The 47,567-nt window shown below is 67.4% G+C and carries 42 protein-coding genes and 1 riboswitch (1 of these 43 running past the window's edge); of the genes, 30 read left to right on the top strand and 12 right to left on the bottom strand.

Annotated elements, in window-relative coordinates:
- Positions 1–86 precede the first annotated feature (86 nt).
- The 4 genes from hpnK to C7411_RS12715 all read left to right on the top strand — a co-directional run bounded on the left by hpnK (position 87) and on the right by C7411_RS12715 (position 3,791).
- Positions 87–986, top strand: a complete 900-nt coding sequence (gene hpnK, locus C7411_RS12730) for a hopanoid biosynthesis-associated protein HpnK (protein ID WP_110384640.1) — start codon at positions 87–89, stop codon at positions 984–986.
- On the top strand, positions 983–2,071 hold the full coding sequence (locus tag C7411_RS12725) for a lysylphosphatidylglycerol synthase domain-containing protein (RefSeq protein ID WP_110384639.1): 1,089 nt from the start codon (positions 983–985) through the stop codon (positions 2,069–2,071). Before hpnK ends, C7411_RS12725 begins: the two co-directional genes overlap by 4 nt.
- Positions 2,072–2,149: 78 nt before the next feature.
- Positions 2,150–2,731 (top strand): hypothetical protein, encoded by a 582-nt coding sequence (locus C7411_RS12720; RefSeq protein ID WP_110384638.1) that lies wholly within the window; start codon positions 2,150–2,152, stop codon positions 2,729–2,731.
- Positions 2,732–2,765: 34 nt separating this feature from the next.
- Positions 2,766–3,791, top strand: a complete 1,026-nt coding sequence (locus tag C7411_RS12715) for a patatin-like phospholipase family protein (RefSeq protein WP_110384637.1) — start codon at positions 2,766–2,768, stop codon at positions 3,789–3,791.
- Between the two features lie 22 nt (positions 3,792–3,813).
- Here the strand turns inward: C7411_RS12715 and C7411_RS12710 are convergent, their stop codons facing one another.
- The 3 genes from C7411_RS12710 to C7411_RS12700 form a co-directional block, all read right to left on the bottom strand.
- Entirely contained in the window at positions 3,814–4,152 is a 339-nt protein-coding gene (locus C7411_RS12710) for a type II toxin-antitoxin system PemK/MazF family toxin (RefSeq protein ID WP_110384636.1), read from the bottom strand.
- Positions 4,153–4,159: 7 nt separating this feature from the next.
- Positions 4,160–4,447, bottom strand: coding sequence for an AbrB/MazE/SpoVT family DNA-binding domain-containing protein (locus C7411_RS12705; protein WP_110384635.1), 288 nt, complete (start codon positions 4,445–4,447; stop codon positions 4,160–4,162).
- A 187-nt stretch (positions 4,448–4,634) separates the two neighbouring features.
- On the bottom strand, positions 4,635–5,264 hold the full coding sequence (locus C7411_RS12700; protein WP_110384634.1) for a histidine phosphatase family protein: 630 nt from the start codon (positions 5,262–5,264) through the stop codon (positions 4,635–4,637).
- Positions 5,265–5,306: 42 nt separating this feature from the next.
- Positions 5,307–5,466, top strand: a riboswitch (cobalamin riboswitch).
- 38 nt (positions 5,467–5,504) lie between these two features.
- Here C7411_RS12700 and C7411_RS12695 point away from each other — a divergent pair.
- The 14 genes from C7411_RS12695 to C7411_RS12630 all read left to right on the top strand — a co-directional run bounded on the left by C7411_RS12695 (position 5,505) and on the right by C7411_RS12630 (position 20,538).
- Entirely contained in the window at positions 5,505–5,723 is a 219-nt protein-coding gene (locus C7411_RS12695) for a CbtB domain-containing protein (RefSeq protein ID WP_110384633.1), read from the top strand.
- Positions 5,724–5,736: 13 nt separating this feature from the next.
- Entirely contained in the window at positions 5,737–6,489 is a 753-nt protein-coding gene (locus tag C7411_RS12690) for a CbtA family protein (protein ID WP_110384632.1), read from the top strand.
- Positions 6,490–6,816: 327 nt separating this feature from the next.
- A complete protein-coding gene (locus C7411_RS12685) occupies positions 6,817–7,506 on the top strand; it encodes an ABC transporter permease (RefSeq protein WP_110384631.1) in 690 nt (229 codons plus the stop codon).
- Between the two features lie 13 nt (positions 7,507–7,519).
- Positions 7,520–8,233: an ABC transporter permease gene (locus tag C7411_RS12680; RefSeq protein WP_110384630.1), complete on the top strand. Its 714-nt coding sequence runs from the start codon at positions 7,520–7,522 to the stop codon at positions 8,231–8,233.
- 28 nt (positions 8,234–8,261) lie between these two features.
- The gene (locus C7411_RS12675) at positions 8,262–9,053 is read left to right on the top strand and encodes an ABC transporter ATP-binding protein (RefSeq protein ID WP_373682585.1); all 792 of its coding nucleotides are present in this window, start codon (positions 8,262–8,264) and stop codon (positions 9,051–9,053) included.
- A 156-nt stretch (positions 9,054–9,209) separates the two neighbouring features.
- The gene (locus tag C7411_RS12670) at positions 9,210–10,181 is read left to right on the top strand and encodes a GlxA family transcriptional regulator (protein WP_243413136.1); all 972 of its coding nucleotides are present in this window, start codon (positions 9,210–9,212) and stop codon (positions 10,179–10,181) included.
- Between the two features lie 232 nt (positions 10,182–10,413).
- The gene (locus C7411_RS12665) at positions 10,414–11,631 is read left to right on the top strand and encodes an aspartate aminotransferase family protein (protein ID WP_110384627.1); all 1,218 of its coding nucleotides are present in this window, start codon (positions 10,414–10,416) and stop codon (positions 11,629–11,631) included.
- Between the two features lie 53 nt (positions 11,632–11,684).
- Positions 11,685–12,764: an arginine/ornithine succinyltransferase subunit alpha gene (gene aruF / locus C7411_RS12660; protein WP_110384626.1), complete on the top strand. Its 1,080-nt coding sequence runs from the start codon at positions 11,685–11,687 to the stop codon at positions 12,762–12,764.
- Positions 12,761–13,792, top strand: coding sequence for an arginine N-succinyltransferase (gene astA, locus C7411_RS12655; RefSeq protein WP_110384625.1), 1,032 nt, complete (start codon positions 12,761–12,763; stop codon positions 13,790–13,792). Before aruF ends, astA begins: the two co-directional genes overlap by 4 nt.
- A gap of 59 nt (positions 13,793–13,851) precedes the next feature.
- Complete coding sequence (gene astD / locus C7411_RS12650; protein WP_110384624.1) at positions 13,852–15,315, top strand: succinylglutamate-semialdehyde dehydrogenase; 1,464 nt, start codon at positions 13,852–13,854, stop codon at positions 15,313–15,315.
- 9 nt (positions 15,316–15,324) lie between these two features.
- Positions 15,325–16,665, top strand: a complete 1,341-nt coding sequence (gene astB, locus C7411_RS12645; protein WP_110384623.1) for an N-succinylarginine dihydrolase — start codon at positions 15,325–15,327, stop codon at positions 16,663–16,665.
- Positions 16,649–17,701, top strand: coding sequence for a succinylglutamate desuccinylase (astE, locus tag C7411_RS12640; RefSeq protein WP_110384622.1), 1,053 nt, complete (start codon positions 16,649–16,651; stop codon positions 17,699–17,701). The genes astB and astE overlap by 17 nt, the downstream gene beginning before the upstream one ends.
- A gap of 319 nt (positions 17,702–18,020) precedes the next feature.
- On the top strand, positions 18,021–18,821 hold the full coding sequence (locus C7411_RS12635; RefSeq protein ID WP_110384621.1) for an ABC transporter substrate-binding protein: 801 nt from the start codon (positions 18,021–18,023) through the stop codon (positions 18,819–18,821).
- Positions 18,822–19,152: 331 nt separating this feature from the next.
- Positions 19,153–20,538 (top strand): EAL and HDOD domain-containing protein, encoded by a 1,386-nt coding sequence (locus C7411_RS12630; RefSeq protein WP_110384620.1) that lies wholly within the window; start codon positions 19,153–19,155, stop codon positions 20,536–20,538.
- 64 nt (positions 20,539–20,602) lie between these two features.
- Here the strand turns inward: C7411_RS12630 and C7411_RS12625 are convergent, their stop codons facing one another.
- Both C7411_RS12625 and C7411_RS12620 read right to left on the bottom strand, forming a co-directional pair.
- Complete coding sequence (locus C7411_RS12625; protein WP_110384656.1) at positions 20,603–22,045, bottom strand: HDOD domain-containing protein; 1,443 nt, start codon at positions 22,043–22,045, stop codon at positions 20,603–20,605.
- A 48-nt stretch (positions 22,046–22,093) separates the two neighbouring features.
- Entirely contained in the window at positions 22,094–24,058 is a 1,965-nt protein-coding gene (locus tag C7411_RS12620) for a putative bifunctional diguanylate cyclase/phosphodiesterase (RefSeq protein WP_110384619.1), read from the bottom strand.
- 406 nt (positions 24,059–24,464) lie between these two features.
- On the opposite strand from C7411_RS12620, the gene C7411_RS12615 reads away from it, so the two are divergent.
- From C7411_RS12615 to C7411_RS12600, 4 genes are all read left to right on the top strand, one after another.
- Positions 24,465–25,757 (top strand): EAL and HDOD domain-containing protein, encoded by a 1,293-nt coding sequence (locus tag C7411_RS12615; protein ID WP_110384618.1) that lies wholly within the window; start codon positions 24,465–24,467, stop codon positions 25,755–25,757.
- Between the two features lie 167 nt (positions 25,758–25,924).
- The gene (locus tag C7411_RS12610; protein ID WP_110384617.1) at positions 25,925–26,488 is read left to right on the top strand and encodes a peroxiredoxin; all 564 of its coding nucleotides are present in this window, start codon (positions 25,925–25,927) and stop codon (positions 26,486–26,488) included.
- Between the two features lie 139 nt (positions 26,489–26,627).
- Entirely contained in the window at positions 26,628–27,095 is a 468-nt protein-coding gene (locus C7411_RS12605) for a hypothetical protein (protein WP_110384616.1), read from the top strand.
- Between the two features lie 81 nt (positions 27,096–27,176).
- On the top strand, positions 27,177–27,440 hold the full coding sequence (locus C7411_RS12600) for a hypothetical protein (protein WP_110384615.1): 264 nt from the start codon (positions 27,177–27,179) through the stop codon (positions 27,438–27,440).
- A 51-nt stretch (positions 27,441–27,491) separates the two neighbouring features.
- On the opposite strand, the gene C7411_RS12595 is transcribed toward C7411_RS12600, so the two are convergent.
- From C7411_RS12595 to C7411_RS12580, 4 genes are all read right to left on the bottom strand, one after another.
- Positions 27,492–30,791 carry an efflux RND transporter permease subunit gene (locus tag C7411_RS12595; RefSeq protein WP_110384614.1) on the bottom strand — a complete coding sequence of 1,100 codons (3,300 nt, stop codon included), beginning with the start codon at positions 30,789–30,791 and terminating at the stop codon, positions 27,492–27,494.
- Positions 30,792–30,795: 4 nt separating this feature from the next.
- Positions 30,796–33,918 (bottom strand): MdtB/MuxB family multidrug efflux RND transporter permease subunit, encoded by a 3,123-nt coding sequence (locus C7411_RS12590; RefSeq protein ID WP_110384613.1) that lies wholly within the window; start codon positions 33,916–33,918, stop codon positions 30,796–30,798.
- A gap of 6 nt (positions 33,919–33,924) precedes the next feature.
- A complete protein-coding gene (locus C7411_RS12585; protein WP_110384612.1) occupies positions 33,925–35,292 on the bottom strand; it encodes an MdtA/MuxA family multidrug efflux RND transporter periplasmic adaptor subunit in 1,368 nt (455 codons plus the stop codon).
- A 387-nt stretch (positions 35,293–35,679) separates the two neighbouring features.
- Complete coding sequence (locus tag C7411_RS12580; protein WP_110384611.1) at positions 35,680–36,516, bottom strand: IclR family transcriptional regulator; 837 nt, start codon at positions 36,514–36,516, stop codon at positions 35,680–35,682.
- A gap of 622 nt (positions 36,517–37,138) precedes the next feature.
- Here C7411_RS12580 and C7411_RS12575 point away from each other — a divergent pair.
- Together C7411_RS12575 and C7411_RS12570 are read left to right on the top strand one after the other, a co-directional pair.
- Positions 37,139–38,056, top strand: coding sequence for a LysR family transcriptional regulator (locus tag C7411_RS12575; protein WP_110384610.1), 918 nt, complete (start codon positions 37,139–37,141; stop codon positions 38,054–38,056).
- 141 nt (positions 38,057–38,197) lie between these two features.
- The gene (locus C7411_RS12570; protein WP_110384609.1) at positions 38,198–38,947 is read left to right on the top strand and encodes an SDR family oxidoreductase; all 750 of its coding nucleotides are present in this window, start codon (positions 38,198–38,200) and stop codon (positions 38,945–38,947) included.
- 80 nt (positions 38,948–39,027) lie between these two features.
- On the opposite strand, the gene C7411_RS12565 is transcribed toward C7411_RS12570, so the two are convergent.
- Complete coding sequence (locus tag C7411_RS12565) at positions 39,028–40,230, bottom strand: ammonium transporter (protein ID WP_110384608.1); 1,203 nt, start codon at positions 40,228–40,230, stop codon at positions 39,028–39,030.
- 407 nt (positions 40,231–40,637) lie between these two features.
- Here C7411_RS12565 and C7411_RS12560 point away from each other — a divergent pair, with 407 nt between their 5' ends.
- Positions 40,638–42,317: a sensor histidine kinase gene (locus tag C7411_RS12560; RefSeq protein ID WP_110384607.1), complete on the top strand. Its 1,680-nt coding sequence runs from the start codon at positions 40,638–40,640 to the stop codon at positions 42,315–42,317.
- A gap of 121 nt (positions 42,318–42,438) precedes the next feature.
- Here the strand turns inward: C7411_RS12560 and C7411_RS12555 are convergent, their stop codons facing one another.
- Positions 42,439–42,756 carry a hypothetical protein gene (locus tag C7411_RS12555; RefSeq protein WP_133253651.1) on the bottom strand — a complete coding sequence of 106 codons (318 nt, stop codon included), beginning with the start codon at positions 42,754–42,756 and terminating at the stop codon, positions 42,439–42,441.
- A gap of 145 nt (positions 42,757–42,901) precedes the next feature.
- The gene (locus C7411_RS12550) at positions 42,902–43,483 is read right to left on the bottom strand and encodes a DJ-1/PfpI family protein (RefSeq protein ID WP_028204790.1); all 582 of its coding nucleotides are present in this window, start codon (positions 43,481–43,483) and stop codon (positions 42,902–42,904) included.
- Positions 43,484–43,542: 59 nt separating this feature from the next.
- On the opposite strand from C7411_RS12550, the gene C7411_RS12545 reads away from it, so the two are divergent.
- The 5 genes from C7411_RS12545 to C7411_RS12525 form a co-directional block, all read left to right on the top strand.
- Positions 43,543–44,079, top strand: a complete 537-nt coding sequence (locus C7411_RS12545; RefSeq protein ID WP_110384605.1) for a GNAT family N-acetyltransferase — start codon at positions 43,543–43,545, stop codon at positions 44,077–44,079.
- A 2-nt stretch (positions 44,080–44,081) separates the two neighbouring features.
- Entirely contained in the window at positions 44,082–44,540 is a 459-nt protein-coding gene (locus C7411_RS12540; protein ID WP_110384604.1) for a BCAL1086 family glycoprotein, read from the top strand.
- 124 nt (positions 44,541–44,664) lie between these two features.
- Positions 44,665–45,120 (top strand): Rrf2 family transcriptional regulator, encoded by a 456-nt coding sequence (locus tag C7411_RS12535; RefSeq protein WP_110384655.1) that lies wholly within the window; start codon positions 44,665–44,667, stop codon positions 45,118–45,120.
- A gap of 105 nt (positions 45,121–45,225) precedes the next feature.
- Positions 45,226–45,870, top strand: a complete 645-nt coding sequence (locus tag C7411_RS12530) for an NAD(P)-dependent oxidoreductase (RefSeq protein ID WP_110384603.1) — start codon at positions 45,226–45,228, stop codon at positions 45,868–45,870.
- A 106-nt stretch (positions 45,871–45,976) separates the two neighbouring features.
- Positions 45,977–47,567, top strand: the 5' portion of a protein-coding gene (locus C7411_RS12525) for a mechanosensitive ion channel family protein (RefSeq protein WP_110384602.1). It continues 944 nt past the right edge of the window; only the first 1,591 of its 2,535 coding nucleotides appear in the window; its start codon is at positions 45,977–45,979; its stop codon lies off the right edge, out of view.

Here is a 47,567-nt window from a genome sequence, read left to right as displayed (position 1 = left end):
GAGATGCTCACGAGCTGGGACATGATGAAGCGGCGTCTGCGCGAAGGCGTGGAGTTCTTCCGCTTCCTGCGCGCGCACGAGGCATGATGGAGCGCTCGTCTCACGATGCGCGCGCGCTCATCTTCACCGCCGACGACTTTGGCCTGCACGAGCGGGTCAACGCGGCGGTGGAGCGCGCGCATCGCGAGGGCGTGCTCGACTGCGCGAGCCTGATGGTGGCCGCGCCCGCCGCGGCAGACGCCGTAGCGCGGGCGCGCCGCACGCCGGGTTTGCGCGTGGGGCTGCATCTGGTGCTGGCCGATGGCGCGGCCATGCTGCCGCGCGCGCGGATTCCCGCGCTCGTCGACGCGCAAGGCCGTTTCGGCGACAACATGGTCCGCGACGGCGTGCGCTTCTTCTTCCTGCCGCACGTGCGCAGGCAACTCGCGAAAGAGATACGCGCGCAGTTCGAAGCGTTCGCGGCGACCGGGCTCGCGCTCGATCACGTGAACACGCACAAGCATTTTCATCTGCATCCCACGGTGCTCGGGCTGATCCTCGAGATCGGGCGCGACTACGGTCTGCGCGCGATGCGTCTGCCGCTCGAGGCAGGCGCGCCGTTCGCGCTCAAGCCCTGGCTCGCGCTCGTGCGCGCGCGGCTTGCGCGTGCTGGGGTCGCGCACAACGACTACGTGGTCGGCATCGCGAAGACGGGCGCAATGGACGAGGCTGCCGTGCTCGACGCGCTCGCGCATCTGCCCGCGCAGGGCGTGGGCGAGATCTACTGCCACCCAGCGCTTGCCGGCGAGGCGGGCGAGGCGCCCATCACGCCGTCGATGCAGACGTATCGCCATGCCGACGAATTCGGCGCGCTGATCTCGCCGCGCGTGGCCGCAGCGCTCGCACAGGCGGGCGTGCGCCGGGGCGGCTTCACCGACGTGTTCTTCGGCGCGGCGTCGGACGCAGGTCCTGCGGCGCCGCGGGGCCCCGAGGTGCAGGTGTCATGAAGTGGCTGCAATGGCTGGGCCTGCCGGTCGGCATCGCCATCCTGATCGGGCTCGTCGTCCATAACGGCGCGCACGACGTGCTGCGCGTGATTGGCACGGCAGGCCCCATGCTGCTCTGGCTCGTGCCGTTCCACGCGCTGCCGCTCCTGCTCGACGCTCAGGCGTGGCGCCTCCTGCTCGACAAGCGCGCATCGCTTACGTTCCTCTGGTGGATCGCGACCGTGCGCGAGGCCGTGAACCGGCTGCTGCCCGTAGTCGGTGTGGGCGGCGAGCTCGCCGGCATTCGCCTCGCGCGCTGGAAGGTGCGCAATGCGAGCGAGGTCACGGCTTCGGTGATCGTCGAGGTGTTCGTGACGATCGCCGTGCAATACGCGTTCTCGGCGCTCGGCGTCGTGCTGATCGTGGCGGCGACCGGCGATGGCGGTTCGCTGCGCACTATCGTCACGATCGCACTGGCGCTCGTGCTCTCGGCGCCGCTGCCTGTGCTTGCCGTATTCCTGGTGCGCCGCGGCGGCGTTTTCCACGCGATCGAACGATGGGCCGCGCGGCTGCTCGGCGCCGACAATCCGCTCATGCCCGGTCTCGACGGCAAGCAGCTCGACGCCGATCTCGACGCGCTGATGTCGCGCACGGGCCTCATGTTTCGCGCTTTCTTCTGGCAGCTTGGCGGCTACATGCTCGGCGCGTTCGAGACGTGGTGGGCGCTCGCACTGCTCGGCCATCCGGTGACGGTCGGCGACGCGCTCGCCATCGAGGCCATCACCCAGGCCGTGCGCCATGCCGCCTTCATGGTGCCCGCCGGCCTCGGCGTGCAGGAAGTCGCCGTGGTGCTGCTCGCGCAGCTTTTTGGCGTGAGCCAGGACGTGGCGTTCTCGCTCGCGCTCGTCAAGCGCATGCGCGAAGTGGTGTTCGGCGTGCTCGCGCTGCTCTCGTGGCAGGCCGCGGAAATCGTTCGCACGCGTCGCGCATTGCGCCGCGGCGCGCAGGCCGCCGCGCAGCCTGCAGGCGCGCTGCCCGCCGCGGCGAGCGTGTACGCACGCGCGCCCCGCCCGAAGCGGGACGCACAGCAGGATCAGGTCCATTGACGGTACATTGTGGGCATGTCGGTGCGCGCCGGATCGGCGCGCGTAGACGCAAGCCCATGTTGATGCGTTAGCAAGGACATGAAGCCCACGTTTTCACTCACGCGTTCGCTCGCGCTCGCGTGCGCCGCCGCGGCGGCGTTCACGCTTTCCGCCTGCGACGATCGCCAGTTCGATGCCATGCTCGACACCATCCGGCAGGGATTCAAGGCGTTCTTCGATTCCGTGAAGCCCGACGCGCTGCTGCTCAGGGGCCTCACGCCCGGCGTTTCCACGCTGGAGCAGGTGCGCGAGCAAATGGGCAAGCCCGAGACCGAGCGCGTGTTCGACGACGGCTCGCGCCGCCTCGAATATCCGCGCGGCCCGCAGGGCCTCAAGACCTGGATGGTCGACATCGGTCCGAACGGGCGGCTCGTGGCCATCACCCAGGCGCTCACGGCGGAGAACTTCGCAAAGGTCCATGTCGGCATGAGTGAGGACGAGGTCCGGCGTTTGCTCGGTAAACCTGGGCAGGTGGCCGGCTACCGCTTGAAGAAGGAGACGGTGTGGAGCTGGAAGTGGCTGGAAGGGGGCGTGACGCCCGAAGCGTATTTCAACGTGCATTTCGGACCGGACGGGCGGGTCACGACGACCTCGCGCTCGGACATCATTCGCGGGCACTGACCCCGTTGACTCAAAAACACGCAGGGAGGCGCGCATGATGAACCGGCGACGGCCCAAGCGTGTAGGACTCGTGCTCGGCGGCGGCGCGGCGCGCGGCTGGGCGCATATCGGCGCGATTCGCGCGCTCGAGGAAGCGGGCATCAAGCCCGACGTAGTGTGCGGTACGTCGATCGGCGCGCTGGTCGGCGCCGTGTACGCGAACGGCGATCTCGACTGGCTCGAGGACTGGGTGGGCAAGCTCACCTGGCAGACCGTGGTGCGCCTGCTCGACTTGCGCTTTTCGGGCGGGCTGCTCGGCGGGCGCAAGGTGATCGACCTGTTTGCGCACCAGTTCAACGGCCGCTCGATCGACGACCTGGGGCTGCCGTTCACGGCGGTCGCCACCGAACTCGACACGGGGCGCGAAGTCTGGCTGCGCGAAGGCGGCGTGGTGGACGCCGTGCGCGCTTCGATCGCGATTCCCGGCATCTTCACGCCGATCTGGCATGACGGCGTGTGGCTCGTGGACGGCGGACTGAGCAACCCGGTGCCGGTGTCCGCCGCGCGCGCGATGCGCGCCGACACCGTGATCGCCATCGACCTCAATCACGACATTCTCAACGGCCGCGACCTGGGCGGCGCGATCGACACGATGCCGCGCGAGCTGCCCGTGGAGGCGAGCGACGCGGCGACGGCGGCATCGGCTGCCGGGGCGGACAGCGGCGCTGAAAGCAGCGAAGCGGCGCCCGAACCGCTGCTGCGCCGCAACGGCAAGCGCTTCCCGCGCTGGCTGCAGCCTGCCGGCCCCGGCGCGTCGGGCGGGCCAGACGTGCGCGTGGCGCCGCCGCCTAGCACGCGCGTGCCTTCCGTATTGAGCTCGGTGGCCCAGAGCATCGACATCATGCAGGTGCGCATTACGCGCAGCCGCCTAGCAGGCGAGCCTGCCGACGTGCTGATCCAGCCGCGCCTGGGCGGCATGGGGATCTTCGACTTTCATCGCGCCGGGCCCGCCATCGAGGAAGGGCGCGCGGCCGTGCAGTACATGATGCCGGCCATCAAGGCGCAGCTGGGGCTGGACTAAGGCGATTCCAGTGCCCGGCTGGCTACAGGTCCAGAATGCCGGCGACGGCGAATTTTGCCGCCTCCAGTTCCCCGGCTGTCGCCGTTTCTCCTTTGTGCCGCCAGACTCTGCCCGCCAGGGAAAGCGTGGTGAGCTGGTCGGCCATCGCGACGCAGGGCCTGGCAAGGCCGCTGATCGGGATTTCCGATTCCCACCCGCGAACCGTGCTGGTGATCGGCAGCCCAACGAAGCGGCTTGTGAGTTCATTGAACTCGGCGTCCGTGAGGACGAGCACAGGACGATAGCCGTCCTGCTCACTGCCTGCGCCCGGCCCGACGTTGAGCCAGAGGATGTCGCCTGCGCCTGGTGTTCCGTTTTTCATGCGTTCCTTACCATGGGTCGAAACGCGTGGGGTCATCGGGGCCGCCGATTTCGGTTCCTTGCGGCTGGCCGAAGTCGATGAGCGGGTGCGGCTCGAGCTTCCTCTCGCGCAACTGCTGCAAATAGCGCTCGCGCGAGAAGCGCCGGATCGCCGTATGCGGGCGAACCGTGAGCGATCCGTCTTCGACTTCCAGTTCGACTTCCTGCCCCTCCGCCAACGCGAGCTTGCCGGCGAGGCTGGCCGGAATGCGCACCGCAAGGCTGTTTCCCCATCGCTTCAGGGTTTGTATCGCCATTTCGTCCTCGTACTGAATTAGCCGTCTGGCCAATAACGTATTGAGTTTGATGTCCATACCCGATCTTTGTGTATCTACGTGGTTGATACAGGACCGATGCTAGGCTTCGACTGTGCGTGTGTCAACGTGTTGATACGCGCTATGTTCGCGGCGCAGGTACGCAGATCAAGGAGTGCCGTCCCTGGCCTCAGTCCATCGCCGCGAGCCACACCCACCCATGCTGCGTGCGGCGCAGCGCCGTCGCGGAAAGCGGCGCGATTTCGATCGAGCGAAAACCCGGCGACGGCGCGCCCAGCGCGTGAAGAATCGCCGCCCGGATCACGCTCGCGTGCGTGAACGCGATCACGTTGTGCCCGGAGCCGGGAAGCGCATCTAGCCAGGCGCCGACGCGCGCGCGGACATCGTCGAACGATTCGCCGCCGCCCGGCGGCCTGAAACCTGGATCGCGCGTCCAGGCCGCAAGGGCTTCGGGCGCTTCACGCGCGAGATCCGTCATGCGCCGGCCTTGCCACGCGCCGAACGCGGTTTCGGCGAGCGCGTCACTCGGTGCTGCCCCCGCGAAGCCCGCCGCGCGTGCGCTCGCGCGGGCAATCGCGGCGGGACTCGTGAGCGCGCGCAGCGCCTCGCCATTGCGATTACCGATGGCGAGGCGCGCGTGCCAGCGCTCGCGCCATGCGGCAAGCGCTTCGCGCGCGCGCGCCTCGAGCGCCTCTTCGGCGTCATCGCCCCGTACAGGCACGTCAGGCGCTTGCAGGAACGTGCCCGAGCGCAGCACGGCATTCGCCGCATGGCTCACCAGCCAGACTGTCGTCGACATGCTTTTCCTTACGCGTCGCTACGTTATGGCTGACATTCTGACCGAGTCCAGCCGTCGCAGCGCGTAGAATACAGGCTCCACGACACGCGGAAGCCGGTGCAAGTCCGGCGCGGTCGCGCCACTGTAACCGGTTGCCGTCGATTGAATGTCGATTGAATCGAAGCAACGGAAGTCAGACCTGCGCGTCGTGAACCCCTCTTTCAACGACTAACGGGGCGCGTAACCCCAGGAGAAGTCAGCATGTCCGAGACCACATTCCCCTTGCAGCACGCACCGGCCGCGCCGGCGCCCATTCCGTTGCGAGAGATCCTGCCCTGGGCGATCTTCGGCGGCCTCATGCTGCTGCTGGCCCTGTATTTCGTGGGCGCCGAGCAAGGCGCAACCGCGCTCGTGCCGGGCATGTACGTCCACGAATTCGTTCACGACGGGCGCCATCTGCTCGGCTTTCCCTGCCACTGACGGGGAGCTGAACATGGTTGGCAAGTTGCTGATACGCGGCATGCTCGCAGGCATCGCCGCGGGACTTCTCACGTTCGGCTTCGCGAAGATCGCGGGCGAGCCGCCGGTCGATCAGGCGATTTCCTTCGAGGAAAAGCTCGACGCCGCGAAGGGTGGGGCGCCCGAACCCGAACTCGTGAGCCGCAAGACCCAGGCGGGCATCGGACTCTTCACGGGCGTGATGGTCTATGGCGCGTCGATCGGCGGGCTCTTCGCGCTCGTCTTCGCGTATGCGAACGGCCGCGTGGGGCGTCTTTCGCCGCGCGCGCTCTCGGCCTGGCTCGCGCTTGCGGCGTTCGTCGCGATCTACATGGTGCCGAACATCAAGTATCCGGCGAATCCACCCTCGGTCGGCGACCCGGAGACGATCGGCTATCGCACCGGGCTCTTCTTCCTGATGATCGCGATCTCGATCGCCGTGTCGGTGTTCTCGCTCAAGGTGCGGGCTGCGTTCGTGCCGCGTCTGGGCGTCTGGAACGCTTCGATCGTGGCGCTCGTGCTGTTCGTCGTCGTGATCGGCGCGATTCAGCTCGCGCTGCCGACCATCGACGAGGTGCCCGCCGCCTTCCCGGCCGTGCTGCTGTGGAAGTTCCGCACGGTGTCGATCGGCATGCAGGTCATCCTCTGGACCACGATCGGCCTGCTTTTCGGCGCGCTCGCCGAAAAGCTCCCTGGCGCGAATGCCCGCGCCGGCAGCGCACGCGGCACGCAAACGCGCACGGTATAAGCTGCGACCGGGTCGTCGGGTCGCCGGGTCGCACGCCGCGCACCTATCGAAAAAGCGACCCCAAACTTGCGTAAATGCCCCGCGCGCCTCGCGTGCCGGGGCCTGGTTTTCCGCCTTTCAAAAGCATCGCGCCCGCGGCTGTGCGGGCCTGATCCGCACGCGGCCATGCGTTGCTCCGCGATGCTGCACTGCAATATCCGCGCCGCCCGAGTTTGAGCAATCCATTTTGCACTGAGACGATCCGCGCCAGTTCATCGGTTTCGGCGGCGTGCATGTGCCGCGCGAGGCCGCCCGAAACGACAAAACGATTCTGTTCCGGAGACGCGCGTGATCCTTTACGGCTTTGGCCCGGTGCTGCTCGCCGGCACGATCCAGACCATCGAGCTTTCGCTCCTCTCGCTTGGCGTGGCCGTGCTGCTCGGTCTTGCGGGCGCGGCGGCCAAGCTCTCGTTCAACCGGCCGCTCGCGGCCGCGGCGACCGCCTACACGACGCTGATCCGCTCGGTGCCCGACCTCGTGCTGATGCTGCTGCTCTTCTACAGCATCCAGATCGGCGTGAACGAGGCCACCGACGCGCTCGGCATGGCGCAGATCGACATCGATCCGTTCGTGGCCGGCGTCGTCACGCTGGGCTTCATTTACGGCGCGTACTTCACCGAAACCTTCCGCGGCGCGTTTCTCGCGGTGCCGCGCGGCCAGCTCGAAGCGGGCCATGCCTACGGCATGAGCGGCGCGCGCGTGTTCGCCCGCATCCTCTTTCCGCAGATGATGCGTTTCGCGCTGCCCGGCATCGGCAACAACTGGCAGGTGCTCGTCAAGGCGACGGCGCTCGTCTCGATCATCGGTCTCGCCGATGTCGTGAAGGCTGCCCAGGACGCGGGCCGCAGCACCTTCAACCTGTTCTTCTTCCTCGTGATCGCGGCGCTCATCTATCTCGCGATCACCACGCTCTCGAACTTCGCGCTCGTCTGGCTCGAACGCCGCTATTCGGTGGGCGTGCGTCACGCGCAACTGTGAGGACACGGCCGTCATGAACGAAATCATTCAGCAATTCGGCCGCGCGTTCCTCTACTGGGATGGCGAGCACGTTTCGGGTCTCGCGATGACGCTGTGGCTGCTCGTGATCTCCGTCGCCTTCGGCTTCGTGTGCGCGGTGCCGCTCGCGGTGGCGCGCGTCTCGCGCCGCCGCTGGCTCTCGCTGCCGGTGCGCTTCTACACCTACGTGTTTCGCGGCACGCCGCTTTATGTGCAGTTGCTGCTCATCTACACGGGCGTGTACAGTCTCGCGTTCATCCGCTCGGAGCCGCTGCTCGACGCGTTCTTCCGCAGCGGCCTGAACTGCGCGGTGCTCGCGTTCGCGCTCAATACCTGTGCGTACACGACGGAGATTTTCGCGGGCGCGATCCGCGCCACCTCGCACGGCGAAGTGGAAGCCGCGCGCGCCTACGGCATGAGCCCGTTCACGATGTACTGGCGCGTGATCCTGCCTTCGGCGCTGCGCCGCGCACTGCCGCTGTACAGTAACGAAGTGATCCTGATGTTGCACGCGACCACGGTGGCTTTCACCGCGACGGTGCCCGACATCCTCAAGGTGGCGCGCGACGCCAACTCGGCCACCTACCGCTCGTTCGAGTCGTTCGGCCTCGCGGCGCTGATCTACTGTGCGGTATCGTTCGTGCTGGTGGCCGCGTTCCGCCGCGCCGAAAGACGCTGGCTCGGCCATCTCGCCGTGCGCACCCGCTGATTCACCGGAACACCGGAAACTGGAGACCATCTTGGCTCAGACGCAATCCTCAGATAGCAAGCTCGTCGCGCGCGACATCCACAAGCGCTATGGCGACAACGAGGTGCTCAAAGGCGTCTCGCTCGACGCGAAGAAGGGCGACGTGATCAGCATCATCGGCGCGAGCGGCTCGGGCAAGAGCACGTTCCTGCGCTGCATCAATTTCCTCGAGAAGCCGAACGCGGGCGAGATCGTCGTGGACGGCGAGGCCGTGCGCACGAAGGCGGGCCGCAACGGCGATCTGGACGTGGCCGATCACAAACAATTGCAGCGCATCCGCACCCGGCTCGCGATGGTGTTCCAGCACTTCAACCTCTGGTCGCACATGAACGTGCTCGAGAACGTGATGGAAGCGCCCGTGCACGTGCTGGGCGTGCCGCGCAAGGAAGCCGAGGAGCGCGCGCGGCAGTATCTGGAGAAAGTGGGCCTCGCGCCTCGCGTGGAGAAGCAATATCCCTCGCATCTCTCGGGCGGCCAGCAGCAGCGCGTGGCGATTGCGCGCGCGCTCGCCATGCATCCCGACGTCATGCTGTTCGACGAGCCGACTTCGGCGCTCGACCCCGAACTCGTGGGCGAAGTGCTCAAGGTGATGCAAAAGCTCGCCGAAGAAGGGCGCACGATGATCGTCGTCACCCACGAAATGGGCTTTGCGCGCAACGTCTCGAATCATGTGATGTTCCTGCACCAGGGGCGCACGGAGGAAGAGGGCGCGCCCGCCGATGTGCTCGGCGCGCCGAAGAGCGACCGTCTGCGCCAGTTCCTCTCGGGCAGTCTCAAGTAAGCGGCGCGTTCAGTCTCGCGCCTCGTCTCGCCGATGGTCCGTTCCAACGTTCTTCCTCCCGCTGCCGTTGCCGCCGCCGCGCCCGGCGGCCAGGCGCCGCTCGCGCGCGCCGGCCGCACGGCCCAGGTGGCGATCGTCGCGCTCCCGCCCGTGTCGATGTCGGGCGTGGGCCCGATCGTCGACGCGCTCAGTCTCGCCAACGAGATCGACGGCCGCGCGCTGTACCGCTGGCAGATGTGCTCGTGGAACGGCCGCCCCGTGCCGCTCGCGGGCGGCGCCCAGTGGCCCGCCGACTGCGCGTTCGGCGACGCGGTTTCAGCCGACTGGCTCATCGTCGTCACCGAGCGCTACCAGCAGTTCGCCGACTACCGGCTCTTTCTCGCGAGCCTCGCGCGCGTGGGGCAGCGCACGCCGCTCGTCACGGGCATTCACCACGGCATCTGGTGGCTCGCGATGGCGGGGCAGCTGCAGGGCTACCGCGTGGCCGCTAACTGGGAGACGTTCCAGCAGTTCGCCGAGCAGTTCGAGCGCACCATCGTCACGCAGCACATCTACGAAATCGACCGCGACCGCGCGACCTGCTCGGGCGGCCAGGCCACGCTCGACTTCATGCTTGCGATGATCGGCCGCGACCATGGCCCGGAACTCGCCGAGCGCATTGCCGACGCGCTCGGCGCCAGCACGCTGCGCAGCGGCGACGAGCGCCAGCGCATTCCGTTCGTGACCGCGCCCGGCGAGCGGCACCCGCGCCTGAACGACGCGCTCAAGCTGATGGAGGCGAATATCGAGGACCCGCTCACCACCGACGAGATCGCGAATCTCGTGGGCGTGTCGCGGCGGCAGCTCGAGCGGCTCTTTCGCCAGTACCTCGGCGCCATGCCGTCGAAGTACTATCTCGGCTTGCGCCTCGCCAAGGCGCGCTCGCAGTTGCAGCGCACCAGCAAGTCGGTGGTGCAGATCAGTCTCGCGTGCGGTTTTTCTTCAGCGGCGCATTTTTCGAATGCGTACCGCGAGCGCTTCGGCGTCACGCCGCGCGAGGATCGCCGCAACTGGATCGAGCGCCAGCACGGCGGGGCCGCCGCCGAGCCGCGCGCGGGCGCGCTCGTGGAGCCGCCGGAGGTTCAGTGAGCGCTGCCGCGGCGCAGCACGCGCCCGGACCCTGCAGGTTCCGTGCGAAAAAACGCGTCGCGCCTGCGCAAGACGTTTGCGCGCAGCTTGCCTACACTGCACAGGTGTCGACGGGACCGGATGCTTCAGCATCCTGGTCCCGTCCCATGCAAAGCCTGCCTGAGCGAAAGGGCATGGCCCCGACGCACACCGACCCCGAATTCGACACGCACTGAGTAAAAGAGGAATCGCCATGAACGACCAGACTGTGAGCCGCCAGACCTTCGACGAAGTGATGGTGCCGTGTTTCTCGCCTGCGCCGTTCGTGCCGGATCGCGGTGTCGGCTCGCGCGTGTGGGATACCGAGGGCCGCGATTACATCGACTTCGCCTGCGGCATCGCCGTGACCTCGCTCGGCCACGCGCATCCGGAGCTGCTGCGCGTGCTGCAGGAGCAGGGCAGCAAGCTCTGGCACATCGGCAACGGCTACACCAACGAGCCGGTGCTGCGTCTTGCGCGACAGCTCGAAGCGCTCACGTTCGCCGACCGCGCGTTCTTCGCGAACTCGGGCGCCGAAGCCAACGAGGCGGCGCTCAAGCTCGCGCGCCGCGTCGCGTTCGATCGGCACGGCGCCGACAAGTTCGAGATCGTCTCGTCCACGCAGTCGTTCCACGGCCGCACGTTCTTCACCGTCAGCGTGGGCGGCCAGCCCAAGTACTCGGAAGGCTTCGGCCCCGTACCGGGCGGCATCACGCATCTGCCGTACAACGACATCGAAGCGGCGAAGCGCGCCATCGGCGCGCAGACCTGCGCCGTGATCGTCGAGCCGGTGCAGGGCGAGGGCGGTGTGATTCCCGCCGATCCCGCGTTCCTGCGCGCGCTGCGCGAAGCGTGCGACGCGCACGGTGCGCTGCTGATTTTCGACGAAGTGCAGACGGGCGTGGGCCGCACGGGCCACTTCTATGCGTACGAAGAGACGGGCGTCACGCCCGACATCCTCACGACGGCCAAGGCGCTCGGCAACGGCTTCCCGATCGGCGCGATGCTCACGACCGAAGCGATTGCCGCGCACTTCAAGGTGGGCGTGCATGGCACGACCTATGGCGGCAATCCGCTGGGCGCCGCGATTGCGGGCAAGGTGGTCGAGCTGGTGAGCGATCCGGCGCTGCTGGCGGGCGTGCGTGAGCGCGGTGAAGCGATTCGCCGCAAGCTCGCGAAGCTCAACGAGCGCTTCGACATGTTCAAGGAAGTGCGCGGCAAGGGGCTTTTGATCGGCGCCGAACTGAATGCGCGCTTTGCGGGCCGCGCCAAGGACTTCAATGCGGCGGCTGCGAACCGCGGCGTGATGATGCTGATTGCGGGGCCGGACGTGCTGCGCTTCGCGCCCTCGCTCATCATTGCCGACGCTGACCTCGACGAAGGCTTTGCGCGCTTCGAGCAGGCCTGCGCGGACGTGATCGGCGCACGTTAAACCACAACCCCGTCGCAACCCAGCCGCAACCCGGCGCACACACAGGACCGACGATGCTATTCGTTCGCCCCGCCAGGCTTTCCGATCTCGACGCGATCGCCCACATGGCGCGCACCGCGCAGCCGGTGCTGCATTCGCTGCCGCACGACCGCGCGGCGTTGGAAGCGCGCATTGCGCTTTCGGAAGATTCGTTTCGCGCGGACGTGGACTTCCCCGGTGAGGAGTTCTATCTGTTCGTGCTCGAAGATTCCGCCACGGGGCGGCTCGTCGGCACCTCGAGCATCGTGGCGGCAGCCGGCTACGCCGAGCCGTTCTACGCGTTTCGCAACGATGCGCTCATTCATGCGTCGCGCGAACTGCACGTGAACCGCAAGATTCATGCGCTCACGATGTCGCACGAACTCACGGGCAGGAGCCGCCTCGCGGGCTTCTACATCGAGCCGACGCTGCGCGGCGACGCGGCCGCCCATCTCATGTCGCGCGCGCGCATGATGTACGTCGCGATGAACCGCCGGCGCTTCACGCCCGAAGTCTTCTCGCTGCTGCTCGGCGTGACCGACGAGACGGGCGCCTCGCCCTTCTGGGAGGCCGTGGGGCGCAAGTTCTTCGGGCGCGATTTCAAGGACATCGAACTGGCTTCGGGCGGACGCAGCCGCACCTTCATCGCCGAGGTCATGCCGGCCTATCCGCTCTATGTGCCGCTGCTGCCCGAGCCGGCGCAGCGCGTGCTCGGCGAGCCCGATCCGAGCGCCTTGCTCGCTTACGAGATCCATCTGGAAGAGGGCTTCGAGCCGGACCGCTACGTCGATATCTTCGACGCGGGCCCGGTGCTGACCGCGCAGGTGGACCGCACGGCCTCGGTCGCCGGCAACGAGACGCGCACGGTGCGCGAAGCTGCGCCCGCAACGAACCTCGAAGGCGCGGCGTATCTGGTCGCGAGCCAGCGCGCGGGCGAGTTCCGCTGCGTGCTCGCGACGCTGCCCGAAAGCGGGAAGGGCGCGGGCATGATCGCCCCTCTCGACGCGAGCGCGCGCGCCGCGCTCGACGTGCAGGACGGCGAGCCGGTGCGCTGTGCGCCGCTCTATCGCGCCACCCCGCAAACTGAGGATGCCTATATGGGAGACGCACAATGATCGTGGTACGCGCCGTGCAAACGGGCGACGTGGACGCGCTCGTCGCGCTCGCCCAGGAAACGGGCCCCGGCCTCACTACTTTCAAGCCGGACCGCGAGGCGCTCAAGGCGCGCATCGAGCGCGCGCGGCGCACGCTCGCCGGCGATGCCGCGCCGCGCGAAGCCGGCTACTTCTTCGTGATGGAAGACACGGCCACGGGCGACATAGCCGGCGTTTGCGGCATCGAAACGGCCGTGGGACTGGAGCAGCCGTTCTACAACTACCGCGTGAGCACGGTGGTGCACGCAAGCCAGGAACTCGGCATCTGGACGCGCATGCGCGCGCTCAATATCTCGCACGATCTCACGGGCTATGCCGAGGTGTGTTCGCTCTTTCTTTCGCCGCGCTATCGCACGGGCGGGGTGGGCGGGCTGCTTTCGCGTTCGCGCTTCATGTTCATCGCGCAGTTTCGCGAGCGCTTTCCCGAGCGCCTGTGCGCGGAATTGCGCGGCCATTTCGACGCGCAAGGCACGTCGCCGTTCTGGCGCGCCGTCGGTTCGCACTTCTATCAAATCGATTTCAACGCAGCCGACTACCTCAGCTCGCACGGACGCAAGTCGTTCCTCGCGGAACTGATGCCGCGTTACCCAGTGTACGTGGAACTGCTGCCCGAGGAGGCGCAGGCTTGCGTCGGCCTCACGCATGCCGACACGATTCCCGCGCGCCGCATGCTCGAGGCCGAGGGGCTGCGCTACGAGAATCACGTCGATATCTTCGATGCGGGCCCGGTGCTCGAATGCCATATCGGCGATCTGCGCACGGTGCGCGACAGCGTGGTCGTACCGGTCGAGATCGGTGAGGCGCACGCCGAAGCGGGCGTGCGCTCACTCGTGTCCAATACGTCGCTTGGCGATTTTCGCGTGGGTTTCGCGCCGGGCGTCGTGCACGACGGCGTGTTTGCGCTGAGCGCCACGGAAGCGGCGGCGCTGAACGTCGCGGCGGGCGATCCCGTGCGCGTGCTCGGCCCTGCCCAGAAGCAACAGCGATAAACCTGCATGGGACCAGAGTCGGCGCCAAAGGGCTGAATCTGGTCGACAAAAGGATGACCATGAACGAGCTTTACATCGATGGACAATGGTGCGCGGCCTCGGGCCCCGCGTTCGCTTCGCGCAACCCAGGCACGGGCGAGACCGTGTGGAGCGGCAATGCCGCGAGCGCCGAAGATGTCGATCGCGCCGTGAACGCCGCGCGCCGCGCGTTCGCCGCGTGGGCGCAAACGCCGCTCGAAGCGCGCTGCGAGATCGTGAAGCGCTTCGCCGCGCTCGTCACCGAAAAGAAGGAAGCGCTTGCCGGGGCGATTGGCCGGGAGACCGGCAAGCCGCTCTGGGAAGCGCGCACCGAAGCGGCGTCGATGGCCGCGAAGGTCGCGATTTCGATCACCGCTTACGGCGAGCGCACCGGCGAGAAACGCGCGCCGATGGCCGACGGCGTGGCGGTGCTGCGTCATCGCCCGCATGGCGTCGTCGCCGTGTTCGGTCCGTACAACTTCCCGGGCCACCTGCCCAACGGTCATATCGTGCCGGCGCTGATCGCGGGCAACGCGGTCGTGTTCAAGCCTTCGGAACTCGCGCCTGAAGTGGCGCGCGTGACGGTCGAACTCTGGCGCGAGGCCGGCCTGCCCGCGGGCGTGCTCAACCTCGTGCAGGGCGAGCGCGACACAGGCATTGCGCTTGCGAATCACAAACAGATCGACGGGCTCTTTTTCACGGGCAGCTCGGATACGGGCACGCTGCTGCATCGCCAGTTCGGCGGACGGCCCGAGATCGTGCTCGCGCTGGAAATGGGCGGCAACAATCCGCTCGTCGTCGCGCCAGTCGAGGATATCGACGCCGCCGTGCATCACGCGATCCAGTCGGCCTTTCTTTCGGCGGGGCAGCGCTGCACCTGCGCGCGCCGCATTCTCGTGCCGGCGGACGCATTCGGCGAGCGTTTTCTCGCGCGCTTCGTCGACGTGAGTTCGCGCATTACGGTGGGCGAGTACGACGCCGAGCCGCAGCCCTTCATGGGCGCCGTGATTTCGGCGCGCGCGGCGGGCAAGCTGATGAGTGCGCAGGCGCAGTTGCTCGAGCGCGGCGCGCGCGCCTTGCTGCCGATGACGCAGCGCGACCCGGCGCTCGGCTTCGTGACGCCGGCGATTCTCGACGTGACGGGCGTGGCCGATCTGCCCGACGAGGAGCACTTCGGACCGCTCGCGCAGGTGATCCGCTACGCGGGTTTCGACGACGCCATCGCACAGGCCAACAATACGGCGTACGGCCTCTCGGCGGGCCTGCTCGCCGACGACGAAGCGCTGTGGCAGCGCTTCACGCGCGAGATCCGCGCGGGCGTGGTGAACTGGAACCGGCCGACCAACGGTGCGTCGAGCGGCGCGCCGTTCGGCGGCGCGGGCCGTTCGGGCAACCACCGGCCGAGCGCGTACTATGCCGCCGACTACTGCGCCTACCCGATGGCCTCGGTGGAAAGCGCGCAACTGCAGATGCCCGCGAGCGTTTCGCCGGGTCTTTACTTCTAAGGAACGACGATGCCAACCCTTGAAGCCAACTTCGACGGACTCGTCGGCCCCACGCACAACTACGCCGGGCTGTCGTTCGGCAACGTCGCCTCGCAGAACAACGAGAAGTCTGTCGCGAACCCGCGCGCCGCGGCGCAGCAGGGCTTGCGCAAGATGAAGCGGCTCGCCGACCTCGGCTTCGCGCAAGGCGTGCTGCCGCCGCAGGAGCGGCCGTCCATGCGGCTGCTGCGCGAACTGGGCTTCGGCGGTAAGGATGCCGAAGCGATTGCGCGCGCCGCGAAAGACGCGCCCGAACTGCTCGCGGCGGCAAGCTCGGCATCGGCCATGTGGACCGCGAATGCGGCCACGGTGAGCCCTTCGGCGGATACGCCCGACCGGCGCGTGCACTTCACGCCCGCGAACCTGTGCAGCAAACTGCATCGCGCGATCGAGCACGAGGCCACTCGCCGCACGCTTTCCACGGTGTTCGCGGACTCCTCGCACTTCGTCGTGCACGAGGCGCTGCCCGGCACGCCCGCGCTCGGCGACGAAGGCGCGGCCAACCATACGCGCTTTGGCGCGCAGTACGGCGAGCGCGGCGTGGAGTTCTTCGTGTATGGGCGCAGCGAATACCGCCGTGGACCGGAGCCCAGGCGCTTCCCGGCGCGGCAGACGTTCGAGGCGAGCCGCGCCATTGCGCAGCGTCACGGCCTCACCGATGCGCTCACCGTGTTCGCGCAGCAGAATCCGGACGTGATCGACGCCGGCGTGTTCCATAACGACGTGATCGCCGTGGGCAACCGCAGCACGCTGTTTTGCCACGAGCGCGCCTTCGTCGACCAGAAGGCGGTCTATGACGAACTGCGCACGAAGCTCGCGGCGCACGACGCGCCGTTTCATGTGATCGAAGTGCCCGAAGCGCGCGTGAGCGTGGCCGACGCGGTGTCGTCCTATCTCTTCAACAGCCAGTTGCTGAGCCGCGCGGACGGCACGCAGATTCTCGTCGTGCCGCAGGAATGCCGCGAGAATCCGCACGTGGCGATCTACCTCGACGAACTGGCCGCGAGCAGCGGCCCGGTGGACGAAGTGCTCGTGTTCGATCTGCGCGAGAGCATGAAGAACGGCGGCGGTCCGGCGTGCCTGCGTCTGCGCGTGGTGCTCAGCGAGGAAGAGCGCGCGGCGACGGCGCCGGGCGTGTGGATGAACGACGCGCTCTTCACGCGCCTCGACGGCTGGATCGAGCGGCACTATCGGGACCGGCTCGCGCCGCAGGATCTGACCGATCCGGCGCTGCTCGTCGAGTCGCGCACGGCGCTCGACGAACTCACGCAGATTCTCGGCCTCGGATCGCTCTATGACTTCCAGCGCTGATCGCCCGCTCGCGGACTTTCTCGCGTACACGCTCGCGGGCGCGCGCCCGGCCACGCCCGCAGCGGCGCGCGGCGAATGCGCGGGCGGCGTGCGCTGGCAATGGCTCGACGAGGGCGTGCTGGAGCTGGAACCGGCACGCATCGACGAGACGACGCGCAGCGTGCTGCTTTCGGCAGGCGTGCATGGCGACGAGACGGCACCGATCGAACTGCTCTCGCAACTCGTGGCCGACATCGCGGCGGGCCGCGCGCCGCTCGCCTGCCGCGTGCTCGCGGTGCTCGGCAATGCCGGCGCGATGCGCGCTGGGGAGCGTTATCTCGACGACGATCTGAACCGCCTGTTCGGCGGCCGCCATGCGAGTGTGCCGGCGAGCCGCGAGGCGCCGCGCGCCGTTGCGCTCGAAGCGGCGGCGCAGCGTTTCTTCGCGAAGGCCGCGGGTTCCGCCGCTGCGCCCTTCGCGCGCTGGCATCTCGACATGCATACGGCGATCCGCGCTTCGGCGTTCGAGCAGTTCGCGCTGCTGCCTCACACGGGCGAGCCGCCCGCGCGCGCGATGCTCGAATGGCTCGCCGACGCGCGCATCGCCGCGGTGCTGATCCACACCGAGAAGGGCGCGACCTTGTCGTCGTATACGGCCGGGACGTGTGGCGCGCTCGCCTGCACGCTCGAACTCGGCAAGGTGCGGCCGTTCGGCCAGAACGACCTGGCGCGCTTCGCCGGCGCCGACGCCGCCGTGCGCCGTCTCGTGGCGGGGGACGTGGCTTTGCCGAAGGGCGCGCAGATGCCGCGCATCTTCACGGTGATCGGCCAGATCACGAAGCAGAGCGCGGCGCTCAAACTCAACGTGGCCGCCGACGTGCCCAACTTCACCCCGTTTCCGCGCGGCGAGGTGCTCGCGGAAGACGGCGCCTACCGCTACGTGGTGCAGCACGACGAGGAGCGCATCGTGTTCCCGAATCCGGGCGTGAAGCCGGGCTTGCGCGCGGGCCTGCTCGTCGTCGATACGACCCGCGAGACGCTCGCCGCCCTCGTTTGAGCGCTTGCCCGAGAGCACGCGCTCTCATGCGCTTGCGCAGCTACGACATCCACTTGCAGGTTCGAACGCAGCGCGTGCGCGCGCGGGCGCGCCATGCGCCGCTTGCCGCGCGCGCGGCGGGGCGCCGGCGCCGTCGCGGTACAATCGCGCCCGCGCGGTTGCTGCGTCGCACCATACACGGTACGCGCGATTGAGCCGCATTTTTGGCGCAGCGATCCTGTGCCCGCGCCGGGAAGCCGTTTTCTGGCGGCGAATCGGACCACGAAGCTGCGTGAACGGGCTTCGCCGGCGCAACCCATCTGACTGGAATGAGACATCGATGAAGACGAACTGGAACAAGCTGGCGACGCTCGCATTCTGCGCGGCCGCCATGACGGCAGGCGCGGCAGGTGCCGCACACGCCGCCGACATCAAGGAAATCCGCTTTGGCGTGGAGGCGTCGTACGCGCCGTTCGAATCGAAGTCGCCCGCGGGCGAACTGCAGGGCTTCGATATCGACGTGGGCAATGCCGTCTGCGCGAAGCTCAAGGCAAAGTGCGTGTGGGTGGAAAACTCGTTCGACGGCCTGATTCCGGCGCTGCAGGCGCGCAAGTTCGCCGCGATCAATTCCGACATGTCAATCACGGACCAGCGCCGCCAGGCCATCGACTTCACCGACCCGATCTACGCGATCCCGAACCAGATGATCGCGAAGAAGGGCAGCACACTGCAGCCCACGCCCGAGTCGCTCAAGGGCAAGCACGTGGGCGTGCTCCAGGGCACGATCCAGGAAACCTACGCGAAAGCGAAATGGGCGCCCGCGGGCGTGGACGTCGTGCCGTACCCGACGCAGGACCAGATCTATGCGGACCTCGTTTCGGGCCGCCTCGACGCCTCGTTTCTCGACGCCGAAGCCGCCTCCAAGGGCTTCCTGAACAAGCCGCAGGGCGCGGCCTTCGCGTTCGCTGGCCCGCAGGTCGTGGACGTCAAACTGCTCGGCGAGGGCGTGGGCTACGGCGTGCGCAAGAACGACCCGGCGCTCAAGGCCGCACTGAACGGCGCGCTCAAGGACCTGAAGGCGGACGGCACGCTCGAGCGCATCGCGGCGAAGTACTTCGACGTGAAGGTCGTGCTCAAGTAACCGGCCGCTGCCGAAAGACCGGCCGGCTGGACGAAATTCAGCCGGCCGGTTTTTTTGCGCATTTGTTTCGGATTGCGTATCAAATCGTTCTTGCGTCGAGTGCCGACGCCGAGCCACAGCCGTGCCGGCGCCGCGTGCGGCACTGCAAAAACTGCAAAAAAATCCCGCTGATCGCGCAGGACTTCATTTCCGCGCCTTACTTGCCAGGATAGAATCGACACAAGAAAGTGCCGCGTCCGGTGCGCCATGTGCGCGAAGCGCAAACGGTTGCGGCATGCCAAGAAACAAGACCAGGGCGCCGCCATGCGCGCGGCGCCGCGCGGGGGACCCCATGAGCTTGAACGCCGCAGACCGGCCGCAAATGTCAGGAGTCGCGGGCAGCACGCAGTCGCCGGAACACGCCGGCCCGCCCATCGACGTGTATTTCGCGCGCCAGCCGATGCTCGACCGGGAGGGTCTCCTCTGCGCGTTCGAGACGTTGCCGCGCCTCGTGGACCGGCGAGAAAGCGCCGCAATCGGGCAGGAGGCCGAAGCGGCCGCCAAAGACGAGGCCTCGGGCCTGACGCCCAAGCCTTCCGCCACGAGCACGGCGCTCCTCAAAAGCTTCGCGGCGCCCGTCTTGCGCGCCTCGCTCGCGGGCCATCCCGCCTGGCTCGACATGACGCGCGACGCGCTTTTCCACGACGGCCTGCTGCGCGTGAGCCCCGAGCGCGTCATGCTCGAGTTGCCGGTGAACATCGGCGCGGATGCGGACCTGATCGCCCGGCTCGTCGAGCTGCACCGCCGCCGCTACCGTTTCGCGCTCGACCACGTGTCGAAGGCGGACGAATCTCTCGCGAAGCTGCTGCCGTATGTGGACGCCATCAAGATCGACATCCGCGAGATCGCGCCCACGGTCCTGCCGAAGTTCGCCAGCGTGATGAAGGCGGCGGGCAAGCTGCTCGTGGCCATGGGCGTCGAGACCCAGGAAGACTATCAGCGCGCGCACGGTCTCGGCTTCGATCGCTTCCAGGGCTATTTCTTCGCGAAGCCGCACGGCGGCGCGCGCCGCTCCAGCGCGCCGCGCCAGGCGCTGCTGAACCTGCTGCATCTGCTTGCGGCCGAGCCCACCGTCGCGCAGCTCGAAGCGGAACTGAAGCTCAACCCCGTGCTCGTGATGCATCTGATGCGGCTCGCCAACTCGGGCAGCATGAATATCGGCCGCAAGGTGACGACGCTGCGCGAGGCGATCAACGCGACTGGCACGAACGCTATCGCCCGCTGGACGCAGTTGCTGCTCTACGCCGACGGCCGCAAGATCGCCGCCGAAGACGACCCGCTGCTGCAACTCGTGGCCACGCGCGCGCGCTTCATGGAAATCGCGGTGACGCAGCTTGCCCACGCGCACCTCGAAGAGGAAGACGCGGCGTTCCTCGTGGGGGTTTTCTCGTTCGTCGAGGCGGTGTTCGGCGGCCCGCTCGAGAGCACGCTCGAAGTGCTCACGCTGGCCAAACCGATCCGCACGGCGATCGTGCGGCGCGAGGGCGCGCTCGGGCGGCTGCTCGAGCTTTCCGAGGCGCTGGAGCGCGCAGACTGGGCCCGCGTGGATGCGCTGTGCGCGGAACTCGCACCGCTCGACGCCGCGGCGGCCGCGGCTATCTCGCTCACGGCCGCGGAATGGGCCGGCACGTCCGGCCGCGACGCGGAACACGAGGGGCTGGAACGGATCGAGGATTGAGCGGGCGGGGCGGTGCCGCGAAGGGATGCAGTGCGCCCCGGCTCAGTCCGGACCCGGTCGAAACTTATGCAGTCTGCGCAACGTGCGTGAAGAAGCGCGCGAGCTGCTGCGCGAGATCGTTCAACGCGCTCATCTCTTTCTGTGAAATGCGGCGCGGCTCCTGGGTGACGACCCAGTCGCCGTACATCAGCGCAACGGGCTCGACGCCAGGCGCGCCCACGGGCAGAAGCACGAACGCACGTGCGTCGTCGAAGCTCGAGCGATACCAGCCGGGCAGGCGCGCAAGTATCTTTGCATCGCGCGCATTCTCGATGAAGATGCCGACCTTGTTCGCGATGGCGAGATGAAACACGTCGGGCTGGAACGCGGCGGAAAACGCGAGCCTGGGCAGCACATCGCCCATGTGCGGGCCGAAGCCGTGCTGCGCCTCGAACATGTTCGCCCCGCGTCGCACGAACACCACGCTGCGGGCGAAACCCAGGCCCGCGAGCACGGTTTCGGTCGCGAGCGTGAGGGCGGTGCCGAGCGCGCTGTCGGCCGGCAAGGCGCGCAGATCCTCGACGCCGGCCGCGATGCGCGCCTCGGGATCGAGCGCTTCGCGGGCAATGGCGTCGGCGTTGGCGCGCAATTCGACGATCTCGCGCATGACGCCATCTTCGGCTTCCTCGCGCGCGAGCGCGAGGCTCATCTGCACGAGCACATCGGCATCGGTCGAGAGCGCGCGGCCGTAGTGCTGCGCAAGCTCCGCAATGTGCGTCTCGCGCATTTCCTCGGAGAGGCCCGCCGTGGTCAGCACGCGCGCGACTTCGGTCGAATAGTTGGTGATGGCGCGCAGCCACTGTGCGTCGCGCGGCTCCTTGTCGGCCGGGTCGTACTGGCGCATGCCGGAACGGATCGTGTCGGGCAGGCGCCAGCGCGTGGCGGCTTCGAGGCCGAGTTCTTCGAAGGTCACGCCGAGGACGTTGAGGCAGGCCTCGTCGTCGCTCGATCCTTCGTCGATCTCGCGGCGGATCTGGTCCCACTCGGGTTCGAGATAGAACACCACGAGCAGCTTGCCCACCTGGCGCATGAGCGTGCAGACCACGGCCTCTTCGCCCGCGCGCAGGTCGCCGTGCTCGGTGAGCTTGCGCGCGACGCAGCCCGAGAGCATGGTGCGGTTCAGTTCGAGCTTGGCGTCGATGCGGCGCGGCGCGCTGTGGTGAAAGTGATCGACGATCTTCAGGCCGACGACGAGATGGCCGACGGCGTCCATGCCGAGGACCATCAGCGCGCGCGTGACGGTCGTGATGTTGCCGCCGAACGCCATGTACATGGCCGAATTCGCGAGACGCAGCACTTTCTGCGTGAGCGCGAAATCAGAGAGCACCACCTTGACGAGCGCGCTGAAATCGTAGTCGTCGTTCGTCATCGCCGCGACCGTGGTGCGCAGCGATTGCGACAGCAAGGGGAAATCCCCGCGTTCGTTCATGCGGGCCCACAAGCGGTCTAGCAGGACGGCCTTTACCATCTGAACCATGTCAATTTCGCGAAAGCCCTGCTGTTTGCGACGCCCGCATCATTGCGCCTCGTGCACGTGCAACGCACCCGAAACGAAGCGCTGCTGCAATTCTTCTGAAGGCAGCGCCTTGCAGACGAGCCATCCCTGGATATGCTCGCAACCCATGTTCGTGAGCAGCTCGCGCTGCGCCTCCGTTTCCACGCCCTCGGCCACGAGTTCGAGATCGAGCGTACGCGCGAGCCCCACCACCGCGTTGACGATCGCCTGATCGTTGCGCGAAGTGATGAGGTTCTCGACGAAGCTTCGATCGATCTTCAGCTTCGAGAGCGGGAAGCGCTGCAGGTACGCAAGACTCGAATACCCCGTGCCGAAGTCGTCCACCGCGAAGCGAATGCCAAGCGAGGTGAGCTCTTCGAGCAGCGTTTTCGCATGCTGCGGATCGTGCATGAGCAGGCTCTCGGTGATCTCGAACACGAGCCGGCCCGGATCGACTCCGGTGAGCTCGATCGCCTCCTCGACACTTTCCCTGAACCGCGGATTGCGGAACTGCTGGGGCGACACATTGACCGCCATGTACTGCAGTTCGATGCCTTGCTCGTCCCATTGGGTCAGTTGCATACAGGCAGCCTTCAAAACCCAATTGCCGAGATAATTAATCAGGCCGACGGATTCCGCAAGCGGAATAAACGTTGAAGGCGGCACGAGACCGTGCAATGGATGTTGCCAGCGGATCAACGCCTCCACGCCGACCACGCCGCGCGACGCGCTGCTCGTGATGGGCTGGAAGTGTAGCGAGAATTCGCCGTTGCGCACACCGTCGTAGAGGTCCGACTCCAGCTTCAGGCGCATGGCGTCGGTGGGATCGTCGTCGGGCACGTGCAACGTCAGCGTATTGCCGCCGATCGCCTTGGCCTGCTGGAGCGCCTGATCCGCGCGGCGGATGAGCGGCGTGGTGTCGGCGCCGCCATCGGCCTTGTTCGCGCCGGCGGCGTCCGGGCGCTGGTCCGGATGGAACGCAATGCCGATGCTCGCCGAAAGGTGCACGGGCTGGTTGCGAAACGAGTACGGCTGCAGGATGGAGGTGAGCAGGCGCCGGCCGAGCGTTTCGGCGGCGGCGCGCACTTCGTCGGGGGCGGCGTGGCGTTGCGGCGTGATCAGGATGGCGAACTCGTCGCTGCCGATGCGCGCGATCGTTTCGTCCTGCAGCGCGAGGTGGGTGAGGCGCCGCGCGGTCTCGCGCAGCAGCTCGTCGCCGGCGTCGTAGCCGAGCGCGCGGTTCACGCGCTGATAGTCGTCGAGGTCGAGCAGCAGCAGCGCCACCGGCACGCCGAAATGGTCCGCGTCGGCCTGGGCGCGCTGCAGCGCGGGCGCGAGCGCAGTCTGGTTGGGCAGGCCGGTCAGCGGGTCGTGATGGAGCGCGTGGGTGAGCGCGGCCTCGGTGCCCTGCCAGCCGGAAACATCGAAGCCCGCCACGGCGAAGCCGGCCGTCTCGCCATACTGGGCGCGCTGCACGCGCAGCTCCACGGGAAGGGGGTAGGTGAGCGCCTTGACGAGGTCGATCGTGTCTTTTTCCACGGCGCCGCTGTGCGCGGCGCGTGCGATCAGCGCCTCGAGGCGTTCGTGATGCCCGGGCGTGACGATGTCGGCGAGCGTGGAGCCGAGCAGGAACTCGCGGTGATACCCCGCGAAGCGCAGGCTCGCGTCGGAGACGTAGAGAAAGTGGAGCCCCTCGTCCACGTGCACGAGGAAGTCCACCGCGGCGGCGGTGTTCTCGAACGAGCGCGAAACGGCGTCGGCGTAGCGGGGTTCGGCAGCGGCAGGCGAAGCGGGGGCGAGCGGTGCGGCGTCCCGGTGGTCGGCTGCCCGCGCTGCGCTCGGTGCCTGCGCGGCATGTGGCGCGTTCGCGTCGCGAGGCACGGGCGGGTCGCCGGCAATGCCCCTGGTGCCGGCAAGCGCGTAAAGCCGGTCGATGACCGTGCGCAACCAGCCCTGGCGGGGCGCGGAGATCCTGTTCGCTTCCATGTCTGTCGCTGGCAACCCTTCGTTTGTCTGTGGTGTCCCGGCCGGTTTCCATGTCCGGCTGAAGGCGCCCATCAGAGCAGGTTATCGACCCCGGAGGAGAAATCTTTAGCCGCGGCGACCGAAATGGCACCTAACGCATAAACGTGACGGGAGATCGGTGCGGCGGCGTCCAGATTCGGTTAAAGTGGCGCCGGTCGAGACGCCGTTCGCCATGCGCAATGGGTCGGCGCGTGCAGCGCCCGTCTTGCCGGCCGCAGGGGCGGCCCGGCAAGACGGCGGCCATTACCGGCTATTCCATCCGTACGAGTCATCCGCCATGTCCGATTCATCGTCAGCGTTTGCCGCGCCGGCAAGCGAGGCTGCGCGAGACGATGCGGGCAGGGGCACCCCTGGTTCCGCGCCATCTATGCCGTCAGCTTCACAACCTGGCCTTGCGCCCGGGCCATCAACCGGTCCGCAGCCGTTCGTCTATCTCGGGCGGCAGCCTATTCTCGATCGCCATGGCGCACTCAACGCCTACGAGCTGCTGTTCCGCGGCGGCGCGCAGAACCGCGCGGACATCGACGACGACGCGCTCGCCACGGCCCAGGTGATGACGCGCACGATCGGCCAGCTCGGCGTGCCCGCGGTGCTCGGCCGTCACTACGGCTATGTCAACATCAGCCGCGAGCTGCTGTTCGACGACATCGTGCATCTGCTGCCGCCGGGCCGCTTCGTACTGGAGGTGCTCGAACACGTGCGCTTCGACGCCGCGGTTCTGGAGCGTCTCGCACAACTGCGCCGCGCGGGCTACCGCATTGCTTTCGACGACGTGTGCGAGATCACGGAGAACCTCCTGCGCGCGTTGCCCTACGCGGACATCGTCAAGGTCGACCTGATGCAGACCGAGCGCGCGGCGCTGCCCGGGCTGGTCGCGAGCCTCGCCGCGCACGGCAAGACGCTGATCGCCGAGAAGGTCGAGACAGTAGAAGACTTCGAACTGGCCTCGTCGCTCGGCTTCGAGCTTTTTCAGGGCTACTTCTTCGCGCGCCCGCAGGTGCTGCGCGCGCCGCGCGTGCGCGCTTCGCGCCTTGCGCTCGTGCGCCTGCTCGCGCTGGTGGCCAACGACGTCGGCACGGCCGAACTCGAGCGCGAACTGCGCAGCCACCCCGGCGTAGTGGTGCAACTGCTGCGTCTCGTCAATTCGAGCGCGTACTCGCCGGGGCGGCCGATTTCGTCGCTGCGCGAGGCGGTGCTCGCGGCCGGCACGCGCCAGATCGCGCGCTGGGCGCAACTGCTGCTCTACGCGAGCGGACGCGACCTGCCCTGGGGCTCGGACCCGCTCGTGCAGCTCGCGGGCACGCGCTCGCACTTCATGGAGCTTGCCGCGCGCAGCCTGAGCCCGCAGGACCCCGATTTCGCCGATGCCGCCTTCATGACCGGCATCTTCTCGCTCGTGCACGTGCTGGTGGGCTCGACGCCTGAGCACACGCTCGAACGTCTCGGCCTTGCACGCGAGATCGTCGAGGCCGTGGACGGTCATCGCGGCGCGCTCGGCACGCTGCTGTGCATCGCAACCGCGGCCGAGCGCGGCGACCACGACGGTGCGCAGCGCCTCGCGCGCGAGGCGGGCGGCATGTTCAACGCGCTCACGCCGCCGTTGCTGGCCGAGTTGAACCTGTGGGCCGGCGCGTGGTTCACGGCCTACGCCGAGGGTTGAAACAAGATTGTAAGGTTCGCGTTGGGGGCGCGCTGCGAACGCCGCCATTGTGTGCTCCAATATCGGCATCGCCGGCTGCGTGCCGTTATGCGTCTCATTTGCGTGACCAGCAAAATGCGCGGGCAAAACGCGCGCCGGCGCGGTGACTCAACTCGAGGACATTCGATATGAAACCGAGGTTCTTTGCGGCAGGAGCCGCGGCGCTCGTCTGCGCCGGGCTTGCGCTCTTTACCCTGTCTGCGCAGGCAACACTGAAGCCGGGCGATTCCGCACCCGACTTCACGACCCAGGCATCGCTGGGCGGCAAGACGTACACCTATTCGCTCGCTTCGGAGCTCAAGAAGGGGCCGGTGGTGGTGTACTTCTATCCGGCCGCGTTCACGAAGGGCTGCACGATCGAGGCGCATGAATTCGCTGAAGCGGTCGATCAGTACAAGCAGTACGGCGCGACCGTGATCGGCGTTTCGCACGACAACATCGGCACGCTCACGAAGTTTTCGGTGAGCGAGTGCCGCAGCAAGTTCCCGGTGGCCGCCGACGAAGACTCCAAGATCATCAAGTCGTACGACGCGTCGATGCCGATGCACGAGGCGATGGCCAATCGCGTGTCGTATGTGATCGCGCCGGACGGCAAGATCATCTACGAATATACGAGCCTGTCGCCGGACCAGCATGTGACGAATACGTTGCGCGCCGTGAAGGAATGGGCCGCGCAGCATCCGCAGCAGTAGTCGTCGCGAGTCATCGCGAGTTATCGCGATTCTCGGCGGTAAGCGGGGCCCGCCACGCGCGCGGGCCTTGTCGCGATCTGTCCCGCTCGTCCCTGCGCATCTGTCCTGGCCTTTCTCTTCCGCCGCACGGAATATCCGCATGCCGATCGTCGTTGTCCTGTTTGCTCTCGCCGCGCTCGTCTACGGCGCGTACTGGTCCTTCAACGCCATTGCGTCGCAGTTCGGCACGGGTGTTGCCGTGGGCGCAGCCGTGCTTGCCGCGGCGTTGTTCGTCGCGCTCATCGTCTGGTGGTGGCGCCGTATGCGTGAAGTGGCGCCCAACGTGCGCGGCGAAGGCGACTGGACGCACCGCGTGGCCGGCGCGTGGGGCGAGGCCCGTCTCGCGGCGGCCAAGCGGTTGTGCGAACTGACGCAGGGCGGGGCGCACGGCGCGTATATTTTCGCCGACCTCCAGGGTGCGCAGCCGGCGCGCGATGCCAACGGCTGGCACGTGGCGCTGCGCGTGGCCGATCCGAAGCGCCCGCTCTGGCAATTACCGATGCAAGGCGAGCGCGAAGCGAAGCGCTGGGCGCGTATTTTCACGCTGGCGATTGCGCAGAGGCTGTAAGCGTGGCAACCTCGGCACCGGGCCACGAACAGCATTGAGGCGGCGAACGCACGCATTGCGCCAGCCGCAAGGAGCAAGCAGATGAAACGTATCGCGTTGCTATGGCATGGGGTGAAGGGCGACGCGCGCGTGCTGTGGCACGCGCTGCGTCAGCCGGGGCGTCCCGTGTGGCTCGTGCCCGCCACGGCGCTGCTCGCGCTCTATGCGCTCGACCCGTTCAATATCGCGATGCCGCTCGCCGGTATCGTGGACGACGGCATCATCGTGCCGCTGGTGCTGCATCTGATCGTGCGTTGCCTGCCTGCGCGGTTGCGCCAGCGCGAGCCTCGAAGGGCGCGCGCATAAAAAAGCGGCGGATGCCACGCTTCAGCCGCTTTCTGCTGCAAGAACGCTCACTCACTCCGCCTGCGGCGCGCTCGCCCCGCGCCCGCGCTTCGCGTCCCACCACACACGCAGCCGGTCCATGTACAGGTACACCACCGGCGTCGTATAGAGCGTGAGCATCTGGCTCACGATCAGACCGCCCACGATCGAGATGCCGAGCGGCGCGCGCAGCTCCGCGCCTTCGCCGCGCCCGAACGCGAGCGGCAACGCGCCGAGCAGCGCCGCGCAGGTCGTCATCATGATCGGCCGGAAGCGCAGCAGGCAGGCCTGATAGATCGCATCGCGCGAACTCAGGCCCTGGCGCGAGGCCTCGATCGCGAAGTCCACCATCATGATCGCGTTCTTCTTCACGATGCCGATCAGCAGGATCACGCCGATCAGCGCGATGATGCTGAACTCCGTCTTGAAGAGCAGCAGCGCGAGCAGTGCGCCTACGCCCGCCGAGGGCAGGGTGGAGAGAATCGTGAGCGGGTGGATGTAGCTCTCGTACAGAATGCCCAGAACGATATACACGGCCGCGAGCGCCGCGAGAATCAGGAGCGGCTGGTTGTCGAGCGACTGCTGGAACGCCTGTGCCGTGCCCTGGAAGCTGCCGTGAATCGTCGCGGGCATGCCGATCTCGCCCATCGTGTCGTAGATCGCCTGGGTGGCGTCCGAGAGCGATTTGCCGGGCGGCAGGTTGAACGAGATCGTCGAGGCCACGAACTGGCTTTGGTGATTCACCGAAAGCGGCGTCGTGCCGGGGCCGAACGAGGCGATCGACGAGAGCGGCACCATGGTCTCCTTCGACGTGGAGACGGCTGCGCCCGACGACGCGCTCGACTTGCCGCTCGCGGCGAGCGAGTTGGTCGCGAGGTTGCGCGCGGAGTCGGCGGCGATGGCCGCGGCGCTCGACATCGTGGTGGCGGCCGTGCCTCCCGTCGAGGCGGTGGTGGGGCCCGTCACCGTGCCCGCCGTCGCATTGGTGCTCTGCGCGCCGCTCGCCGTGCCGCCCGAGGTGCTGACCCAGATCTCGTTGAGCATGGTCGGGCTCTGCCAGTACTTCGGCGCGACTTCCATCACTACGTGGTACTGGTTCAGCGGGTTGTAGATCGTCGAGACCTGGCGCTGGCCGAAGGCGTCGTAAAGCGTGTTGTCGATCTGCGAGGGCGTGATGTTCAGGCGCGCGGCGCTCTGCCGGTCGATGTTGATCATCGACTCGAGGCCGCCTTGCTGCTGGTCCGAATTCACGTCGGCGAGTTCGGGGCGCGCCTGCAGCGCCTCGGTGAGCTTCGGCCCCCACTTGTAGAGGTCGGCGGTGTTGTCCGCGAGCAGCGTGAACTGGTACTGCGCGTTCGACTGCCGGCCGCCCACGCGAATGTCCTGCACCGCTTGCAGGAAGGTGCGCGCGCCCGCCACGTTCGAGAGCGGCCCGCGCAGTTGCGCGATCACCTCGTCGGCGGAAAGCTTGCGCTCGCTCTTGGGCTTGAGCGAGACGAACATGAAGCCCGCGTTCGTCGCGCGGCCGCCGGAGAATCCCGCGACCGATTCCACCGCCGGGTTCGCCTGCACGATGCGCATCATCTCGGCGAACTTCACCTTCATCGCCTGGAACGAGGTGGCCTGGTCGGCCTGGATGCCGCCGATCAGGCGCCCCGTATCCTGCTGCGGGAAGAAGCCCTTGGGCACGACCACGTAGAGCGCGACGTTCAGCGCGATGGTCGCGACGAGCGTGAGCAGGATGACGAACGGATGCGCCAGCGCCCAGCCGAGCGTGCGCTCGTAGCCGCCCTGCAAGCGCAGGAAGCCGCGCTCGAGCCACTGCGCGAAGCGGCCTTCTGCCTTCTTCTCGTGCGCCTCCTCGAGCAGGCGCGAGCACATCATCGGCGTGAGCGTGAGCGAGACGGCGAGCGACACCGCAATGGCGAGCGAGAGCGTGAGCGCGAACTCGCGGAACAGGCGCCCGACAATGCCGCCCATCAGCAAAATCGGCAGGAATACGGCGACGAGCGACACGCTGATCGAGAGCACCGTGAAGCCCACCTCGCGCGCGCCGAGCAGCGCCGCCTTCATGCGCGGCACGCCGTTTTCGATATGCCGCGAGATGTTCTCCAGCACGACGATGGCGTCGTCCACGACGAAGCCGGTCGCGATGGTGAGCGCCATCAGCGAGAGGTTGTCGAGCGAGAAGCCCATCAGGTACATCGCCGCGAAGGTGCCGACGATCGAGATGGGCACGGCCACGCTCGGAATGAGCGTCGCGCGCCAGTTGCGCAGGAACAGGAACACCACCATCACGACGAGCGCCACGGCGATCATGAGCGTGCGCTCGGTGTCCTTGAGCGAGGAGCGGATCGTGACCGAGCGGTCGGATGTCGGGATCACCTCGACGTCGGCGGGCAGCGACGCCTTGAGCTGCGGCAGCATGGCGATCACGCGGTCCACGGTCTCGATGATGTTCGCGCCCGGCTGGCGGTAGAGGATCACGAGTACGGAACGCTTGCCGTTGGCGAGCCCGATGTTGCGCAGGTCTTCCACCGAATCGACGACTTCGCCCACGTCCGAGAGCTTCACGCCCGCGCCGTTGCGGTAGGCGATCACGAGGTCCTTGTACTGGCTCGCCTTGTTTGCCTGATCGTTGGTGTAGAGCTGAAAGCGCTGCGGGCCGAATTCGATATCGCCCTTCGGACTGTTCGCGTTGGCCGAGGCGAGCGCCGCGCGCACGTCTTCGAGGCCGATGCCGTAGTGAAACAGCGCGTGCGGCTCGAGTTCCACGCGCACGGCCGGATTCGCCGAGCCGCTCACGTCGACTTCGCCCACGCCGTCCACCTGCGAGAGCGACTGCTGCAGCACCGTGGCAGCCGAGTCGTAGAGCTGGCCCGCGGTGAGCGTGGGCGAGGTGAGCGCGAGAATCAGAATCGGCGCGTCGGCGGGGTTGACCTTGTGGTAGGTCGGGTTCTGCCGCAGGCTCGTGGGCAGGTCCGCGCGCGCGGCGTTGATCGCCGCCTGCACGTCGCGCGCCGCGCCGTCGATGTCGCGGTTCAGGCCGAATTGCAGCGTGATGCGCGTGCTGCCCACCGAGCTTTGCGAGGTCATCTCCGTGACGTCGGCGATCGACCCCAGGTGCCGCTCCAGCGGGCTCGCCACGCTGGTTGCCACCGTTTCGGGGCTCGCGCCCGGCAAGGTGGCCTGCACGGAGATGGTCGGAAAGTCCACCTGCGGCAGGGGCGCGACCGGCAGCTTCGTGAATGCGAAAAGGCCGGCCAGCGCGATGCCGATGGCGAGCAGCGTGGTCGCGACGGGGCGGGAGATGAACGGGCGCGAGAGATTCATCGCGTCAGCTCTGCGACGAAGACGATGCCGCGCCGCGCGATCCGCTGCCGAAGCGCTGGCGCAGACGCTGCGCGATCCGGTCGAACGCGAGGTAGATCACAGGCGTCGTAAAGAGCGTGAGCGCCTGGCTCACGATCAGGCCGCCCGCAATCGCGATGCCGAGCGGCCGGCGCAGCTCGCTGCCCGCGCCGAAGCCGAGAATCAGCGGCACGGCACCGAGCAGCGCTGCCATCGTCGTCATCATGATCGGCCGGAAGCGCAGCAGACACGCCTGGTAGATCGCCTCGCGCGGCGGCTTGCCTTCCTGGCGCTCGGCCTCGAGCGCGAAGTCGATCATCATGATGGCGTTCTTCTTCACGATGCCGATCAGGAGCACGATGCCGATGATGCCGATGATGTCGAGGTCGTGCCCGGTCAGTATCAGCGCGAGCAGCGCGCCGATCCCGGCCGACGGCAGCGTCGAGAGGATCGTGATGGGGTGCACGAAGCTCTCGTACAGCACGCCGAGCACGATGTACATCGTGACGATGGCCGCGAGGATCAGGAACAGCTCGTTGGACAGCGACGCCTGGAACGCGAGCGCGGCGCCCTGGAAGCGCGTCTGGAACGAGCCCGGCAGGCCGATGTCCTTTTCCGCCTGCTGGATCGCCTTCACCGCCGCGCCGAGCGAGGCGCCCGGCGCGAGGTTGAACGAGACCGTCGTGGCCGGGAACTGCGAGAGATGCGTGACGAGCAGCGGCGCGGGCCGCTCGTGGAACTTCGCGATGGCCGAAAGCGGCACCTGGCCTGTGGCCGAGGTCGAGGAGGGCAGGTAGATCGAGTTCAGCGCGTCGGTGTAGTGCTGCAGAACCGGATCGGCTTCGAGAATCACGCGGTACTGGTTCGACTGCGTGAAGATCGTCGAGATGATGCGCTGGCCATAGGCGTCGTAGAGTGCGTTGTCCACCGTCGCGGGCGTGATGCCGTAGCGGGCCGCGCTTGCGCGGTCGATCTCGATGAACACGGAGCTGCCCTGGTCCTGCAGGTCCGTCGCCACATCCGCGAGTTCGGGCAGTTGCTGCAGGCGCTGCACGAGCTTCGGCACCCAGGTCGTGAAGTCCTGGATCTTCGGCGTGGTCAGCATGAACTGGTATTGCGTGGGGCTCACCGTCGAGTCGATCGTGAGGTCCTGCACCGGCTGCATGTAGAGCGTCGCGCCCGGCACGTGGGCCACGCTCTTTTGCAGGTCGCGGATGATCTCGCTCGCCGTTTCGCTGCGGTCGTCGCGCGGCTTCAGGTTGATGAGCATGCGGCCGCTGTTGAGCGTGATGTTGGTGCCGTCCACGCCGATGAACGACGTGAGGCTTTCGACGTTTTCGTTCTTGAGAATTTCCGCGGCGAGCGCCTGCTGGCGCTCGGCCATCGACGCATACGACACCGATTGCGGCATCTGCGTGATGGCCTGGATCACGCCCGTGTCCTGCACGGGAAAAAAGCCCTTGGGTACGATCACGTAAAGCATGCCGGTGAGCACGAGCGTGATGAGGAACACGATCATCGTGAGGCGCTGGCGTGCGAGCACCCATTCGAGCGCCACGCCATAGCGGCCGATCACATAGTCGAAGAACGCATGCACGCGCGCCTCGAAGCGGTGGCTTTCGGGCGGCGGCGTGTGGCGCAGCATCTTCGCGCACATCATCGGCACGAGCGTGAGCGAGACCACGGCCGAGATCACGATCGTCACCGCGAGCGTGATGGCGAATTCGTGGAACAGGCGGCCCACCACGTCGCCCATGAAGAGCAACGGAATCAGCACGGCGATGAGCGACACCGTCAGCGAGATGATGGTGAAACCGATCTGCCTGCTGCCCTTTAGCGCCGCTTCGAGCGGCGTGTCGCCCGCCTCCACGTAGCGCGCGATGTTCTCGATCATGACGATGGCGTCGTCCACCACGAAACCTGTCGCGATGGTGAGCGCCATCAACGACAGGTTGTCGAGCGAGAAGCCGCACAGATACATGACGGCGAGCGTGCCGATGAGCGAAAGCGGCACCGAAAGGCTCGGAATGATCGTGGCGTAGACGTTCGCGAGGAACAGGTACATCACGAGCACCACGAGCACCACCGACATCAGCAGTTCGAACTGCACGTCGCGCACCGAGGCGCGGATCGTGGTGGTGCGGTCGGTGACGATCTGCACGTCGAGCGACGAGGGCAGCGATTCCTGCAATTGCGGCAACAGCGCCTTGATGCTGTCCACCACCTGGATCACGTTCGCGCCCGGCTGGCGCTGCACGTTCAGGATGATCGCGGGCGTGCCGTCGGCCCATGCGCCGAGCTTGGTGTTTTCCGCGCCCTGCACGATGTTCGCGACGTCGGTCAGCATGACGGGGCGGCCGTTGCGGTAGGCGATCACGGCGTCTTTATAGGCGTCGGCGTCGGTCAGCTGGTCGTTCGCGTTGATCGTGTAGGCGCGCGTGGGGCCGTCGAAGTTGCCCTTGGGCGTGTTGACGTTCAGGTTCGAGATGCTCGTGCGCAGGTCGTCGAGATTCAGGCCGTAGGCCGCGAGCGCGCGCGGATTCGCCTGGATGCGCACCGCGGGGCGCTGGCCGCCCGACAGGCTCACGAGGCCCACGCCCGCCACCTGCGAGATCTTCTGCGCGAGGCGCGTGTCGGCGAGATCCTGGATCTGCGTGAGCGGCAGCGTTTTCGAGGTGATCGCGAGCGTGAGGATCGGCGCGTCGGCGGGGTTGACCTTGGCGTAGATCGGCGGCGCGGGCAGGTCCGAGGGCAGCAGGTTGCCGGCCGCGTTGATGGCGGCCTGCACTTCCTGCTCGGCCACGTCGAGCGGCAGGTCGAGGCTGAACTGCAGCGTGATGACCGAGGAGCCCGCCGAACTCTGCGACGACATCTGGTTGAGCGACGGCATCTGCCCGAACTGGCGCTCGAGCGGCGCCGTGACCGAAGACGTCATCACATCCGGGCTCGCGCCCGGGTAGAAGGTCTGCACCTGAATGGTCGGGTAATCGACTTCGGGCAGGGCGGAAAGCGGCAGGAAACGAAGCGCGACGAGGCCGACCAGCATGATCGCCGCCATGAGCAGCGCCGTGCCGACCGGCCGCAGGATAAAGACGCGGGATGGATTCATGCTGGCTTACTGGGCTGGCGTCTGCGAGGCGTGGCGGTGGCCATGACGCGCGCCCGACGCCGCGCCGGCCCAGGAGGCGCCGCTCGCGCCGGCGGCTCCCGACGCCGCCTTCGCGTGTTGCGGATGCCCGGCGGGAATCGTGATCTTCGCGCCTTCGCGCAGACGGTCGGAGCCGTCGGTCACCACGCGCTCGCCCACGGCGAGGCCCGAGGCGATGCTGGTGCGCTCGGCATCGACGGGGCCGACCTTCACGAGCCGCACCGTCACCGTGTTGTCGGGCTTCGCGACGTAGACGTACTGTCCCTGCGAGCCGTTGAGCACAGCCGAAGTCGGCACGATCACGGCGTCGTGGATCGTATCGACGAGCAGGCGCGCGTTCACGAACTGGTTCGGGAAGAGCGCTTGTTCATGGTTCGTGAAGCTCGCGCGCAGCTTGACGGTGCCCGTGGTGGTGTCGATCTGGTTGTCGATGGTCTGGAGCGACCCGGCTTCGAGCATCGTGGTGTTGCTGCGGTCGTAGGCCGTGACCGGCATTTTCGTGCCCGCGCGCAGCTGCTTCATGATGGGGGGCAGATTGTCCTCCGAGGTCGTGAAGATCACGCTGATCGGCTCGAGCTGCGTGAGCACGACGATGCCGTTGGTGTCGCCGGGCGTCACGTAGTTGCCCGGATCGACCTGGCGCAACCCCACGCGGCCCGATACGGGCGCCGTGATGCGCGCGTAGGTCAGGTCGAGCTTGTAGGTATCGACGCTGGCCTGATCGGACTTGACGGTGCCCTCATACTGCTTGACGAGCGAGGCCTGCGTGTCGACCTGCTGGCTCGCGATCGAGTCTTGCGAGAGCAGCGTCTGGTAGCGCTTGAGGTCGAGGCGCGCCGTGGCGAGCAGCGCCTCGTCGCGGGCGAGCTGGCCTTCGGCGTTGGCGAGCGAGATCTGGTACGGGCGCGGGTCGATCTGCGCGAGCACATCGCCCTTTTTCACCATCTGGCCTTCCTGGAAGTAGACGTCCTGAAGCGTGCCGGATAGTTGTGTGCGCACCGTGATGTCGGCAAGCGGCGTGACCGTGCCGAGCGCGGTGATGACGATGGGCATGTCGCCGGCCTTCGCCGTGGCCACGCTCACGGGCTGCGGCATGTTGCCCATGGCGCCCGGACCGCCGTGACGCATGCGCGCGCCGGCCGCCGCGGCGGCGTTGCCGCCCGAGGGCGCCTTGTTCCACGGTTGCCAGCGCGCGAGCACGATGCCGGCGATCACGACGACCACACCCAGCGCGATGATGAACTTGCCCTTGCGGCGGCTCGCGGCGGCCGGCGCGGGGGCCTGCGGCGTCGTTTCTTTACGGGGGGAATCCGGGCGCTTTTCTTGTTGATCCATCGGTCAGGTCGGTAACAGGTTCTCGAAGCGGGGGGCTCGAAGGCTCTTGGCTGAGCGCACTGCGGGGTGCCGGCCGCGAAGCGCACGCAAAAAACGCAGGGAGCCGGCGCAGCGGGGGCGCGCCGATACTACGCAGATCGTGCGCAAGCACGATGTCAGGACGCGCCGCGCTGCGGCTCCAGTCCCGCGCCATGCGTTCACGGGCTTGGACGGCGGCCGGCGGCTGGCTGGCGTGACGGGCGAAGGGCGGCGGCGCGGCTGGCCCCTGCCGCCAAAAAGCATGATGCTACGTTGCCCGCTTCGTTACAGTCCAGTGCCGTTTCTTTCGAGACGTTACGAGCGTTACACCCTTCGTGAGTTTCCTGTAAGGCGCAGGCGCTCGCGTTGTCAGGTCGCGTGGGGCAGGCGCAGGGCGCCGCCAATCTCGTCGACGATGCGCGCGACGCATTCGCGCAGCAGCGGTACGACGTGGCTGACGAGCCACTCGCGCGGGCACTGCTGCGCCGCGCCGCCGCAGTTGATGGCGTAGATCTCGCCGTTGGGACCCGCGAATGCCGTGGCGATGGCGTTGAGCCCCTCGTACCATTCGCCGATCGCGAGCCCGTAGCCGTGGGCGGCGGTCTCGGCGAGCGCGGCGTCGAGCCGGCTGCCGAAGACGCCCCAGTCGTTGCCGGTCGAGGTCTGCAGCGCGGCGGTGAGTTCGGCGCGCGCGTGCGGGTCGAGTGCGGCGAGGTAGGCGCGCCCGACGGCAGTGCGGCCCATGTCGATGCGAGAGCCGAGCTCGAGGCGCGTGACGAGCACGGCGGTGCGCGGGCGGATCGCGTCGATCACGACCATGTCCAGACGGTCGCGCACGGCGAGGTGCACCGAGAGCGCGGTGCGCTCGGCCAGCCGCGTGAGAAAAGGCCGCGCCCGGCTGCGGATGTCGGCGTTGCGCAGGAAGCCGTTGGACAGCTCCAGCACCGACGACGTGAGCACGAAGCGCTCGCTGTCGGGCAGCCGGGCGAGAAAGCCCGTGCTCACGAGCGTGCCCGTGAGGCGCGAAAGCGTGGGCTTGGGAATGCCCGTCAGTTCGGTCAGTTCGCGGTTGCTGAGCGGCGCGTCGGCGGCCGCGACGCAGCGCAGGACGGCAAGGCCGCGCGCGAGCGCCGTTACTTCGTCGGCGCCGCCGTCTTTATCTCGCGGAGTGTCGTCGGGATGGCGCGAATCGGGTGCGGAAGTCATTGGCGGGACAATTTTCCGAAACAGGATTTCAGATTTGAGATTTCGCGCGGGGCGTTACAAAGTCAGCGCAGGCGCGCCGCGCGATACGATCGTTTGCGTTCGATCAACGCAACGCGCCCTAAATTCGTGTGCAAATTATCAGATGATTGTAATGGATGCCAGATGCTCGACGATTGGCGTATTTTGGCGAGATTTTGCTTGACTTAGTTAGCATGTAGGTAAAAAATGGAACCCGATTTCGGTAATCCGCCCAACCCCGCAAAAATTGCGGGGTTTTAATGCGTCTCGCGCTATGCAATTCGCATAATTGCGTGTCGTTTTCCGATGGCGCGGCGCAGCCGAATACCGTCTCTCAGGTTCTAGCACGGCCCTCGGAATGGCTAGAACTTTTCAAGGCGCCGCGTGCAAACGTGGCGCCTTTTTTTCCGCCCGGCTGCATACGGGCAAACCCGCGATCGGCGGTCGATCAGGCGAGTTCGCCACTAAAGCGCTCCCGCAACTCACGTTGGGCACTTGCCTGTCGGGACGTCGACCGTTAGCCCTCAAGACGGCGACACATAGCCGGACTCACGCCCCGTTTCTGCCATACCATCGCCTGATCACCCGTTCGATGGAGTCGCACATGCTCTCCGAAGAGGAACTGGCGTTGCTCGATGCCATCCGCGAAACCGGCAGCCTGTCGCGCGCGGCGGCACGTCTGAACAAGGCGCCTTCCACGATTTCCCATGCCGCGCGGCAACTCGAGGCGCGCTTCGACGCGCTCCTCTTCGACCGCCGGCGCTACCGGCTGCAGCTCACCCCAGCCGGGCATCTGCTCGCGGAGGAGGCGAGCCGCCTGATGCAGGACGTCGCGCGCATGACGCAGCGCGTGCGGCAGGTCGCGAACGGCTGGGAAGACCGCTTGTGGATCGTTACCGACGAGATTCTCGAGTTCGAACTGCTGATGCCGGTGATCCGCGACTTCGATGCGCTGAAGTCCGGCGTGAGACTGCGGTTCACACACGAAGTACTCTCCGGCACCTGGGAGGCCCTTCGCGACGGCCGCGCCGATCTGGTCGTCGGCGCGACCAACGAGCCGCCCGCCATCGACGGCCTGCACTGGTTCGAACTGGGCGTGATGGAGTGGGTGTTCGCGGTGGCGCCGCGCCACCGGCTCGCGCGCGAGAAGGGGCCGCTCACCCGCGAGCGTATGCTCGCCGAGCGCGGCGTGGCGGTTGGCGATTCGGCGCGGCTCGCGCCGGGCCGCGGCTACGGGCTGCTCGGCGCGCAAGAGGTGCTGGCGGTGCCGTCGATGCGCGCCAAGATCCTCGCGCAGCGCGAGGGCCTGGGCGTGGGCTGGGTGCCGCGGCAGCGCGCGGCGAAGCTGATCGAGCGCGGCGAACTGATCGAGAAGGCCACGGCGAACCCGCGCGAGCCGAACGTGCTGTATGTCGCGTGGCGCGGCGAACACGCGGGGCGCGCCCTGCAGTGGTGGATCGACAGGCTGCGCGAGCCGCGTCTTGCCAGGCGCCTCGTCGAGGGGATCGAGGTCACGGGCTGAAGCCGGCTGCCCGCAGGCATGGCACAGACGTTCGATAGCTTCGAACGTTTGCGCCAGGATTGTCGTACGGCAGGCAGCGCGCCGCCCGGCAATATGGCATCACAGTCTCAGATCGAGACTATCCCCTTCAAGGAGAACGTCATGAACCGCTTTGCCAGCAAAACTGTCCTCGTCACCGGCGGAACCAGCGGCATCGGCCTCGCTGCCGCGCTTGCCTACGCCGCCGAAGGCGCGCACGTCATCGTCACTGGCCGCGATGAAGCCGGCCTCGAAGCCGCGCGCCTCGCGCTCGGCACGAACGCTCACGCCTGGCGCAACGACGCCGCCTCGCTCACCGGCGCACGCGAACTGGCAGCCGCGGTGCGCGACGCGGGCCTGCGCCTCGATGCGGTGTTCATCAACGCGGGTGTGGCGAAGCTCGCGCCGTTCGAGCAAGTGGACGAAGCGCTCTGGGACGTCACCTTCGACACCAACGTGAAGGGCGCGTATTTCCAGATTCAGGCACTCCTGCCGGTGCTCAATGACGGCGCGGCCATCGTGCTCAACGGCTCGATCAACGCGCATATCGGTATGCCCACTTCGTCGGTGTATGCGGCGAGCAAGGCGGCGCTGATCTCGTTCGCGAAGACGCTGTCGGCCGAACTGCTGCCGCGCGGCATTCGTGTGAACGTGGTGAGCCCCGGCCCCGTGAAGACGCCGCTCTACAACAAGTTCGGCATGGACGCCGCCGCGCTCGCGGCGGCCGAGGAATCGATTCGTGCGCTGGTGCCGCTCAAGCGCTTTGCGACGGTGGAGGAGATCGCCTCCACGGTGCTGCATCTGAGCGCAGCCGAATCGGCTTTCATGGTCGGCACCGAGGTGATTGTCGCCGGCGGCATGGGCCAGCTTTGAGGCGCCGTTAGCGATGCGTACGGCGTGCGGGCGGCAGGGCGCCGCCCGCATGGTCGCCGCATGATCGTATTGCGCGCCAGTCAGGAAACCGTTTCGCGTTCCGGTGTGGCCGTGATCTTGTGGATCGACAGGTCGGTGCCGTTGAATTCCTGTTCGCGATCGATGCGCAGCCCAACGAGCTTGCGCAGCAGGCCGTACACCACGAGGCCGCCAAGGAAGGCGATCACGATGCCGGCAAGCGTGCCGACGATCTGCGCGCCGAGCGAGACGCCGCCGAGCCCGCCGAGCCAGCGCTGGCCAAAGACACCCGCGGCGATGCCGCCCCACGCGCCGCACAGGCCGTGCAGCGGCCACACGCCGAGCACGTCGTCGATGCGCCAGCGGTTCTGCACGCAGGTGAACATATAGACGAACAGCGCGCCGGCAACCGCCCCCGTCACGAGCGCGCCGAGCGGATGCATGATGTCCGAGCCCGCGCACACGGCCACGAGACCCGCGAGCGGCCCGTTATACGTGAAGCCCGGATCGTTGCGGCCCGCGAACCACGCGGCGAGCGTGCCGCCCACCATCGCCATGAGCGAGTTGACGGCGACGAGACCGCTGATCTTGTCGATGGTTTGCGCGCTCATCACGTTAAAGCCGAACCAGCCCACCGCGAGCACCCATGCGCCGAGTGCGAGAAACGGGATGTTCGAGGGCGGATGCGCGGCGATGCGGCCGTCGCGCGTGTAGCGGCCGTGGCGCGGCCCGAGCAGCAGCACGGCCGGCAGCGCGATCCAGCCGCCGAACGCGTGGACGACCACCGAGCCCGCGAAGTCATGGAACGGCATGCCGAACACGTGTGTCATCGCATCCTCGAAACCGAGGCGGTTGTTCCACACCAACCCCTCGAAAAACGGGTAGAGGAAGCCGACGATCACGAAGGTCGCGAACAGCTGCGGATTGAACTTCGAGCGCTCGGCAATGCCGCCCGACACGATGGCCGGGATGGCCGCCGCGAAGGTGAGCAGGAAGAAGAAGCGCACGAGCGCGTAGCCGTTGTGCTCGGCGAGCACGTCGGCGTGCGAGAAGAACTGCACGCCGTAGGCGAGCGTATAGCCAATGAAGAAGTAGGCGATCGTCGAAATCGAAAAATCGACGAGGATCTTCACGAGCGCATTGACCTGGTTCTTCTTGCGTACGGTGCCCAGTTCGAGAAACGCGAAACCCGCGTGCATGGCGAGCACCATGGCGGCGCCCAGCAGCAGGAATAGCGTGTCGGTGCCGGTTTTGAGGTTGTCCATCTGGCGTACCCAGTTTGCCCAAAATGGGCGCATAGACAGCAAGATGTGGGCCAGCTTCAGCGCCAAACTGGTGAATTCACGGCCGCAACAGGCGTCAAGCCGGTGCGGACGTGCACCGACGCGGGAAAATGGCAGGTGTCATATTGCCCGTGCGGGTGCGGATAACTGGGGCGTATGCACCATATTCCGGCACAAACTCGGCGCTTGCGCGCAAAGGTGGGGAAATCGCGCGCCATAACAGGGCGTTTGATTCGTTTTTCCTTTCCGGATCATTAAATTGTCGGCAAATCGAAAATATCTCGCGTTTTCGCGAGGGATACACTTCGGGCGCACATGGGGCGCAAACGCCGACATAATGGCCGGATTGCCACCTCATGCGCGTCCGGTTGTCCGGTACCCGCCACGCAATGCGCCTCACGACCAAAGGGCTTCTGCTGATCGCGATTCCCGCTGTATTCGAGCTGAGCTTGCTGTCGGCCATCGTGAAGGCGGAGGCCGACGCCGCCGCCGCGGAGCGCTGGGGCCAGCGTGGCCAGGCCGTGCTGGCGCAGGCGTCACGGGTGCTCGAACCGGTGCTGGTCGAGTCGGTCAAGCTGCGCGGTGCGGTGGCGGCCAACGACACGGGCTACTCCACACCGGTTTCGATGTGGATGGACGTGGACCGCCGCATCGACCGGCTCGTCGATCTCGTCTCCGATAATCCCGCGCAGATCGAGCGCGCCGTGCAGATTCGCCACGCCGTGCAGAACTATCGCCAATGGTCGGACCGCGTGCAGGATCTCTTGCGCTCGGGCCGCCGAGCCGACCTCGCCGAGCGCTTTCGCGCGCTCATGGCCGCCGACGTGCTCGACCGCGTGCGCGCGCAGATCGTCTCGTTCCAGACCGAAGAGCGCCGCCTCGACGTGTTGCGGGTATCCGCCGCCGAAGCGGCGCGCGCCCAGCAGCAGACCCTCGTGATGACAGCAGTGCTCGGCTCGATCGCGCTGGTCGCGCTTGCCGTCTGGGTCTTTACGCGCGGCGTGCGCGGGCGGCTCGATGCGCTTTCCGACAACGCGAACCGGCTGGCCGCAAACGAACCCCTCGCACCGCTCACGGCGGGCAACGACGAAATCGCCGAACTCGACCTCACGCTGCATCAGATCAGCCAGAGGCTGATCGAAGCCGAGCGGATGCGTCTCGGTTTTCAAGCCGACCTCGCGCGGCGCGCGGACCAACTGGCGCGCATCAACGAAAACCTGCGTCAGCAGACTCAGGAAAACGAGATGTTCATCCACGGCGTGTCACACGATCTGCGCGCGCCGCTCGTGAACCTGCAGGGCTTCTCGCGCGAGCTCAATCACGCGTGCGACGACTTGCGCGAGCGCATCGCGAATTCTTCGCTTTCACCGCAGGTGCGCGAGCGCATCGAGCGCACTATCAACGAAGATATCGGCGAGGCGCTGCGCTATCTGCAAACGGCCGTGCTGCGCGCATCGCACATCATCGACGCGCTGCTGCGGCTCGCGCGCGTGGGGCGCGTGGAGTACCGGCGGCAGCGCGTGAGCGTGCAGGAGCTCGTGCAGCGCGTGGTCGACGCAATGCACGCCTCGATCCGCGCACGCGGCGCCCAAGTCAGCGTGCAAACGCTGTCCGACGTATGGGGCGATCCGACAGCGCTGGAGCAGGTGTTTGCAAACCTGATCGGCAACGCGCTCAACTATCTCGATCCGGCGCGCGACGGGCGCGTCGAGATCGGCACGGCGCATGCGCCGCCGGGCGTGGAATCGCTGCAGATTTTCTACGTGCGCGACAACGGGCTCGGCATCCCCGAGGTGGGCCTGCCGCGGCTCTTTCAGGCGTTCCAGCGCATGCACGGCAATGTGGCGTCGGGCGAGGGCATCGGGCTCGCGCTCGTGCGCCGCGTGGTGGAGCGCCACGGTGGGCGCGTCTGGGTGGAGTCGGCGGAAGGCGAGGGGACGACGTTCTATCTGTCGCTGCCCGACGCGCTTGCGGTCGCGCCGCCGTTGCCCGGCGACGCCGAGCAGATCATCAGCGCGCTCGAGCGCGCGGAGCGTTCGGAAGCGTCGCCCAGTGGCCTTGCCGGATAGGGTGCGAGCGATGACTCGGGTGGCGCGAACGCGAAGGGCGGCGTGCGAAGCGAATTGCGGACGGCACCGGCAACGGCGTTACGACCCCCGGCAGGCGCTTAGACACGCCAGACAGGCGCGCTCAGCGCGTGCCAAAGATGCGGCGGGGCTTGAAGAGGCGGCTCGCGCGAAATGTCCAGACGGCGCCCACGCCGGCAAGCGCCAGCGTAATGGCCAGCATGGCGTGATGACTGATGGCGATGCCGAACGGCAAGACGAAGCTGCGCACGAGCACGAGCAGTGCTGCCCACAGCGCAAGCGCCCCCTGCAGGAGCAGACGCGTGCCGTGCACGTGGCGCACCCGGTCGGTCAGGCTGCCTTTGCGGCCGCCGCGCCTGCAAAAAAAGAGGATCGCCGCCAGGGCGATCGCGAGTACCACTAGCCAGCTCGTTAGATCCACGACACGCACTCCGTACTCCACGGCAACCGGCGGCTATTCTGGCCGGCGAGGCGAAGCGGCGATATCGGACCAGTCCGAATTGGCGGCGCTCGCACGCCGCACCCCGTGCAAGGCAGGTGCGACGCGGGCGTCGATCAGCGCTCGCTCACGGCTCGATGCGCGTACCGAGGAGCGCGAGGAACTGGCGCAGCCATTCGGGATGAGCGGGCCACGCCGGCGCGGTGACGAAGGGAGCGTCCGTCACGGCGCTGTCGATGGCGATGTCGGCGTATTCGCCACCCGCGAGCCGTACCTCGGGCGCGCAGGCCGGATAGGCCGAAATGCGCTTGCCGCGGATCACCTCGGCCGCGGCGAGCAGCTGGGCCGCATGGCAGATCGCCGCGATGGGCTTGTTCGCCTGGGCGAAGTGACGCACCATCTCGATGACCTTCGGGTCGAGGCGCAGGTATTCGGGCGCGCGTCCCCCCGCAATGGCGAGCGCGTCGTAGCTGGCGGCGTCGATTTCGTCGAAAGTCGCGTTGAGCGCGAACTGGTGCCCCGGCTTTTCGGTGTAGGTCTGGTCGCCCTCGAAGTCGTGGATGGCGGTCTTCACGCGCTCGCCAGCCTTCTTGCCCGGGCACACCGCGTCGACGCGGTGGCCGACGGCCTGCAGCGCCTGGAACGGCACCATCGTTTCATAGTCTTCGGCAAAATCGCCGGTGAGGAACAGAATCTTCTTGACGGCCATCGTGGGTCTCCGGAGGTGGACTGTGGAACAGATCGTGCACGTGGGCAGTCTACCCCATCATGTTTGACGATTTCGCAAAGCACGGCGTCGCGGGCGACGCACTGCAAACCGTCGGCTGGAGGCGCTACGTGCCGGGCCGCGATGCGAGTGCGCTGGCCGCCTTGTTCCGCGCGTCCGTGACCACGCTCGCGGCCTCGCGCTACGACGCAGCGCAGCGCAGCGCGTGGGCTGCGGCCGCCGACGATCTCGCGGACTTCGACGCGCGCCTTGCGCGCGGCGTCACGCTCGTGGCGCACCATGACGGCGCGGCAGCGGCGTTCGGGCAGCTCTTTCCGCTCGATCACGTCGAGATGCTTTACGTCGCGCCGGCGTGGTCGCGCCGCGGCCTCGCGACGGCGTTGCTGGCGCGGCTCGAAGCGCTCGCGCGCGAGGCGCGCTCGACGGTATTGAGCGCCGATGCGAGCGCGGTGTCGCGGCCGGTTTTCGAGCGTGCGGGCTTTTCGCTCATTTCGTCAGAATCGGTGTTGCGTGACGGCGTATCATTGCCGCGTTTTCATCTGTGCAAGCCGCTTCATGCGGCGAATTTTTCAGGATGACCATGTATTCGAAGGTTTCGACGCAAAGGCTGACACTTGCCTCCTTGCTCGCGTGTGCGGCGTTCGCCGCCGGCTGTAACAAGCACGACGCTTCCGCGCCCGATCTGGGCAAGCAGTCCGCCGACGCCGTGAAGCAGGCCACGCAGGACGCCGCCAACCAGGCGGCGCAGCAGGCGGCGCAAACGCTCGGCAAGGCCGCGAGTTTCGTGAACCAGCAACTCGGCGCCGCGCAGCAGAAGCTCGATTCGGCGGCCTCGCAAGGTCAGCAGGCGAGCGCATCCACAGCCGAACTGGCTTCGGCGGCGCAGGGCCAGTTGCGCGGCGCGGCAAGCACGGCGCAAGCCTTGCTCGGCCAGGCCGCCGCGGCCACCGGCACCGGTTTGACGAACGCGGGGCACTCGCTGCAACGCTGGGCGAGCAACGCCGCCGCGTCGGCGCCGGCATCGGATGCCTCGAAATAAGGCCGCAGCCATGCGCGCCGGGTTGAACGGTTGACGCCGGGAATTAATGTAATTATGATGGTTACACTTATTGGCGCACGTGGTTCCGTCCGTTCGCGCGCCGCTCAGCAGTGGCAGGTTCGCCGTGAATACGAGTAGCCGTTTCGCGTTTGCCGTTCACGTGCTCGCGCTGCTGGCGCAGCAGGAGGGCGTGCCGCTTTCGTCGGAGATCATCGCGGGCAGCGTGAACACGAATCCCGCGCTGATTCGCCGGCTCCTGTCGATGCTTGCCGGCGCAGGCCTCACGACGTCGCAACTGGGCGCGGGCGGCGGCGCGCTGCTGGCGCGCGAGCCGCATGCGATCACGCTGCTCGACGTCTACCACGCGGTCGACGACGCACAGCTGTTCGCCATGCATCGCGAGGAGCCGAATCCGGCCTGCCTCGTCGGGCGTCATATCCAGCAGACGCTGCGCGGCGTGATCGACGACGCACAGCGCGCCATGGAGGCGTCGCTCGCCGCCCGCACGCTCGCGGACGTCGTCGACGACATGGCGCGCAGCGAGCGCAAGCTCGAACGCGCGCGGGCGCGGCGAGCCTGAACGGAAGGCGCGCTGCCGAAATCATCAGCGGGGCATTGCCCCGTTTTTTCACCCCCTAAATGTAACTTTGTTAGTTACATAAATACGGAAAACAGGAGTCAGTTCATGAGCAAGACGCTGAAAATCGCCCTCTTTGGCGCAACGGGCATGGTCGGCTCGCGCATTGCCGCCGAAGCGGCGCGCCGCGGCCACGAGGTGAGCGCACTGGTGCGCCAGCCCGAGCGGGTGGCGGCCGCGCCGAACATCCACGCGGCGAAGGCCGACCTGCTCGACGCGGCGAGCGTCGCCGCCGCGGTGCGCGGGCACGACGTGGTGGCGAGCGCCTACGCGCCGCCCAAGGATCAGCTCGGCGATCTGCTGGTCGCGAGCCGCGCGCTCGTGGAAGGCGTGCGCGCCGCGGGGCTCAAGCGTCTCGTGGTGGTGGGCGGCGCCGGGTCGCTGGAGGTCGCGCCCGGCAAGCAGCTCGTCGATACCGAAGGCTTCCCCGACGCCTACAAGGCGATCGCGCTCGCCCACCGCGAGGCGTACGACTACTACCGTACGGTCACCGACATCGACTGGACCTTCTTCGCGCCGGCCGCGATCATCGCTCCCGGCGAGCGCAAGGGCACGTTCCGCACAGGCGCCAATACGCTGATCGCCGACGCGAAGGGCGAGAGCCGCATTTCGGCCGAGGACTATGCGATCGCCTTCGTCGACGAGCTGGAGCAGGGCCGCTTCATTCGTCAGATCGCAACGGTGGCCTACTGAGGCGCGAAGCGGCGCGTCCAGCGCGCTGACAAACTGTTACGTACGCGCGCGGCGCGGGGGGGCGGAGTGCGGCTAAACTGGATCGTCCTGTTTTTGCCCCTCCGCCATGAATTCCAGCATCGGACGCGATGGCGCGGGCGCCGGACCGTCGCGCATGCGCTTCGGTGCGGCGGATCGTGCACTTCTTTCGCGCGCCGCGCCGGCGCGCGGGTGTGTTCGCGCGCTTTTTCGTGCGCTCGTTCATGCGCTCATGCTCCCCGCATGCCTTGCGGTGTGCTTCGCCATGCCGCTGCAGGCCGCCGCGCAAGCCGCGCCGGCGCCCGTGCTGCCCGTCCTCAAGAGCATCATCACCGGGGCACCGGCGGCTGCCTCGGGGGCATCGGCGGCCGAGGCAGCCTCGGCGCCGTCAGCGGCGAGCCAGGCTGAATTCACGCGCTCGCTCGACAGCGTCATCAATACGCTCGACAACGAACGCCAGCGCACCGCGCTCCTGAATCAGCTCAAGAAGCTGCGCAGCGCGTCGCAAAACGTGGCGCCCGCGCCCGCTTCGGGCGCGGCGGCGAACTCAGGGCTGCTGGGCGCGATCGCGTCGGGGCTCGCCTCGGTCGAGGCCGACGCGCGCCGCGGCCGCAGTCCGTTTCACTACTGGGCGGGGCGCTTCAGGGCCGCGGGCATCGAGCTTTACGACATCGCCTCGGGCGGGGAAGGCGAAAGCCCCGGCCGCATCGTGTTCGACCTGTTCGCCATGCTGGCCGGCTGGGGCGCGTGCGCTGCGGTGCTGCGCTGGATCGAGCGGCGGCTGCTCAGGCGATTCGATGTCGAGACCGGCCTGCGGCCCGATCCGCGCACCATCGATCTGCTGATTTTCGTCGTGCATCGCGCGGCGCCGTGGATCGTGGCGTTCATCGGCGCGCTCGTGGTCGAGCGCTCGCTGCCGGACGCGCTCGGGCGCACGCTCGCCCTCGTGATCGCGTACGCGATCGTCGCAGGCGCGGTGTTCTCGTCGATCTGCCTGATCATGTTTTCGCTGTTCGGCTCGGGGCACCGGCGCGCGGCCGTGCGCCTGCTGATCGCGCACTCGCGCCGGCTGCTCTTTGCGATCGGCGTGCTGGCCGCGCTCGGCGACGCCGCCACCAATTTCGAAGTCGCGCGCCAGTTGGGCGCGAATCTGGCCGCACTGGTGAGCACCGCCGCGAACATGGCGGCTGCGGTGCTGACGGCCGTGTTCGCCATCGGCTTCAGGCGACCCGTCGCGCATTTGATCCGCAACCGCAGCTATTCGCTGCGCCACGGCCACAAGGCGCTCACCGAAGTCTTCGACGTGCTCGCCTCGCTCTGGCAACTGCCGATGCTGCTGCTCGCCGGCGCATCGATCGTCGCCACGTTCGGCGGCATCGGCAGCCGCGACGACGTGCTGCAGATTTCCGTGGTCTCTGCCCTCCTGCTCGTGCTCGCGTTCTTCCTCTCGGCGGTCGTGCTGCGCATCACGCGCCCGAACCCCGCGCGCGTGCGACGGCGCTCGCCGTATCTGCGGCGCCTGTTGCGCTTTGCCGGCACGCTGCTCGTGGTGTTCATCTGGTTCGCGTATTTCGAGTCGTGCGCGCGCCTCTGGGACATCTCGCTCGCCGCGATCGTCGAGGCGAGCGTGGCCGCGCGCGGCATCGCGCACGCCATTTTCGCGATCGTGTCGACAGTGT

This window comes from Paraburkholderia silvatlantica, from assembly GCF_003096715.1.
GTDB classification, from domain to species: Bacteria; Pseudomonadota; Gammaproteobacteria; order Burkholderiales; family Burkholderiaceae; genus Paraburkholderia; species Paraburkholderia silvatlantica.
Note: the sequence above shows the minus strand (reverse complement) of the source record. Positions and strands in the feature narration are given on the sequence as shown.

Coding starts and splice junctions, on each gene's coding strand:
- C7411_RS12695 (WP_110384633.1), top strand. CDS start 5,505: ATGTCCGAGACCACATTCCCCTTGCAGCACGCACCGGCCGCGCCGGCG.
- C7411_RS12720 (WP_110384638.1), top strand. CDS start 2,150: ATGAAGCCCACGTTTTCACTCACGCGTTCGCTCGCGCTCGCGTGCGCC.
- C7411_RS12540 (WP_110384604.1), top strand. CDS start 44,082: ATGTATTCGAAGGTTTCGACGCAAAGGCTGACACTTGCCTCCTTGCTC.
- C7411_RS12710 (WP_110384636.1), bottom strand. CDS start 4,152: ATGAAAAACGGAACACCAGGCGCAGGCGACATCCTCTGGCTCAACGTC.
- C7411_RS12705 (WP_110384635.1), bottom strand. CDS start 4,447: ATGGCGATACAAACCCTGAAGCGATGGGGAAACAGCCTTGCGGTGCGC.
- C7411_RS12670 (WP_243413136.1), top strand. CDS start 9,210: ATGTCGGGCGTGGGCCCGATCGTCGACGCGCTCAGTCTCGCCAACGAG.
- C7411_RS12680 (WP_110384630.1), top strand. CDS start 7,520: ATGAACGAAATCATTCAGCAATTCGGCCGCGCGTTCCTCTACTGGGAT.
- C7411_RS12690 (WP_110384632.1), top strand. CDS start 5,737: ATGGTTGGCAAGTTGCTGATACGCGGCATGCTCGCAGGCATCGCCGCG.
- astD (WP_110384624.1), top strand. CDS start 13,852: ATGAACGAGCTTTACATCGATGGACAATGGTGCGCGGCCTCGGGCCCC.
- aruF (WP_110384626.1), top strand. CDS start 11,685: ATGCTATTCGTTCGCCCCGCCAGGCTTTCCGATCTCGACGCGATCGCC.
- C7411_RS12615 (WP_110384618.1), top strand. CDS start 24,465: ATGCCGTCAGCTTCACAACCTGGCCTTGCGCCCGGGCCATCAACCGGT.
- C7411_RS12700 (WP_110384634.1), bottom strand. CDS start 5,264: ATGTCGACGACAGTCTGGCTGGTGAGCCATGCGGCGAATGCCGTGCTG.
- C7411_RS12565 (WP_110384608.1), bottom strand. CDS start 40,230: ATGGACAACCTCAAAACCGGCACCGACACGCTATTCCTGCTGCTGGGC.
- astE (WP_110384622.1), top strand. CDS start 16,649: ATGACTTCCAGCGCTGATCGCCCGCTCGCGGACTTTCTCGCGTACACG.
- C7411_RS12620 (WP_110384619.1), bottom strand. CDS start 24,058: ATGGAAGCGAACAGGATCTCCGCGCCCCGCCAGGGCTGGTTGCGCACG.
- C7411_RS12550 (WP_028204790.1), bottom strand. CDS start 43,483: ATGGCCGTCAAGAAGATTCTGTTCCTCACCGGCGATTTTGCCGAAGAC.
- C7411_RS12580 (WP_110384611.1), bottom strand. CDS start 36,516: ATGACTTCCGCACCCGATTCGCGCCATCCCGACGACACTCCGCGAGAT.
- C7411_RS12585 (WP_110384612.1), bottom strand. CDS start 35,292: ATGGATCAACAAGAAAAGCGCCCGGATTCCCCCCGTAAAGAAACGACG.
- C7411_RS12545 (WP_110384605.1), top strand. CDS start 43,543: ATGTTTGACGATTTCGCAAAGCACGGCGTCGCGGGCGACGCACTGCAA.
- C7411_RS12625 (WP_110384656.1), bottom strand. CDS start 22,045: ATGGTAAAGGCCGTCCTGCTAGACCGCTTGTGGGCCCGCATGAACGAA.
- C7411_RS12570 (WP_110384609.1), top strand. CDS start 38,198: ATGAACCGCTTTGCCAGCAAAACTGTCCTCGTCACCGGCGGAACCAGC.
- C7411_RS12595 (WP_110384614.1), bottom strand. CDS start 30,791: ATGAATCTCTCGCGCCCGTTCATCTCCCGCCCCGTCGCGACCACGCTG.
- C7411_RS12725 (WP_110384639.1), top strand. CDS start 983: ATGAAGTGGCTGCAATGGCTGGGCCTGCCGGTCGGCATCGCCATCCTG.
- C7411_RS12605 (WP_110384616.1), top strand. CDS start 26,628: ATGCCGATCGTCGTTGTCCTGTTTGCTCTCGCCGCGCTCGTCTACGGC.
- C7411_RS12610 (WP_110384617.1), top strand. CDS start 25,925: ATGAAACCGAGGTTCTTTGCGGCAGGAGCCGCGGCGCTCGTCTGCGCC.
- C7411_RS12575 (WP_110384610.1), top strand. CDS start 37,139: ATGCTCTCCGAAGAGGAACTGGCGTTGCTCGATGCCATCCGCGAAACC.
- astA (WP_110384625.1), top strand. CDS start 12,761: ATGATCGTGGTACGCGCCGTGCAAACGGGCGACGTGGACGCGCTCGTC.
- C7411_RS12530 (WP_110384603.1), top strand. CDS start 45,226: ATGAGCAAGACGCTGAAAATCGCCCTCTTTGGCGCAACGGGCATGGTC.
- hpnK (WP_110384640.1), top strand. CDS start 87: ATGGAGCGCTCGTCTCACGATGCGCGCGCGCTCATCTTCACCGCCGAC.
- C7411_RS12560 (WP_110384607.1), top strand. CDS start 40,638: ATGCGCCTCACGACCAAAGGGCTTCTGCTGATCGCGATTCCCGCTGTA.
- C7411_RS12590 (WP_110384613.1), bottom strand. CDS start 33,918: ATGAATCCATCCCGCGTCTTTATCCTGCGGCCGGTCGGCACGGCGCTG.
- C7411_RS12715 (WP_110384637.1), top strand. CDS start 2,766: ATGATGAACCGGCGACGGCCCAAGCGTGTAGGACTCGTGCTCGGCGGC.
- C7411_RS12665 (WP_110384627.1), top strand. CDS start 10,414: ATGAACGACCAGACTGTGAGCCGCCAGACCTTCGACGAAGTGATGGTG.
- C7411_RS12635 (WP_110384621.1), top strand. CDS start 18,021: ATGAAGACGAACTGGAACAAGCTGGCGACGCTCGCATTCTGCGCGGCC.
- C7411_RS12600 (WP_110384615.1), top strand. CDS start 27,177: ATGAAACGTATCGCGTTGCTATGGCATGGGGTGAAGGGCGACGCGCGC.
- astB (WP_110384623.1), top strand. CDS start 15,325: ATGCCAACCCTTGAAGCCAACTTCGACGGACTCGTCGGCCCCACGCAC.
- C7411_RS12630 (WP_110384620.1), top strand. CDS start 19,153: ATGAGCTTGAACGCCGCAGACCGGCCGCAAATGTCAGGAGTCGCGGGC.